This window comes from Halosolutus sp. DAT137, from assembly GCF_059736405.1.
On the sequence record NZ_JCAQID010000012.1, the window covers coordinates 57268 to 112216 of the forward strand.

Annotated in this window: 58 protein-coding genes (2 of these 58 running past the window's edge); 26 read left to right on the plus strand and 32 right to left on the minus strand. The window is 63.6% G+C overall.

Annotated features, from left to right (window positions below; translation table 11 throughout):
* The 6 genes from AC6I6L_RS18600 to AC6I6L_RS18625 form a co-directional block, all read right to left on the minus strand.
* On the minus strand, positions 1 to 273 hold the 5' portion of the coding sequence (locus AC6I6L_RS18600; RefSeq protein WP_497919263.1) for a thiolase family protein. 933 nt of this gene lie to the left of the window's left edge; only the first 273 of its 1206 coding nucleotides appear in the window; it begins with the start codon at positions 271 to 273; the stop codon falls past the left edge of the window.
* 77 nt (positions 274 to 350) lie between these two features.
* Positions 351 to 578, minus strand: coding sequence for a MarR family transcriptional regulator (locus AC6I6L_RS18605; protein WP_497919264.1), 228 nt, complete (start codon positions 576 to 578; stop codon positions 351 to 353).
* A 118-nt stretch (positions 579 to 696) separates the two neighbouring features.
* Positions 697 to 1548 (minus strand): fructosamine kinase family protein, encoded by an 852-nt coding sequence (locus tag AC6I6L_RS18610; protein WP_497919412.1) that lies wholly within the window; start codon positions 1546 to 1548, stop codon positions 697 to 699.
* A 3-nt stretch (positions 1549 to 1551) separates the two neighbouring features.
* Positions 1552 to 2094: a dihydrofolate reductase gene (locus AC6I6L_RS18615; RefSeq protein WP_497919265.1), complete on the minus strand. Its 543-nt coding sequence runs from the start codon at positions 2092 to 2094 to the stop codon at positions 1552 to 1554.
* Positions 2095 to 2110: 16 nt separating this feature from the next.
* Positions 2111 to 3127 (minus strand): thymidylate synthase, encoded by a 1017-nt coding sequence (gene thyA, locus AC6I6L_RS18620; RefSeq protein WP_497919266.1) that lies wholly within the window; start codon positions 3125 to 3127, stop codon positions 2111 to 2113.
* Between the two features lie 85 nt (positions 3128 to 3212).
* Positions 3213 to 4181: a C-terminal binding protein gene (locus AC6I6L_RS18625; RefSeq protein ID WP_497919267.1), complete on the minus strand. Its 969-nt coding sequence runs from the start codon at positions 4179 to 4181 to the stop codon at positions 3213 to 3215.
* Between the two features lie 203 nt (positions 4182 to 4384).
* On the opposite strand from AC6I6L_RS18625, the gene purD reads away from it, so the two are divergent.
* The 3 genes from purD (at position 4385) to AC6I6L_RS18640 (ending at position 7289) form a co-directional block, all read left to right on the plus strand.
* Positions 4385 to 5740, plus strand: a complete 1356-nt coding sequence (purD, locus tag AC6I6L_RS18630) for a phosphoribosylamine--glycine ligase (protein ID WP_497919268.1) — start codon at positions 4385 to 4387, stop codon at positions 5738 to 5740.
* 155 nt (positions 5741 to 5895) lie between these two features.
* A complete protein-coding gene (locus tag AC6I6L_RS18635; RefSeq protein WP_497919269.1) occupies positions 5896 to 6774 on the plus strand; it encodes a CPBP family intramembrane glutamic endopeptidase in 879 nt (292 codons plus the stop codon).
* A gap of 221 nt (positions 6775 to 6995) precedes the next feature.
* Positions 6996 to 7289 carry a DUF7344 domain-containing protein gene (locus AC6I6L_RS18640; protein WP_497919270.1) on the plus strand — a complete coding sequence of 98 codons (294 nt, stop codon included), beginning with the start codon at positions 6996 to 6998 and terminating at the stop codon, positions 7287 to 7289.
* 183 nt (positions 7290 to 7472) lie between these two features.
* Here the strand turns inward: AC6I6L_RS18640 and AC6I6L_RS18645 are convergent, their stop codons facing one another.
* The 3 genes from AC6I6L_RS18645 to AC6I6L_RS18655 all read right to left on the minus strand — a co-directional run bounded on the left by AC6I6L_RS18645 (position 7473) and on the right by AC6I6L_RS18655 (position 10694).
* Positions 7473 to 7829 carry a hypothetical protein gene (locus AC6I6L_RS18645; protein WP_497919271.1) on the minus strand — a complete coding sequence of 119 codons (357 nt, stop codon included), beginning with the start codon at positions 7827 to 7829 and terminating at the stop codon, positions 7473 to 7475.
* Positions 7830 to 7925: 96 nt separating this feature from the next.
* Positions 7926 to 9272: an aminotransferase class III-fold pyridoxal phosphate-dependent enzyme gene (locus AC6I6L_RS18650; RefSeq protein WP_497919272.1), complete on the minus strand. Its 1347-nt coding sequence runs from the start codon at positions 9270 to 9272 to the stop codon at positions 7926 to 7928.
* A gap of 129 nt (positions 9273 to 9401) precedes the next feature.
* Complete coding sequence (locus AC6I6L_RS18655; RefSeq protein WP_497919273.1) at positions 9402 to 10694, minus strand: MgtC/SapB family protein; 1293 nt, start codon at positions 10692 to 10694, stop codon at positions 9402 to 9404.
* 232 nt (positions 10695 to 10926) lie between these two features.
* Here AC6I6L_RS18655 and dpsA point away from each other — a divergent pair, with 232 nt between their 5' ends.
* Entirely contained in the window at positions 10927 to 11472 is a 546-nt protein-coding gene (gene dpsA / locus AC6I6L_RS18660) for a DNA starvation/stationary phase protection protein DpsA (RefSeq protein WP_497919274.1), read from the plus strand.
* 157 nt (positions 11473 to 11629) lie between these two features.
* Here the strand turns inward: dpsA and AC6I6L_RS18665 are convergent, their stop codons facing one another.
* The 4 genes from AC6I6L_RS18665 to AC6I6L_RS18680 all read right to left on the minus strand — a co-directional run bounded on the left by AC6I6L_RS18665 (position 11630) and on the right by AC6I6L_RS18680 (position 15451).
* Positions 11630 to 11797 carry a DUF7331 family protein gene (locus AC6I6L_RS18665; protein WP_497919275.1) on the minus strand — a complete coding sequence of 56 codons (168 nt, stop codon included), beginning with the start codon at positions 11795 to 11797 and terminating at the stop codon, positions 11630 to 11632.
* Positions 11798 to 11937: 140 nt separating this feature from the next.
* On the minus strand, positions 11938 to 12951 hold the full coding sequence (gene purM / locus AC6I6L_RS18670) for a phosphoribosylformylglycinamidine cyclo-ligase (RefSeq protein ID WP_497919276.1): 1014 nt from the start codon (positions 12949 to 12951) through the stop codon (positions 11938 to 11940).
* A gap of 98 nt (positions 12952 to 13049) precedes the next feature.
* Positions 13050 to 13682, minus strand: coding sequence for a zinc metalloprotease (locus AC6I6L_RS18675; RefSeq protein WP_497919277.1), 633 nt, complete (start codon positions 13680 to 13682; stop codon positions 13050 to 13052).
* Positions 13679 to 15451 carry a TraB/GumN family protein gene (locus tag AC6I6L_RS18680; protein ID WP_497919278.1) on the minus strand — a complete coding sequence of 591 codons (1773 nt, stop codon included), beginning with the start codon at positions 15449 to 15451 and terminating at the stop codon, positions 13679 to 13681. Before AC6I6L_RS18680 ends, AC6I6L_RS18675 begins: the two co-directional genes overlap by 4 nt.
* A gap of 145 nt (positions 15452 to 15596) precedes the next feature.
* On the opposite strand from AC6I6L_RS18680, the gene AC6I6L_RS18685 reads away from it, so the two are divergent.
* Both AC6I6L_RS18685 and AC6I6L_RS18690 read left to right on the plus strand, forming a co-directional pair.
* Complete coding sequence (locus tag AC6I6L_RS18685) at positions 15597 to 16037, plus strand: acyl-CoA thioesterase (protein ID WP_497919279.1); 441 nt, start codon at positions 15597 to 15599, stop codon at positions 16035 to 16037.
* 186 nt (positions 16038 to 16223) lie between these two features.
* Complete coding sequence (locus AC6I6L_RS18690; protein ID WP_497919280.1) at positions 16224 to 16895, plus strand: DUF2306 domain-containing protein; 672 nt, start codon at positions 16224 to 16226, stop codon at positions 16893 to 16895.
* A gap of 143 nt (positions 16896 to 17038) precedes the next feature.
* Here AC6I6L_RS18690 and cmk read toward each other — a convergent pair whose 3' ends face one another.
* The 3 genes from cmk to AC6I6L_RS18705 all read right to left on the minus strand — a co-directional run bounded on the left by cmk (position 17039) and on the right by AC6I6L_RS18705 (position 19062).
* Complete coding sequence (gene cmk / locus AC6I6L_RS18695; RefSeq protein WP_497919281.1) at positions 17039 to 17650, minus strand: (d)CMP kinase; 612 nt, start codon at positions 17648 to 17650, stop codon at positions 17039 to 17041.
* Between the two features lie 160 nt (positions 17651 to 17810).
* Positions 17811 to 18590: an HAD-IIA family hydrolase gene (locus AC6I6L_RS18700; RefSeq protein WP_497919282.1), complete on the minus strand. Its 780-nt coding sequence runs from the start codon at positions 18588 to 18590 to the stop codon at positions 17811 to 17813.
* Positions 18591 to 18657: 67 nt separating this feature from the next.
* Positions 18658 to 19062 (minus strand): SHOCT domain-containing protein, encoded by a 405-nt coding sequence (locus tag AC6I6L_RS18705; RefSeq protein WP_497919283.1) that lies wholly within the window; start codon positions 19060 to 19062, stop codon positions 18658 to 18660.
* Positions 19063 to 19182: 120 nt separating this feature from the next.
* Between AC6I6L_RS18705 and AC6I6L_RS18710 the strand changes: the two genes are divergently transcribed.
* Positions 19183 to 19653 carry a DUF7992 family protein gene (locus AC6I6L_RS18710; protein ID WP_497919284.1) on the plus strand — a complete coding sequence of 157 codons (471 nt, stop codon included), beginning with the start codon at positions 19183 to 19185 and terminating at the stop codon, positions 19651 to 19653.
* 98 nt (positions 19654 to 19751) lie between these two features.
* On the opposite strand, the gene AC6I6L_RS18715 is transcribed toward AC6I6L_RS18710, so the two are convergent.
* Positions 19752 to 19892, minus strand: coding sequence for a rubrerythrin-like domain-containing protein (locus tag AC6I6L_RS18715; RefSeq protein WP_497919285.1), 141 nt, complete (start codon positions 19890 to 19892; stop codon positions 19752 to 19754).
* 241 nt (positions 19893 to 20133) lie between these two features.
* On the opposite strand from AC6I6L_RS18715, the gene AC6I6L_RS18720 reads away from it, so the two are divergent.
* Positions 20134 to 20517, plus strand: a complete 384-nt coding sequence (locus AC6I6L_RS18720) for a cupin domain-containing protein (RefSeq protein WP_497919286.1) — start codon at positions 20134 to 20136, stop codon at positions 20515 to 20517.
* Between the two features lie 39 nt (positions 20518 to 20556).
* On the opposite strand, the gene AC6I6L_RS18725 is transcribed toward AC6I6L_RS18720, so the two are convergent.
* Positions 20557 to 23661: a disk-shape morphogenesis protein volactin gene (locus tag AC6I6L_RS18725; protein ID WP_497919287.1), complete on the minus strand. Its 3105-nt coding sequence runs from the start codon at positions 23659 to 23661 to the stop codon at positions 20557 to 20559.
* A gap of 126 nt (positions 23662 to 23787) precedes the next feature.
* A complete protein-coding gene (locus AC6I6L_RS18730; RefSeq protein WP_497919288.1) occupies positions 23788 to 24630 on the minus strand; it encodes an MOSC domain-containing protein in 843 nt (280 codons plus the stop codon).
* Between the two features lie 514 nt (positions 24631 to 25144).
* On the opposite strand from AC6I6L_RS18730, the gene AC6I6L_RS18735 reads away from it, so the two are divergent.
* From AC6I6L_RS18735 to AC6I6L_RS18750, 4 genes are all read left to right on the plus strand, one after another.
* A complete protein-coding gene (locus AC6I6L_RS18735; protein WP_497919289.1) occupies positions 25145 to 26191 on the plus strand; it encodes a hypothetical protein in 1047 nt (348 codons plus the stop codon).
* 148 nt (positions 26192 to 26339) lie between these two features.
* Entirely contained in the window at positions 26340 to 26537 is a 198-nt protein-coding gene (locus tag AC6I6L_RS18740) for an HEWD family protein (protein WP_497919290.1), read from the plus strand.
* Positions 26538 to 26611: 74 nt separating this feature from the next.
* Positions 26612 to 26914: a divalent-cation tolerance protein CutA gene (gene cutA / locus AC6I6L_RS18745; protein WP_497919291.1), complete on the plus strand. Its 303-nt coding sequence runs from the start codon at positions 26612 to 26614 to the stop codon at positions 26912 to 26914.
* 114 nt (positions 26915 to 27028) lie between these two features.
* Complete coding sequence (locus AC6I6L_RS18750) at positions 27029 to 27517, plus strand: 50S ribosomal protein L11 (protein WP_497919292.1); 489 nt, start codon at positions 27029 to 27031, stop codon at positions 27515 to 27517.
* Between the two features lie 362 nt (positions 27518 to 27879).
* Here the strand turns inward: AC6I6L_RS18750 and AC6I6L_RS18755 are convergent, their stop codons facing one another.
* A complete protein-coding gene (locus AC6I6L_RS18755; protein ID WP_497919293.1) occupies positions 27880 to 28467 on the minus strand; it encodes a hypothetical protein in 588 nt (195 codons plus the stop codon).
* Positions 28468 to 28787: 320 nt separating this feature from the next.
* Here AC6I6L_RS18755 and AC6I6L_RS18760 point away from each other — a divergent pair, with 320 nt between their 5' ends.
* Genes AC6I6L_RS18760 through rpl12p form a run of 3 tightly spaced genes read left to right on the plus strand, consistent with a single transcriptional unit; the run spans position 28788 to position 30828 of the window.
* Entirely contained in the window at positions 28788 to 29420 is a 633-nt protein-coding gene (locus AC6I6L_RS18760; RefSeq protein ID WP_497919294.1) for a 50S ribosomal protein L1, read from the plus strand.
* Between the two features lies 1 nt (position 29421).
* Positions 29422 to 30462, plus strand: a complete 1041-nt coding sequence (locus tag AC6I6L_RS18765) for a 50S ribosomal protein L10 (protein ID WP_497919295.1) — start codon at positions 29422 to 29424, stop codon at positions 30460 to 30462.
* A gap of 21 nt (positions 30463 to 30483) precedes the next feature.
* A complete protein-coding gene (gene rpl12p / locus AC6I6L_RS18770; RefSeq protein ID WP_497919296.1) occupies positions 30484 to 30828 on the plus strand; it encodes a 50S ribosomal protein P1 in 345 nt (114 codons plus the stop codon).
* A 125-nt stretch (positions 30829 to 30953) separates the two neighbouring features.
* Here rpl12p and AC6I6L_RS18775 read toward each other — a convergent pair whose 3' ends face one another.
* Both AC6I6L_RS18775 and AC6I6L_RS18780 read right to left on the minus strand, forming a co-directional pair.
* Complete coding sequence (locus tag AC6I6L_RS18775) at positions 30954 to 31547, minus strand: hypothetical protein (RefSeq protein WP_497919297.1); 594 nt, start codon at positions 31545 to 31547, stop codon at positions 30954 to 30956.
* Positions 31548 to 31705: 158 nt separating this feature from the next.
* Positions 31706 to 32572 (minus strand): bacteriorhodopsin, encoded by an 867-nt coding sequence (locus tag AC6I6L_RS18780; RefSeq protein WP_497919298.1) that lies wholly within the window; start codon positions 32570 to 32572, stop codon positions 31706 to 31708.
* A gap of 421 nt (positions 32573 to 32993) precedes the next feature.
* Between AC6I6L_RS18780 and AC6I6L_RS18785 the strand changes: the two genes are divergently transcribed.
* Genes AC6I6L_RS18785 through AC6I6L_RS18795 form a run of 3 tightly spaced genes read left to right on the plus strand, consistent with a single transcriptional unit; the run spans position 32994 to position 36138 of the window.
* A complete protein-coding gene (locus AC6I6L_RS18785; protein ID WP_497919299.1) occupies positions 32994 to 33776 on the plus strand; it encodes a lycopene cyclase domain-containing protein in 783 nt (260 codons plus the stop codon).
* Complete coding sequence (locus AC6I6L_RS18790; protein ID WP_497919300.1) at positions 33766 to 34839, plus strand: Brp/Blh family beta-carotene 15,15'-dioxygenase; 1074 nt, start codon at positions 33766 to 33768, stop codon at positions 34837 to 34839. Before AC6I6L_RS18785 ends, AC6I6L_RS18790 begins: the two co-directional genes overlap by 11 nt.
* Before the next feature lie 57 nt (positions 34840 to 34896).
* Positions 34897 to 36138 (plus strand): tripartite tricarboxylate transporter permease, encoded by a 1242-nt coding sequence (locus AC6I6L_RS18795; RefSeq protein ID WP_497919301.1) that lies wholly within the window; start codon positions 34897 to 34899, stop codon positions 36136 to 36138.
* 64 nt (positions 36139 to 36202) lie between these two features.
* Here AC6I6L_RS18795 and AC6I6L_RS18800 read toward each other — a convergent pair whose 3' ends face one another.
* Positions 36203 to 37042 (minus strand): BtpA/SgcQ family protein, encoded by an 840-nt coding sequence (locus AC6I6L_RS18800; protein WP_497919302.1) that lies wholly within the window; start codon positions 37040 to 37042, stop codon positions 36203 to 36205.
* A 124-nt stretch (positions 37043 to 37166) separates the two neighbouring features.
* Between AC6I6L_RS18800 and AC6I6L_RS18805 the strand changes: the two genes are divergently transcribed.
* Positions 37167 to 38252 (plus strand): NADH:flavin oxidoreductase/NADH oxidase, encoded by a 1086-nt coding sequence (locus AC6I6L_RS18805; protein ID WP_497919303.1) that lies wholly within the window; start codon positions 37167 to 37169, stop codon positions 38250 to 38252.
* 24 nt (positions 38253 to 38276) lie between these two features.
* Here the strand turns inward: AC6I6L_RS18805 and AC6I6L_RS18810 are convergent, their stop codons facing one another.
* A complete protein-coding gene (locus AC6I6L_RS18810) occupies positions 38277 to 38840 on the minus strand; it encodes a thioredoxin family protein (RefSeq protein WP_497919304.1) in 564 nt (187 codons plus the stop codon).
* A 176-nt stretch (positions 38841 to 39016) separates the two neighbouring features.
* On the opposite strand from AC6I6L_RS18810, the gene AC6I6L_RS18815 reads away from it, so the two are divergent.
* From AC6I6L_RS18815 to AC6I6L_RS18825, 3 genes are all read left to right on the plus strand, one after another.
* Positions 39017 to 39685 carry a hypothetical protein gene (locus AC6I6L_RS18815; RefSeq protein WP_497919305.1) on the plus strand — a complete coding sequence of 223 codons (669 nt, stop codon included), beginning with the start codon at positions 39017 to 39019 and terminating at the stop codon, positions 39683 to 39685.
* 109 nt (positions 39686 to 39794) lie between these two features.
* Positions 39795 to 40280 (plus strand): Lrp/AsnC family transcriptional regulator, encoded by a 486-nt coding sequence (locus AC6I6L_RS18820; RefSeq protein WP_497919306.1) that lies wholly within the window; start codon positions 39795 to 39797, stop codon positions 40278 to 40280.
* A complete protein-coding gene (locus AC6I6L_RS18825; protein ID WP_497919307.1) occupies positions 40277 to 41434 on the plus strand; it encodes a pyridoxal phosphate-dependent aminotransferase in 1158 nt (385 codons plus the stop codon). The genes AC6I6L_RS18820 and AC6I6L_RS18825 overlap by 4 nt, the downstream gene beginning before the upstream one ends.
* Before the next feature lie 171 nt (positions 41435 to 41605).
* On the opposite strand, the gene AC6I6L_RS18830 is transcribed toward AC6I6L_RS18825, so the two are convergent.
* Positions 41606 to 41800, minus strand: coding sequence for a hypothetical protein (locus AC6I6L_RS18830; RefSeq protein WP_497919308.1), 195 nt, complete (start codon positions 41798 to 41800; stop codon positions 41606 to 41608).
* Positions 41801 to 42049: 249 nt separating this feature from the next.
* Between AC6I6L_RS18830 and AC6I6L_RS18835 the strand changes: the two genes are divergently transcribed.
* On the plus strand, positions 42050 to 43936 hold the full coding sequence (locus AC6I6L_RS18835) for a PAS domain-containing sensor histidine kinase (RefSeq protein ID WP_497919309.1): 1887 nt from the start codon (positions 42050 to 42052) through the stop codon (positions 43934 to 43936).
* A gap of 70 nt (positions 43937 to 44006) precedes the next feature.
* On the opposite strand, the gene AC6I6L_RS18840 is transcribed toward AC6I6L_RS18835, so the two are convergent.
* Complete coding sequence (locus tag AC6I6L_RS18840) at positions 44007 to 44594, minus strand: response regulator transcription factor (protein WP_497919310.1); 588 nt, start codon at positions 44592 to 44594, stop codon at positions 44007 to 44009.
* Positions 44595 to 44719: 125 nt separating this feature from the next.
* Positions 44720 to 46918, minus strand: a complete 2199-nt coding sequence (gene purL, locus AC6I6L_RS18845; RefSeq protein ID WP_497919311.1) for a phosphoribosylformylglycinamidine synthase subunit PurL — start codon at positions 46916 to 46918, stop codon at positions 44720 to 44722.
* A 310-nt stretch (positions 46919 to 47228) separates the two neighbouring features.
* Here purL and AC6I6L_RS18850 point away from each other — a divergent pair, with 310 nt between their 5' ends.
* The 3 genes from AC6I6L_RS18850 (at position 47229) to AC6I6L_RS18860 (ending at position 50591) form a co-directional block, all read left to right on the plus strand.
* Entirely contained in the window at positions 47229 to 48686 is a 1458-nt protein-coding gene (locus tag AC6I6L_RS18850) for a hypothetical protein (protein ID WP_497919312.1), read from the plus strand.
* Between the two features lie 115 nt (positions 48687 to 48801).
* Positions 48802 to 49488, plus strand: a complete 687-nt coding sequence (locus AC6I6L_RS18855) for a PHP domain-containing protein (RefSeq protein WP_497919313.1) — start codon at positions 48802 to 48804, stop codon at positions 49486 to 49488.
* Positions 49485 to 50591: an asparagine synthase C-terminal domain-containing protein gene (locus AC6I6L_RS18860; RefSeq protein WP_497919314.1), complete on the plus strand. Its 1107-nt coding sequence runs from the start codon at positions 49485 to 49487 to the stop codon at positions 50589 to 50591. Before AC6I6L_RS18855 ends, AC6I6L_RS18860 begins: the two co-directional genes overlap by 4 nt.
* Here the strand turns inward: AC6I6L_RS18860 and AC6I6L_RS18865 are convergent.
* From AC6I6L_RS18865 to AC6I6L_RS18885, 5 genes are all read right to left on the minus strand, one after another.
* Positions 50588 to 51679: an Mrp/NBP35 family ATP-binding protein gene (locus tag AC6I6L_RS18865; protein ID WP_497919315.1), complete on the minus strand. Its 1092-nt coding sequence runs from the start codon at positions 51677 to 51679 to the stop codon at positions 50588 to 50590. The genes AC6I6L_RS18860 and AC6I6L_RS18865 overlap by 4 nt on opposite strands.
* A gap of 133 nt (positions 51680 to 51812) precedes the next feature.
* On the minus strand, positions 51813 to 52121 hold the full coding sequence (locus AC6I6L_RS18870) for a hypothetical protein (RefSeq protein ID WP_497919316.1): 309 nt from the start codon (positions 52119 to 52121) through the stop codon (positions 51813 to 51815).
* A 139-nt stretch (positions 52122 to 52260) separates the two neighbouring features.
* Positions 52261 to 52569, minus strand: coding sequence for a hypothetical protein (locus tag AC6I6L_RS18875; RefSeq protein ID WP_497919317.1), 309 nt, complete (start codon positions 52567 to 52569; stop codon positions 52261 to 52263).
* Positions 52566 to 53939 carry an NrfD/PsrC family molybdoenzyme membrane anchor subunit gene (nrfD, locus tag AC6I6L_RS18880; RefSeq protein ID WP_497919318.1) on the minus strand — a complete coding sequence of 458 codons (1374 nt, stop codon included), beginning with the start codon at positions 53937 to 53939 and terminating at the stop codon, positions 52566 to 52568. The genes AC6I6L_RS18875 and nrfD overlap by 4 nt, the downstream gene beginning before the upstream one ends.
* Positions 53936 to 54949, minus strand: partial view of a 4Fe-4S ferredoxin N-terminal domain-containing protein gene (locus tag AC6I6L_RS18885; protein ID WP_497919319.1) — the 3' portion only. Its footprint extends 780 nt past the window's final position; the window shows 1014 of its 1794 coding nt (coding positions 781-1794); the start codon falls outside the window, past its right edge; the stop codon is at positions 53936 to 53938. Before AC6I6L_RS18885 ends, nrfD begins: the two co-directional genes overlap by 4 nt.

Below are 54949 nucleotides of genomic sequence, written 5' to 3' on the forward strand. Positions count from 1 at the left end.
GACGCGCTGGGTGTACGCCGGCATCGCGTCGAGGTCGTGTGCCAGCGCGTTCATCACCCCGGTCATTCCCTCGAACTCGCCGCTGGCCATGTTCGAGACGTAGAGGTGCTCGACGTCCGCGGCGTCGACACCCGCGTCCGCGAGACAGTCGATCCCGGCCTCCGCGAGCAGATCCACGATCCACTCCTCGCGCTGTCCGAACTGGGTCATCGACGCACCGATCACCGCGACGCGATCGGTTCCGCCGGTTCCGAATGTATTACCGTCCGCCATCGCTCGTCCTCCACCAGTGACGGACGTACCATGCGACTCGAACGTCATCCCGTGGCTCGACGGGGACAGCCGGGGAACTAGACTTCGTACTGGCTGACATAGCCCTCCTCCGTCCGGTGGACGTAGTCTGTTTCGGTGAGCGATCGCAGGATCGGCAACAGCGTCAGTTTCGACAGGTCCAACCGCTGCTGGAGTTCCGTCACCGTCGTCCCCTCATTCGCCCGAAGGGCCAGATAGACGAGCTTGGTCTGTGGTGATCCGAGGTCTTCCGGTATCGCAAACTGAGAGTTGCTCGTAGACATCATCGTCACCGAAGACGGCAACGATCTGGCGGATAAAAGTTACACGAGGAGCGTTCACATGGTTCACGAGGAGGTCGCGTTCCTCGGCGCAATTTCTCGCGGCAACACGACCCGATCGCCGTCAGTAGCCGACCCGATCGATCGTCGACTCGAGATCGTCGACGTAGCGTCCGCCGAAGAGGTGGACGTGCACGAGCAGTGGGTAGAGTCGGTAGACGTATCGTCGGCGCTTGACGAAGCCGGGATCGATCCCGCGGCGACTCTGGTATCGATCGAAAAACGGCTCCCCGAACGTGCCCGTCCAGTCGACGTACGCCAGTTCGATTTCGGGGTGGGCGTAGTATGTGGCCGGATCGAGAAACGCCGTGACCCGCCCGTCGCGGGAGAGCACGTTCGTGCTCCAGACGTCACCGTGGATTAGCGCGGGTGCGTCGGGTTCCTCGAGCAGCGTCTCGAGGTCGCGAGCGAGTGTCCGCAGCCGATCGGCGATCGAAATCGGGAGCGAACTGCCCTCGAGCGCCAGCGCCGTGACGTGTTCGAGGCGGTGCTCCCGATAGAAGTCGATCCAGGAGTCGGTCCAGGGGTTCGGCTGTCGAACGGGGCCGGTGAGCGTGTCACGACCGAAGCCGAACGCCTGTGCGTCGATGCCGTGCAGTTTCGCGAGGTGATTGGCCGCGTCTCTTGCGACGTCGGGACCGTGGTCGGTCGATCCCGACACGTACTCGAGTATCAGCAGGTCGTCATCGGCGTACAACACCTCGGGAACGGGGAGCTCGCTCTCGCTGGCGAGCGTTCGGAGCATGGCCGCCTCGATCGCGAGGGGTGTCTCCCCGACTTTCGCGACGACCGGAGGACCGTTCGCACAGTTGACGCGGTAGACCGACCCGATCTGGCCGCCCTCGAGTTCGGTCGCTCCGGTCGGCTGTACGTCGATCGCTCCGGCGACGGCCGACTCGACGTCACCTGTCACGATTGCCTACCCTCTCCGAACGTATTCGACGAACGCGAACCCGTCGCGATCGTCTCGATCGACGTCCCGCCAGTCGTCGCGGTCCCACTCCGGGAAGGCGGTATCACCCTCCGGATCGTCGTGAATCTCGGTGATGATCAGTCGATCGACCGCGGGCAAGAACTGCTCGTAGACCGTCGCGCCGCCGGCGACAAACGCGCGGTCTGCGCCGTCGTGGCGGTCGCGTGCCGCGCGCTCGGCTTCCCCGATCGCCGCGTCGAGGTCGTTCGCGACGACGGCGTTTTCAGGCGTCTCGAGGTCTCGACTCGTCAGCACGATCGTCGTCCGACCTGGGAGCGGTTCGCCGAGCGCGTCGAGAATCCCCTCGTAGGTGACCCGCCCCATGATGACGGGATGGTCCATCGTCGTCTCCTTGAAGTGGGCGAGGTCCGCCGGGAGGTGCCAGGGCATCTCGCCGTCCCTGCCGATGATGCCGTTTTCCGCGACGGCGACGATCGCGGCGAGTTCGAGATCGGTTTCGAGCGCCGGCGTTTCGTTCGAGTCAGCCATCAGGACCAGCCTCCAGTCATTCGGCCACCGAGAACGCGATTCCCTCGTGGGACTCGTACTCGCGCAACCGGACGTCCTCGTAGCGCAGGTCGTCGATCGAGGTTTCGGCGAGGTCGAGCGTCGGGCGCGAGAGGGGCTCTCTGGACAGCTGTTCGAGCAGGCCGGGAACGTGATCGAGCCGTTCGTCTCCCTCGGCTTCGGCGGGTGCGGTCGATTCGAGCCACTGCTTCACGTCGAGGTAGTCCTCCCCGTCGTCGGCCTCGGCTAACCGGGACTGGAGCGCCTCGAGGTTGTCGTCGTACCACGCGCCGCGATCGCCCCTGCCGCAGTAGACGTGGGCGTCGACGACGGTGTGGGCGAAGGTACCGGGCTCGAAGCCGGTTTGCTGGGCGACGACGTGGGTCAACAGCGCGTAAGCGGCGATGTTGAACGGAATGCCCAGTGCCGTGTCGCCCGAACGCTGGGTGAGATGGCAGTTCAATCGATCGCCCTGGACGTTGAAGACGAACGAGTAGTGACACGGCGGCAGCGTCGAGACGGCGGCGTTAGCCGGATGCCAGGCGTTCACCACGAGCCGTCGGGAGTTCGGGTTCTCCGAAAGCGTGTCGACGACGTACTGTAACTGGTCGAAGGTCCGGCGACCGTCGTCCTCGACGGTGATCCACCGGTGGGCGTCGTCGGGCCAGGACTCGCCCTCGAGTTGGGCTGGCCCGTCCGGAACGGGATACCGCCGCCAGAATCGGCCGTAGGCGGTGTCGAGTCGCCCTTCGTCGTCCGCCCAGGCGTCCCAGATTTTCGTCTCCTCCCGGAGGCTGCGGATGTGCTCCTCGCCCGAGAGATACCAGCAGACCTCGTGAAGCATCGAGTTCCACCGGTAGCCGTCCATCTCCTTCGTCGTCAGGAGGGGATACCCCGCCTGCAGATCGACCTCGTAGTGCTCGCTGAACGACGAGATGGTGTCGACGCCGGTCCGGTTGGGCTTGTAGGTACCCGCCGAGAGGACCGTCTCGACAAGATCGAGATACTGTCGCATTTGGCCGTTATTCTGAGCGCCGGCAGTTATCCGTATCGGTCGATCGACCGGGCGTGCTACGGTCCACATCGATCGATCGTCCCGATCAGCCCCAGGCGTCGGGATCGACCGCGTGGTCCGGCCGTTCGCCGGCGAACACCTGTTGAATCTGTCGTGAGACGGTCTGATTCAGCTCGTCGCGGGCTTCTTCCGAGTACCAGCCGGCGTGTGGCGTGATTACCACGTTGTCGAGGCCGAGCAGCGGCGTATCACCCGGTGGCTCTTCTTCGAGTACGTCCAGCCCCGCAGCTGCGATTTCGCCCCCGGTCAGGGCGTCGTACAGCGCGTCTTCGTCGATAATACCCCCTCTGGCGACGTTGACGACGACAGCGTGGTCGGCAAGCCGATCGAACTCCTGGGCTCCGAGCATCCCCCGCGTCTCCGGCGTCAGCGGCGGGTGAACCGAAACCGCGTCGGCCGTTTCGAGAAGTTCGTTGAACGCGACCAGGCGACCGCCATACCCCTGGACCGTTTCCGCATCGACGTACGGATCGTAGACGACCAGGTCGACGTCCATTCCGGAGACGTACTCGGCGAGTCGGCGGGCGATCGAGCCGAACGAGATCAGGCCCAACGTCGAGCCCGGAACCCGCCGGACGGGCCGATCGGTTTCCCAACTCCACTCGCCGTTGCGGACTTCGCGATCGGCTTCCGGAATCCGTCGCCGACACGCGAGCAGGAGACCGAATGCCTGGGTCGCGACCTCATTCGTGCAGTAGTCGGGGGCGTTCGTGACGGTAATCCCTCGATCGGTAGCCGCTTCCACGTCGATGTTGTCGTAGCCGGTTCCGGCCCGTGTGATCAGTTCGAGGTCGTCAGCGCCCGCGATCGCCTCCGCGGAGACGGGCGTATGGACATCGACGACGAGCGCGTTCGCGTCGGCCGCTGCGTCTTCGATCGCGGCATCCGTCTCCAGAGGCCGCGTTTCGACCTCGACGGCGTCGCCCTCGAGTGCCGATCGCTGTGCGTCGACGTCGACGAACGGGGTTTCACCGATGATAACTCGTTGTGACATGGGTAGGCCCTGGTACTACGATTGTAGTTACAATTTACTGCTGGCGCGTTATAACTGGACGTGCTGTTCCCAGTTCGCTGGAGGCCGGCCGACCCTGCCCCCGCTGCTGTACGGATACCCGGTAGAAGATTATCCACGAATGTGTACATCCTGTACTCGAAGAAAAAGCAACGCTTACAGGTTCGTGCGTTCCGATACCGACCATGCGAGAACACGTTCTGCTGATCGGCGGCGGTGGGCGCGAGCATGCGATCGCTCGCGCGCTGGAGGACAGCGAAGCCGAACTGTACGCCTGTGCGGGCAACCGGAATCCCGGAATCGCCCGCATTGCGACCGAGTTCGAGACGCTCGAGACGACCGATCCCGAGGCCGTCGTCGACTACGCCGAGGAGGTCGACGCGACGATCGCGGTCATCGGTCCCGAGGCACCGCTCGCAGCCGGGGTGGCAGACGCGCTCGAAGCCGCCGGCGTCTACCCGTTCGGCCCGAAGGAGGCAGACGCTCGCATCGAGACGGACAAGGCGTTCCAGCGCCGGTTCATGGAGGACAACGACATTCCGGGCTGTCCGGACTTCGAGACCTTCGAGGACATGGAGGCCGCGTGTGACTTTATCGACGAGTACGACGGCGATCTGGCGATCAAGCCTGCCGGCCTCACGGGCGGCAAGGGCGTCAAGGTCATCGGGGACCAGGTCACCGCCGAAGAGGGCAAGGCGTATATTCGCGACTCCGACTACGATCGGATCGTTCTCGAAGAACGGCTGGTCGGCGAGGAGGTCACGATTCAGGCGCTCGTCGCCAACGGCGGATTCGAGACGGCACCCGCAGTGCAGGACCACAAGCGCGCCTACGAGGGTGACGAAGGGCCCAACACCGGCGGAATGGGCAGTTACTCCGACGCGACGTTCGCGTTGCCGTTCATGACCGACGACGACTACGCACGGGCGGTCGAGATCATCGAGGCGACCGTCGACGCGCTCGAGGACTACCGCGGCATCCTCTACGGCCAGTTCATGCTCACGAGCGAGGGGCCGAAGGTCATCGAGTTCAACGCTCGCTTCGGTGACCCCGAAGCGATGAACACGCTGCCGGTCCTCGAGACGGACTTCCTCGACGTGCTCGTCGCCGCACGCGACGGCGAGGCTCCGCCGGAACTCGAGTTCGCGGAGCAGGCGACCGTCTGCAAGTACGCGGTTCCGGAGGGGTATCCAACCGATCCCGAGGCGGGTGCGAAAGTGAACGTCGATGAGGAGAGCGTGGCGCGCACCGTGCGCGCCACGGAGAATTCGAGCGGGGAGCAACGCGACGCGCGAGAAAGCGCCGGCGAGGCACTGCTCTACTACGCCAGTGTCGACGAACGCGACGACGGCATCTACACCACCACCTCTCGATCGTTCGCCGTCGTCGGCCTCGCCGACACGATCACCGAGGCGGAGGAAATCGCCGAGGACGCCCTCGCAGTCGCCGGCGAAGAGGGACTGCACATGCGCCACGACATCGGCAAACCGGACCTCGTCCAGCAGCGAATCGACCACATGAACGAACTCCGCGGCGAGTAACGCGATCGAATCCGATCGACGACTCCGGGTGTCGTCGTACGGTCGCAGAGTCGTTCAGTCACTCAGTCGGGCTGTGCGGTTCAGTTTTCGGTACGATCTGAAACGCGGCGTACGGCCACGAGACGCTTCTTAGGGCTGCGAACCGTACCAGTCGTATGGACCTGGCGCTGGGACGCACGCGGAGTCGACTCCACGAGCTCGTTCGCGATGGATCGCCGTGGGTGTTTCCCGTGTGCTATCTCGGCTGGGCGTACCTGTTCTGGCTCCCGATCGTCCGGTCGGGAGAGTCGGTCTGGTCGTTCCCGAACGTCGTGCTATTGCTCGTCGGTGGACTCAGTCCGCTGCTGTCCGGACTCGCGTTGCTGTGGCTCCACGCCGGACCCCACGGATTTCGTGATCTTCTGCGGCGACTCACCGAGCCGCGCCGTCTCCGGCCCCACTGGTGGCTGATCGTCGTGGCGTTCTATCCAGCGTTCAACCTGACGGTCGGAGCCGTCGCATTCGTCCTCGGGACCACCGCGTCCCCCTTCGAGTTCATCACGCCCGATCGGTTGTTCGATCCGGTCGCGATCGCGCTCCTGCTCACCGTCGTGATCGTCTTCCCAACAGTCGAGGAGATCGGGCTTCGTGGCTACTGGTTCGATCGGCTGCAGGCCCGCTGGAACGCGCTGGTGTCGAGTCTGATTCTCGGGGTCGTCTGGGCGGCCTGGCACGTCCCGCTGGTCTACATGGACGGCTACTACGATGGAACGACGTTCCAGCCGGAACTGTGGTGGTGGCTCCCGAGTATCGCACTCACCGCGATAATTGGAACCTGGGTGTACAACAACACGCATCGGAGCGTCCTCGCCGTAATCGTCCTCCACGCGTCCGGTAACCTGAGCGGAGAGGCAATCGGTCTCAGCCCGGAGCTAATGCCCGCCGTCCACCTCGGAACGCTGCTCGTGGCGATCGTCCTCGTGGCCGTCTGGAGCCCGGAATCCCTTCGCGGCTGGGGACGATCGCCACCGGTCGCGAGCGGTGATCTGTCGTGACCGACGGCGGTTCGTACGGTCTGTTGGCTCTATTTAATTTCTTGAATGTTAACGGTTTTCCGTAGCCGTGCTGAATACAGGGCGCGAATGTCGCACTGCTCCACAGAAGTTTCAACGGGCCGAATCACTCGGAGCAAACGATTGTCATACCACTCAATCAGGGGGTGTGCCAACACATTTTGGGACAACTGCTTTTCCGCTGGTTGAACAGATCATGACCAATGGATCACTACTTAGCGGCATTATCAGATGTTCAACGCCGCCGGACACTCGTTGAATTAAAAGAAAAACAAACAGATGGTGGGACACTGGTGCCAGAAACCATTGTGGAGAAGACAGACGGATCAGAGGTGGAATTGTATCATAACCATCTGCCTCGGTTAGCAGATGCCGGATTCATCCAGTGGGACCAGAACGCAAATGAAGTGGCCAAAGGCCCCCGATTCGAAGAAATCAACCCACTTCTTGAACTGCTGGACGATAATGCAGCCCAGCTTCCCGACAATTGGGTCTGACGAAGTGGGGCATGTGTTATTTTTCTTTCCCGGATGGCTTGAATAACCAAGTCCTCCGTGCTGCATCTATTCACTCTATTCAGCAGTCAATTCTTGACATCTACTGCGGGTTTCAACAGAGCCGACTATTGTAATTCGTTACAACGAACCGCATCAGAGGGGCAACCAGCCGTGTCCCCGTCGTCAGCCTTCCGAGTCCACTTCGTCGCCACCAAATTCGTCGGTTTCCTCCGCCACGGACGACCTGAGGGCGTCCGGGTCGAGCGTCGAGAGCAATTCGTCCTGATCGATCGCGTCGTCCAGGGTCTGGGGATCGGTCACCGCTGCTAACCCGTTCGCATCGATCGCGGTCTCGATCGTCGCGGCGTCGATCGCTGAGTCGATCGACCCGTCGCCCGACTCCGAAATCGACTGCAGGGCGCGCCGAACCGCGACGTATCCCGCGAGCGCGACGCCGCCCGACACGATCGCGCCGGGAACGCCGTAGCGTTTGTAGCCGAACGTGACCGCCTTTTTGCCGACCGTGAACGCTCCAATCATCGTGCCTGCAGTTGGGTCGGAAGCCCGAAGAGAAGACGGCTTTCGTGAGGAAGGTGCCAGGACGGATCCACGCGATGGGGCGATCGGGTCGCTGAATCAGGACTTCGCGGGTGAGACCGCTTCGATCGACTCGAAGAGCAGGCGCGCCCCGAGTTCGATCTCGCGCTCGGTGACGTCCAACGGTGGCAGCAGTCGAAGGGTCTTGTATCCGCAACCGAGCGTCAGGAGGCCGTTTGTGAACGCGGCTTCGAGGACGGCGTCGCGGCGATCTTTCGTATCGAATTCGACGGCGAACATCAGGCCGCGTCCGCGCACGTCGACGATCGATTCGAGGTCTCGTTCCTCGACGATCGATCGGAGCTGTGCGCCGCGCTCGCGGACGTTCGCGAGGAGATTCAGTTCGGAGATCGCGTCGATCGTCAACGCCCCTTGCATCGAGGCGATGAGGTCGCCAGCACCCCACGTCGACGAGAGTCGGCCCGTCCGTTCGGGGAAGACGTCCGATCTGGATATCGTCGCCCCGACGCGGAGTCCCTTTGCGCTGGTTATCACGTCCGGCGTCAGATCGAGGTGGTCGACGGCCCAGAGCTCGCCAGTCCGTCCCAGTCCCGACTGGATCTCGTCGACGATAATGTTGAGGTCGTATCGATCGCGCAACGCCTCGAGATCGCGTGCAAACGCGGGGTGGGCGACCCGGTAGCCGCCCTCGCCCTGAATCGGTTCCAGAATGACGTAGGCGAGTTCGTCGGGATCGACGACGCCCCGCTCGGGGTCCAGTGTGTCGGCCAGTACGTTGCCGCCAGGACCGTCGGTTCGCCAGCGGGTGTCGTAGGCTTCCTGGGTGGCAGGATAGGGCAGGCACATCACGCCCGGAATCTCGGGGTAGCCGGTTCGGTGGACCGCTTTGGATCGGTTGAGCGAGAGCGCACCGAGCGTGCGACCGTGGAACGCCCCCTCGAAGGTGACCGCGCGGTGACCCCCCGAGTCGTAACAGATTTTGAGGGCGTTCTCGACGGCCTCGGCCCCCGAGTTCGAGAGGAAGACGCGATCCATATCGTAGTGGTCGGTCATCGCGATCAGGCGGTCCATCAACTGCGTCGGACCGGGGAACGCCGGGTCCTCGGGCGCGCCACCGCCGCCGCTGACGTAGAAGTCCTGCCCGGCGATTTTCAGCGGGTCGACGAGATCGAACGCCCGGAGTCGATCGCGGACGTACGGATTGTTGTAGCCGAGCGGCGCGGCCGCAACGTGGCTCGTAAAATCCAGCAACACGTTGCCGTCGACGTCCGTACAGAACGGACCGATCGCCTCGGCCCCCGCGTCCCAGACGAACTCGTAAACGTAGGTGCTCGGCGCGGCGAATTCGTGGTGGAAGTCGACCCACCGGTTCGCGCGATCGCCGGGGATAGTTTCGACCTGCGGCGTGACCGTATCGCGGTCCATAGTTCCGTTTGGGACCCCAGCGAGTAAAGATATCCGACGAATTGCAGCGAACGCGCGTGCGATCGCGACGAGTGTTTGCATCTCGCTGTTCGAGGTAGCCGATCAGATCACGATTTTCGGGAGGAAGGGTCAGATGACAATAAGGACCGATGCCAGTGCGCCGCCGATCAGCAACATCGCGCTGTAGGCCGCAACCTTGTTCCGGAAGCCGTCGTTGGTCGAGGTCGCCGCGAGCATCGCCTTGACGACGATGCTCGACACCGTCGCGAGCAGGATCGCGATCGTCGCCTCCGCGGGACCGAGTTGGCCACCGCGGTAGAGGACGACTGCGGAGGTCGTCGCGCCCGCACTGGAGACGAAGCCGCTCGCGACCGCGGTCGCGTAGAAACCGAGCGTGCCGAACCACGTTTCGGCCAGCGACCCGAAGACGAGGACGGCGAAGAACACGGCTCCGAACGCTAACGCATTTTTCATCGAGAACGGGCTCTCGAGTTCCATCGGCCCGGACTCGCTCCAGTCTGCGGTGAGCGCGGCCACGGCGAAGGCGATCAGAATGACCGCCCCGAGCGGAACGATCGCTTCGACGAGAATGTCGCTCCCGCTACCGACGGTGAAGCCGACCGCGATCGCAAGATTTCGGGCGGCCATTGCAGCGTTCGCCAGCAAGATTGCAGCAACGGCGTAGGAAGCCGCCTCGGGCCGCTGGCGGACGTGATCGAGCATCGTCCCGACGACGGCCGTCGAAGAGGCGAGTCCGCCGAAAAAGCCCGTGATAGCGATGCCCCGCCCGCCGTAGGTCGAGACGATCGCGTAGTTGACGATCCCGATGCCGGCGACGGCGACGACCATCAGCCAGATCACCTGCGGTTCGAGGGGGATGACGATCACGCCGAGATTGAGCGCGGTCTCGGCGGGCAACAGCGGGTAGATGACGAATGCCAGGATGGCGAACTCAGTCGTCGATCGCATCTCTTCCCGAGAGAGTCCCCACGCGAATTCGTGGAGTTCCCGTTTGAGGACGAGCAACAGCGACGAGAGGACGGCGACGGTAACGCCTTCGAGGATGAACCCCGCAGCCACGAGCGCGCCGATGCCGTAGGCGACGAGCATGGAGACGGACGTCGTCAGCGAGAGACCGGTCTCTTCGTCGCCGAGCAGCCCCTGGACGGCGAGCAACACGCCCTGAACAATTACGAGAAAGCCGCCGAGTACCAGCAGTCCCTGGCCGACGGTCGTCTCCGTCGCGAGGATCATAAAAACTGCCGCGAGGAGACTGGTCAGCGAGAAGGTCCGGATGCCGGCGGACTTCTGGGACCACTCGCGTTCGAGTCCGAGGAACATACCGAGCGCGCCGGCGAGTGCAATGCGGACGACGGCCTCGTTGAGCGGCGCGTCACCAACCTGCAGTACGACGTCAATCACTTCCGATAATTCTCGCGGTGTGTATATAAACAGCGCGCTGGCTCCCAACCCGATTCGCGAGCCACTCAACGATCTCCGGCGAGTACCCGATCGAAATCGAGCCTGTCGTAGCGAGGGGAGTTGCCAAGAAACAACTCGTTTTACTTTTATTTGAAGCGAAGTTTTGTACACCCCAAATATAGTTTTTGCATGGACAATGCTTAAGTGTGAGGCGCGAGTATTCGGAGGTACGATGAGCACCCAGAAAACCGTCCGCCAGTCAGCCGACGCCGTCGAGGAGAACAGCCTCCGTCTCGATCAGGAGAAAGCCGAACAGATCGTCGACGCGCTGAACACCGAGCTGGCGAACGCGTACGTCCTCTACCACCAGCTCAAGAAACACCACTGGGTCGTCGAGGGTGCGGAGTTCATGCCTCTCCACGAGTTCTTCGAGGAGGCTTACGAGAACGTCGAGGAAGCCGCAGACATGATCGCCGAGCGTGCCCAGGCACTCGGCGGTGTCCCGGTCTCCGGTCCAACCAACCAGGAGCGGCGCGCAACCGTCGAGTTCGAGGGAGAGGATGTCTACGAGATCCGTACGATGATGGAACACGACCTCGAAATGTACGGTGACATCATCGAATCCCTGCGCGGAAGCATCGAACTCGCGGAGAACCTCGGTGATCACGCCACTGCCGAGATCCTGCGCGAGATTCTGGTGACGACCGAAGAAGATGGACACCACGTCGAACACTACCTCGAAGACGACACGCTGGTGCTCGAGGAAGCGACGAACTAGGTAAACTCGGAGTCGACAGGAATCGCGCTGGCTCGACCACCGCTGGTTTCGGTTTTCTATAAAATACGACTGGGAGACGCGTAGCGACGGCGTCCAGTACCCAGTACAATGGAGAACGCGCGTGCTACGACGACGAGGTCACGGAACCGTCTGCGAGCTATGGTTCGAGATTGACGGTGAGATCGGTCGCGATCCAGCCGTCCGTGTTGTTTCGCTCCGTGAAGACGACTTTACCAGGGCGGGTCTCGTGACTGCTCACGATCGCCGCCGGCTCCTCGCGAGCCTCGGTGCGATCGGAATCCTGCCTGCGGGCGGGTACGTCCATTACCAGAGATTAGGCGAGCCTAAAACTAAAAGTGTTGTGGTCGGGCCAGGGTTCTGAGAGGACCAGTTTTCCCCAGCCGTCCATCGAGAATGGAACGACGACGGCCGCGATCGACAGGACAGCGACGCAGCCAGACCGTGTCAGGAGAGCGACAGTCCTCGAATGTCGACGCTCTCGCCTTCCTCGACGCGGCCGATCACCTGTCCCTCCGTCGCGTCGACCAGCTCCGTCGCGCGGTCTTCAGGCAGCGCGACGACGAAGCCGGTTCCCATATTGAACGTCCGATGCATCTCCTCGTCCGTGACCGCCCCTTCTTCCTGAACGAACTCGAAGACCGACTGGGCGGGCAGCGGGTCGTCGATTTCGTAGCGTCGATCGCCCATTCGCAGCAGGTTGGTCCACCCGCCGCCCGTAACGTGTGCCGCTGCGTGGACGTCGTGTCCGTGCATCGGCTCGAGCAGGTGCGTGTAGATCCGCGTCGGTCGAAGGAGTTCCTCGCCGATCGATCGATCTGGGTTCGGCGGGAACTCGTCGGTGTACTCGTGGTCGCGGGTGACGGCCTCGCGAGCGAGCGTAAGCCCGTTCGAGTGGATACCGTTCGAGGGAAACCCGACGAGTGCGTCACCCACCGCCGCGGTGCCGTCGAGCACGTCGTCTTTGTCGGCCAGACCCGCACAGGTGCCCGCCAGATCGAATCCGTTTACGACCTCGGGCATGACGGCCGTCTCACCGCCGAGCAGAGTCATTTCGGACTCTTCCAGGCCGACCGCGAGGCCCTCGCCAATCTCGTTCGTGAGCGCGTCGTCGGGTTCGTCGATCGCGAGGTAGTCGACGAAGGCGACGGGTTCGACGCCCGCGGCGACGAGGTCGTTGACGTTCATCGCGATGCAGTCGATACCGATCGTCGAGAAGTCCTCGATGGCTTCCGCGACGAGCAATTTCGTGCCGACGCCGTCCGTCGCGAGGGCGAGATACCGATCGCCAATGTCGAGCAGGCCGGCGTATTCGGTCGTCAGATCGCTTCCGAACGCCGTCAGTAGCGCCGCGGTCGCATCTTCGCTGGCGTCGATGTCGACGCCGGTTTCGGCGTACGTGAGTCGTTCCGCCTCCTCGCTGGCCTCCGTTTCGCCCCCAGTGTCCGCTGAATCGGTCATGAGTGAACGACCTCGTGGCGCGAGCAAAAGGTCACCGGTAGCAATCCGGAACGAAGCGGTCGGCGCGTCGCTCAGTGCCAGATCTCGGACGACCCTCGTCAGAACAGCCCGAACACCAGATAAAAGCCCACGAGCAGGACCAAGCTGACTCCGAAGACGACGCCGAAGACGGGTTTATTCCACTCGATGACCGATTTCCCGTCGAGGGGTCCGAAGGGGATCATGTTGAACGCGGCGAGAAAGAGGTTGATCAGGACGCCGAGGTGACCGATCGTGCCGAGGATACCCGGCAAGAGCATGAGCGGGAAAAACAACGCGGCGAGGAGGTGGTTCGTCACCGGTCCCGCGAGCGCGATGTGGCCGTTCTGGCGCGTCGTGATTCGGCCGCGGTGGTAGACCGCCCCCGGCGCGGCGAACAAAAACCCGATCAGGGCGCTCATGATCGCCAGAAAAAGCATCTGATAGTCGGCTCTGAACTCCGCGATCTGGCCGTACTCGATCGCGACGACCTTGTGGGCGAGTTCGTGGAGGAGAAAGGCGACGCCGACGGTGACGAAGCTCAGGCCGACCATCGTTACGAAGTAGCCGACGCCGACGACGCCGCGGTGAACCGGTGCGAGCAACAGCGCGAACGCGACGCTCAGCGCGATCCAGGCCAGGGCGAGATCGAACAGTTCCTTGTCGCTAAACGAGATTTCGGGTTCCGGTTCCTGCCGGCTGGGGTAGCTCACGCGAGGACCCCCCGAATCAGGTCGATGCTGTTTTCCGCTCCCCGGATAAGCTCGCCCATCAGGGCATCCACACCGCCGATTTCGGGAGCCAGCCACGGCACGACGACGATGAAAAACAGGAACGTCGCGATCATGCTCCCGACGTTCGTCAGCGCGACGATCATGATCAGTCGAAAGAGCGGCACGTCGAACATATCCTCGAGTGCATCGCCCATCGGTCGTTCGGTGTCACCAACGATTTCGTTGAGCGTCTGGATGTCTCGGACGTTCACCGGCCGGTGTTTGAGTTCGACGTAGCCCGCGAACCAGCCGGGGGCCAGCAACGGATTGATGCTGGTCAGCCAGGCGACAGAGCCGCCGACGCCCGCACTGGTCCAGTGGGCACCGGCCAACCGGGCCAGCGTAAATGCAAAGAACGCGTTGAACAGGAACCACGCCCCGAAAAGCTGGAGCAGGAACGTGTTCTGGACGCCGGCCATGATCAGCAGGAAGAAAAACGCGAAGAACCCAATCATGATAAGGTAGCCGACGATCTTCACCGGCGAGAAGCGGCGCCCGGACGCCGTCCCCGTAAGTGACGCCATCGGTGGCAGATCGGCAGGATTCGACAGGTAACCCTCGATTCCGGCTTTGTGGCCCGCGCCGACGACGGCGACGACGCTGTACCCCTGCTCGCGAAGTTCGTGAAGCTTGTGGGCGATGTAGGCGTCGCGTTCGTCGATCAGGGCGTTCGCACCGCGCGGGCTGAACCGACGGAACTCCTCCATCATGGCCGCGACCACGTCGCCGTCGGTCATCTCCTCGATGTCGATCTCGTCGATCTCCTCGACGTCGCCGCCGAGCGCGTCGAGGACGAGACCGACCACTGCCCCGAAGGCGACCCCGACACCGAGTCCCGCCAGGCCGCCGATCGTTCCCCGAATCGCGTAGCCGCCGGCGCTCTCGAAGGTCGCGGCCGAGAACGGGCCGACGAACGTGTCTGTCGCGATCAACGCGAGACAGCCCGCGACCCCGAGTACGACCCCGCCCAGCAGCCGGATCGAGAACCCGCTCAGCAGGCCGCTGGTGTACTCGTGGGCGGACTCGAACGACGGCAGGAGGATCAATCCGAGCAACAGGCCGACGACGACGCCGACGCCCGCACCGCCGACGTACTGCAGCGTCGTGGGATCGGTAATTCCCATCGCAAGAAGTTCACCGAGTCCGATCAGCGGTGCCAGGAACGCGGCGAAGACGATTCCGAGGAAGAGTCCGGCGACGGCACCGACGGTCAGCCCGATCGTCCGCGGATCGGTGATGCCCAGCGCGAGTCCGCCGATCATTTTCAGCTTCTCCGTCGCGGAGAGTCGCCGCCAGAACCGCTGGATCGTCACCTGAATGTCGCGATCGACCAGCGCGACGCCTTTGCCGTTTCGCTCTGCGGCCTCGATCGCCGCACGCATGTCCGCACCGGGTTCGATGTCGAACCGATCGCCCAGCCGCGACTGGACGTACGAAAGCATCCAGTAGGCCAGGAACTGGAAAACGGTGTTTCCCGAGAGGAGATCTTTCGCCTCGATATCTTCGGGGGAACCGCCCTGCATCTGGCGGTAGCGGCCCTCGTCGAGTTCGACGGCGACGACGTCCGGTTGCTCTCGATCGATCGTCTCGTGGACCTCGTCGACGCTCGCCTGAGAGACGTGTGCGGTCCCGAGGACGTGGACTGAGCCGGGACCCTCGTCCGCTGGCTCGGGGGGTACCGGCACGTCGGCGTCGCCTGCATCGCTCATTGTCGAGTCAACTCGATGGCGACTTTTACCAGTATCGGACCGGCCGGGAAACTGTGGCCACGTCCGAGAGAGCGGTCGCCGACGAGAACAGCGTGGCAGCGAACCGACGAGAAGACTGATTGTCGTCGTTCCAGAAGGGCCACCAATGACGGATCTGATGGAAACGCTGATCGAAAACCGGGAGATGGTACAACCCAACCACGCCAACAGCCTCGACGTGACCCACGGCGGCAACGTCATGAAGTGGATGGACGAGGTAGGTGCGATGTCCGCCATGCGTTTTGCCGGCGAAACCTGCGTCACGGCCCGTGTCGATCGAATGAACTTCGAGCGGCCGATTCCGGTCGGTGACACGGCGTTCATCACCGCCTACGTCTACGAGGCTGGACGGTCGAGCGTGAAGGTCCGTCTGCTCACCGAACGGGAGGACCTCCGGACGCGCGAGCGCGAGAAGACGACCGAATCGTACTTCGTCTACGTCGCGATCGACGACGAGGGAACGCCGACGACCGTTCCGGAACTGACCGTCAGTTCGGAAACGGGCGAACGGTTGCGACGCGAAGCGGTCGACACCGGCGGTGACTGAGCGACGAGACGCTGGCCGATACTCCCGGCCGACTGTGGGTCAATCTCGGTCCTGCTCTGCGTCGGTACTGATTCTGCTCCGATCCTGATTTCGGCGGTCTAAACCCGTCTACGGAGCTTCGGGCGTTCGAGACTTCCGACAGTGCGGCTGCGATACAGTTATACTTATATTTGACTTATGAGGGGTATGTCACTGTTCGAAAGCGCGACGCTCTGGGTACACATTGCGGCCGGTGTCGTCGCGCTACTGGCGGGCGTCGCCGCACTAGGAACCGGAAAAGGCGGGGACCGCCACCGGTTGGCCGGACGCATCTACGTCGCCTCGATGGGAATCGTCGTCGTCACGGTTCTTCCCTTGCTCGCGTTCGACCCTACGCCGAGTCGGGTGTTTCTGACGCTCGTCGCCATCTTTAGCGGCTACTTCGCGTTCTCCGGCTACCGGGTGCTCTCCCGAAAGCGGCCGATAGACACGGTCGACCCGATCGACTGGGCCGGCGCAGTGGTCGTCGTCGGAGCCTGTCTCTTTCTCGGCGGCTGGGGCATCGGATTCATTCTCGGAGGTGACTCCTTCGGGACGGTGATGATCGTCTTCGGAGCCATCGGTCTCTCCGTCGGCGTTTCGGATCTTCGCGGGTTTCGCGACTCGGAACGGCGAGAGCCGTGGCTGATCGACCATCTCGGCCGGATGATGGGTGCGTACATCGCCACCGTAACTGCGGTCTCGGTCGTCAATCTCACGATGATTTCCCCGGTTGTGAGTTGGCTCTGGCCGACCGTGATCGGCGTCCCGCTCATCTGGTACTGGTCCAGGAAGTACGGGGACGCCGGCCCGCTCGCACGGCTACTGCCGAAGGCCTGAATCCGGCGAGAGCGTCCGTTCGACGACCGGCGTCCGGTTTGCGGGACCAAACTCCCACCCGCGATCGCTGCGTGCCAGTGTTACACACGCGACCCAGGTGTGGGTCCGCTGCGGGACTACGGCAGTGTACCGTGGGGGAGGCGTTACGGATCGACGGCCGGCGTGGTGAACGCGCCCTCATCGGTTTCGGGATCGTACTCCTCGATCGCGGTTCGGACGAGCGTGAACACGCCGGATTTCCCCCAGCGTGCGGTGTTGATGCGGAGGTCGTAGAACTCGCTGTCGGTGACGTCGATGTCGTAATACGACTGGTAGCGGCCGGCTTCGCTGACCTCCCGGACACGCATCTCCGCTTCCGTTTCGACGCGATCGCTGATCCGATCCAGACGGACGTCTTCGGGTGCATCGAGCCAGATTCGGAGGTCCGCACGCTCGCCGGCGAGCCAGCCCGCGAGCCGTGATTCGAGGATGAACGGCTTGCTGCTGGCACCCCACTTTTCAGCGATCGCCTGGAGTCGCGAGTCGAGAGCGCGATCGATCTCGTCCGATGAATCCGCTCGCGCCGTCAACTGATTGAGGTTCACGCCGCGGTCGTCTGCGAGTTCACGAAAGATGTCGCCACCGGAAACGTATGGGCAGTTCATCGCGTCTGACAGGCGCTCACACAGCGTGGTCGCCCCGCAACCCGGCGGGCCAGAAACGGTAATAAAGAGGTTCGAATCGATCTCCGGCACTGGGGATCCGTTCGTGGACATACCGCCCAGTTTCGCTCGCGTCGTAAAAAGAACAGGGGCCGGCGACGGGACGTTCGACGGACGGTCGGACCGACATCGCGCCGATACATAACCGACAGCCCTGACAAAAACCGATCGTTCGCGCGACTCGCGGTCCAAAGCAAGGGGTCGACCTCGGACTTCAGAACAGGGTTTCGACCTCGGCCAGCGACTCCATGACGTAATCCGGTTCGACGGCCGCAGCGTCGATCGCCGCGCGATCGGAAACGCCGGTCAGCACGACTGTGGTCGTCATCCCCGCCCGGTCACCGAGTGCGATGTCCGTGTCGAGTCGATCACCGACGACGAGCGTCCGCTCGGGGTCCGCGTCGAGGCGGTTCATCGCCGCCGCCGCGGCGATGGGAGACGGTTTGCCCAGGATCGCATCGATTTCGCGACCGGCGACGGCCTCCATCGCCGCGATAATCGCGCCGGAGCCCGGAATCGCGCCGTCTTCGATCGGGATCGTCGCGTCGGGATCGGTCCCGTAGAACGGGACGTCGCTGTCGAGTGCGCGCAGGGATTCCCAGAGCGTGCCGAAGGAGAAGTCCTCGTCGAACGATCCGAGGACGACTTCCGCCGCCTCGGGATCGTCGGTAACCTCGATCGCCGCGTCGTCTAGGATATCCGCGAGTCGATCGCTTCCGACGAGATAGACCCGTTCGTCGGGGTGGGTGGCCGCGAGGTACTCGGCGGAGACGGTCGCAGACGTGAGGACGGTGTCGGGATCGACCGCGATTCCGTGAGGTGCGAGTTTCTCGCCGTAGTGGTCGCTCCCGCGAGTCGGGTTGTTCGAAAAGAGGAGTCGGGAGCAGCCGGCGTCCTCGAGTGCGTGTAACCCGTCGGAGACGTTAGGAATGAGTTCCTCGCCCCGAACGATCGTCCCGTCGACGTCGAGAATCGCCGCCTCGTAGGCTGTCATCGATCGATGGTAGGACCGGGTGAAAATTGAGTGTTTGCATGACTCGACTCGGCGGTTGCGAGGGAGATTACTCGCGGCGCTCGAGGGACAGTTCCGCCGTTTCCACGCCCGCCGCCTCGGCTCGCTCGTTGGTCTCGATCAGCCGATCGAGTTTCGTCTCGAACTCCGTTTCGGAGATGTCGCCCGCGGCGTATCGCTCCTGCAGTTCCGTCACGGGGTCGGGCGCGGATCGTTCCGCACCGGCGCGAGCGGCATCCTCCGTCACGGAGTCCGAATCGTCGCTTCCGGTATCGGCGCGCGTGGTGAGATACCAGACGAGAACGACGCTCAGAACCATCAGTACGGTAAAGGCCAGCGCCCACAGCGGCCCGGCAAAGAGCAACGCCGCGATGATTAGGATGTCGGCCAGGACGAACTTGATCGCGAAGATCTCCGTGAGGCTGTAGTCTCGGCCGCCCGAGTCGCTGGCCATGGGCTCACTTTGGCGTCGGGACCAATAACTGTAGGGGCAGCGGACGGTGAGTCGCCCGATCGCTCACGCCGGCGTCTCGTGGAGGGAATTCTTATCCCACAACCCGCACTACCAGAAGCTATGACACTCGACGTCGAACCTCCCGATCCGCCGGAACTGGCGTTCGTCGATCCGAACGAGTACGACGACGCGACGATCAGCGCGAGCGATCCGACCGAAATCGACTACCGACGGGAGGAACTGCAAGGCTTTCTCGAGGACGGTGCCTGGGAGGAGGCCATAGAGGAGTGGCTCGCAGACACCGACCTCGAGGAACGGGAGTACGCGATCGCTCGCGACCTCGAACTCTTCAAAGAGTTCGACTTCTTCTGGGACGATTTTGCCGATCGCGTTGGCTACCACGCCCCGGGCATCCCGGAGGACTGGCAGGCCCGCGAGTACCACCCTGAACTCGATACGTGGGGGACCGTCTCAGCGATCAACGCGGAACTCACCGAGTTCGGACAGATCGTCTCGGTCGTTCTCAAAGCGGAGTACATCGACTGGGAAGCAGAGTACGAACCGCCGGAGGATCTCCCGGATTTCGACTGAAGAACAGAGTGGCTCGACGATCGACGGACGGTGAGGACCGCGGGACCGGGCCAGCGGCCGCCGCGACGAAAGAGCATGCCGTGAGACCGGCCGTCGAGTTACTCTCGAGGGACGGCGATGTTTCGGAGCTGATGCTGACAGTTCGGACAGGTTCCGGCCGAGTCGGTCGATTCCCGATACCCGCAGGCCGAACACTCGTAGCGCGATCGATCGGGAGTGTATGGGTCTGTATAGCCCACGTCACACCGTGAGCGGGTTCGGCCGTTAAGCCTTCTCCTTATACAGTTTTCTAGCAACCAAACAACTAAATCTGCAGTTCAACCATTATATTATGGACGATTGTTTATTGATTTGCACTGCTATCTGCGATAGCGAACTGGTACTGGCCAGTGCCTGAGCTGATCGCTACCCACGGCGAGAGAGTCCAACGATCGCGAATCACGTGTCGGTTTTTTGCCGCCGATCGTGGAAGCGCGGTCTGTGTACGACCTGACCAATATCGATCGCGTCGACGCGCGCGACGTCGACGTTATGGATGCGACGCTGCGTCCGATCGGACTCGAGCTCCAGCCCGAGCAGATGCGGCCGAGCGTCTGGCAGTACCGACAGGGCGACGAGAGCACCTTCCACCGCCACGAGCACCAAGAGGAGCTGTACGTCCTCCTCGAGGGAACGATCGACGTGACGCTCGAACGCGAGGGGGAACGCGACGTGATCGAGTTGACCGCAAACGACGTTCTCGTGGTCCCACCCGAGACGTGGCGACGGCTCCGCGCGGTCGAAGAGAGCCGGGTGCTCGTCGTCGGCGCACCGAACGTCGCGGACGATGCGATCGTCCAGCGCGAGGAGAGCGACCCGACGTAGCGAGTCGGTGCCGACGCGGTGAGTGTCTCGCCGGAGAACTCAACGGCTGCGAGACGCGACGACCGCGAGCAACACGACGCCGAGGACAACCGCGCCGACGCCGATCGCAGTCGTCCCGGCCAGCGCGAGGGCAGCGCCGGCGACGAGGCCAGCACCGCCGCCGCCCGCGAGGCCTGCCTGTGCGACGGGATTCGTCTCTGCAGATTCGTTCCGATCGCCCTCGATTTCGGCGCGAAGCGAGTCGAGGGCGTCCCGATCGGTCGATCGCTCCGCTCGCGTTTCGACGGCGGCGAGCCGATCGTCGAGGGTTCCGATTCGATGGTCGATCTCATCGAGCCGATCGTGTTCGGACACCAGGTTACGATCGTCCGACAGGTCGTCGATCGACGCCGAAAGTTGCTCGTAGTCCGTCCGGAGCGTCGAGGCGTCGGCCGCAACCTCGTCGACTCGTGCAGCGACACTGTCGATCTCGTCGGTCACGTCCTCGACCGACTCGACGTCCTCCGCAAGCGCCGCGAGATCGGTGCCGAGGTCCGATCGCGCGTCCTCAATCCTATCTTCGAGGTCCGATCGCACGTCCCCGAACCGCTCTTCGAGAGTCTCACGGGCCGTTTCGATTTCCTCGACCGCGATCTCGATCGAGGCAATCCGGTCCTGAAGATCCGTCTCGGCGTCGTCGAGTCGATCCTCGATCGTCTCCACGTCGGCCGCGACCGCATCGAAATCCGCCCGGAGGTCGTCGACCGCGCCCCGATCTTCGTCGATCGACGCCCGAACGTCCTCGAGATCATCGACGGCGGCGGTCTCGGTCTCGATTCGATCGACCGCGTCGGCAACCCGCTCGAGATCCGTCTCCAGCGAGTCCACCGTCGTTTCAACCGAGTCGATCGGTTCGGCCACGGCTGCAAGCTCCGACTCGACGGTCTCGAGCCTCGATTCGAGCGCATCAACCCGCTCCTCGTCAGCTGTCCCGGCGGCGAGGTCTTCGGCCGTTCCCGCCAGGTCGTCGATCGCAACGCGCGCGTCGTCGAGTTCGTCCCGGAGCGAGTCCGTCGTCGTGGTCATCTCGTTCTCGACCGCCTCGATTCGGTCGGCCGTCCCGTCGAGGCGCGCCTCGACCGCATCGACCCGGTCGTCGGTTGCGTCGACGCGATCATCGACGCCATCCAGAGCAGACGCGAGGTCATCGCGCCGATCGGTCGCCGCCTCGAGTCGGTCGTCGATATCGCTGACCTCGTCGCGAACGGCCGCGACGCGATCGTCCACGGCGTCGATCCGCTCTGTCGCGGTTTCCTCGACCGTGTCGAGACGATCCGCGAGGTCACCGACGCTGGCGGACGTCTCGGTTACTCGAGCGCTCTCCTCCTCGATTCGTTCGGCCAGCCCCTCGGCGCGCGTTCCGAGTCGATCGACCTCGTCGTCGACTGCGGTGAATTCGGTCTCGAGTTTCGCGACCGCCTCCTCGACGCGCTCGATATCGGCTTCCGACGCGCTCTCGGCTTCCAGCGCAGTCAGTTCGTCCCGGAGTAAGGCTGCGCGATCGTCGAGCGATCCAGTTCGATCAGCGAGTCGGTCGACCTCCGCGGTGAGATCTGCGAGATTGTCGTCGATCGCGTCCCGTTCGTCGGCCGCGTCCGCCGCCACATCGTCCAGCGTTCCGACGTCCGTTTCGATCGTTCCGACCGCCGACTCGATCGCGCCGACGTCGGATTCGATCGTATCGACCTCCCGCTCGAGGTCCCCAAAGGCGTTCGAGAGGTCCTCCAGCTCGTCCGCGAGCGCGTCGACGGACTCGTCGCTCGCGCGAGTCGCCGTCTCCGCTTCGAGGGCACTCAACTCGTCCGCGAACGCCTCGAACCGGTCTTCGAGGTCCCGCACCGCCTCGGCGGAGGGGACGTGTTCCGTGACGTACTGCAGATCGTCGTACAGTTGGTCGACGTCCTCGCTGACCGCCCGAATCTCCTCGTCGCGGTTCGCGAGTCGATCGAACAGTTGCTCGATCGCGTCGTTCGTTCGAGCCTCGGCCCCGTCGTCTCCGAGCGAGTCGTCGAACGAGAGTTCCGTGTGCTCGTAGCCTACGGTAGCGTCGTCGGTTCCGCCCGGATCCGCGACCCCATCGGTGGCTTCGATCGCGGAGTCATCGTCGCCGGCCTCCGACCCGTCCCAGGTGACCTCCTCGAAGGCGTCAACGTGATCCGCAGCGGCCGCGAGCGCGCCGCGAGCGGCACTCGCCGCCGGGTCGTCCGCCAGCCGGACGCCGCGGATCGAAAACGGCAGCCCCGCCGCATCGAATCGGCCGCCGACGAGGTATTCGACGCCCTCGACCGCGCCGTCGCCGGCGACGGCGATCGGCATCGCAAGCCCCTCCTGAACGTCGCTCGCGTCGGCTTCGGCGGCGATCGAATCGACGAGTTCACCGACGAGTGCATCGTGTGCCCGCGCGATCGCGCTCTCGATGTCGCCGGTTGCCGCGTCCGGTTCGAGGACGAACTCCTCCAGCGCGTCCGCAACGAGGGCCGGCGGCTGCTCCACCTCGGCTGCCGCCCGCTCGACGATCCAGTCGCTGCCTTTCGCGATCGAAAACGAGAGGACCGGGACGCCGTAGTACGAGAGCGCGACGCTGGTCGTCTGGGTTTCGAGACAGATCCCGAGTCCGGTGTAGTTGTCCGCCGCAAGCTGATCGTATACGACCGCGAACCCCTTGCTAACGGGCGTCGCTTCGGCCGTCTGCGCCCCGAGAATCGATCCGACGGCGTCGCGGTGTGCCTCGTCCGGCGTCGCGGCGTCGACGACCCTCCCGGGTGTCGTATACCGGAGGGTCTCGATCGTCGAGTCACCCAGCAGTTCGTCGAGGACTACCTCGAGCGCGGGTTCCGCGTAGTCGTCGGTGGCGAGCAGTCCATTCGCGAACAGCGATCGCGGTTCTCGATCGGTCGCGTCGGCGATCGTTCTGGCGTCCGAGCCGACGACGTAGGTAATTCCCTCGCAGTCGACGGTGCGGGCCGACGCCGAGACGTCCGCCGCCTCGAGCGTCGATTCGTCGACCCGAAGGACGATCGCCGGCTCCGATTCGATCGTCGGCTCCTCGCGGGAACCGGTCGCCAACCGGAGTGTCCCCGAGCCGATATCGAGACCGTGGTTCATGCCACCCCGAACCGTGACTACCCTCTTGGACCTTTGGTCCCGAGTACCAGAACTGAAAACCAGCACCGCTCCGGTTCGCCCTCAGCCCCGCCCAGCGTCGGGTGTCCGCATCGAGAGGCCGGGACGTTACGGTTCGGTCGCCGACGGAGCGGGGATCGAGTCGCTGATGGATATCCCATCGCCGACCGAAAGGTGCTCTCCCCATACCGATTCGGGAATCCGGGTGTTGACCATCAGTCGGAAGTAGTGGTCGAACCAGTCGTCGCTCGCCCACTCGGGAAGGGTCGCCTTTCGGCGGTCGATGAACCTCGCCCTGAAGCCGTCGGTCTCCGTCCCGGTGTCGGGGTCGCGAGACGGAACGACACACCGCTGGCAGGGGTTCACGCCGTACAGGCTCACGGTCCCGATATCGAAGGGGACGACCCGATCCCGCGTGTCGTACAGGCGGTCCTCCCAGAACGCGGGGGCGCCATCGACGACGAGATTCGGGCGCAGCCGGCGACGCATCTCGGCCGCGTCGATGTCGTCGTACCACGACGCGGCCGCCACGAGCGTCTCCCGACCGATGACCGTCGGCCCGGCGGCGTCCTGATCGTCTGGAAACCCGCCCTCGTCGTCGCGGACGAGATCGACCGGATACCCGAACCACTCCGACAGCCACGCGGCGAACCGATCCCGATCGCGCTCGAGGTGGAACGTCCGCGCCTCGCCGCCCTCGACGTCGCTGACGGTAACGGTCTCGCGATCGAGGTCGTAGTCGGCTCTGAGCCGGTGGATGCGGCGCTCGCGCTTGCCGTTGACGTAGACGTCGTGTGCGTTCGCGTCGAGCGTTTCCGGGTCCGTCCGCTCGACGATCGCGTACCGTCGGTCCCACTCCAGACCGCCGTTGTCGACGATCGTCGCGGACCGGACCGTCGTCGCGTCGAGTGACTTGATCGGGTGGACGTAAATCCGATCGAGGGTTGCCATGGTGTCTGCTGTCAGTTCGCGGCCGTTTAGGCCTATTCATTCGGAACGCCCGAATCGTCGTTCGAGTCGCTCTCGCACCCGGTCGAAGCGTCCGCTTGGCGAGTCTCAAGCCGAGATTCGAGGAGAGACTGGCAGCGGGAGCCTGCTACGGATTCCACCAGATGACTGTCGATCAACGCGACGCCGCGGTCGACTCGCAACGCCGAGAACTCACACTGAAGAGGGTGATTTCGTTCAGGCGTTCGGACCGGTGTGCTATCGGAGTGGAACAGTGACGTGAGAGTCACGGTTGCAGTATGGTAATCCCACAGTTACTGTACAACAGTTCGTTGCACCGTCCGTTTCAGTCCCTCCAGAGATGCGACAGACGCCACCTGTACCGCGATCGTACGTAATGCATCTTTTCCCGGCAGCAGTATCGATAGAACGGGTGGTTTCCCGACAGAACCGCCCATTTATCACCGAAATGGTAGTACCCGTTTACAAATCCGGACAGATCCTCGTCTAACGGAGCATGAGCGCACGCAAAATACTCGCTGTAACAGTAGCACTGATGATGATCGCAAGTGGGGGGGCTTTCGCGTTGAGTCCGGCCGGGGCACTCTCGGACCACCAGAACGACGACAGTGACGGCAACACGGACGGCGCCGAGACGGGCGACTCCGGACTGCAGGTGACGATCGAAGACGCGACGATCGTGGTCGTCACTGAGGACCACGAAATGGCTGACCAAATGGGGACTGTCGCCACGGACGAAGAGCTGGATGACGCGCCTTCGGAGGGCGACGACGAGACCGCCGCGGTGCTCGAAACGTCGATTCAGTTGACCGTCGAGGAGGCGTCGATGCTCGACCCCGCGAGCGGTGATGGTGTCGACGAGACCGATCCCGGAGATGCCGAGAACGACCTCGACAACAACGAGGATAACGGGACCAGCGACGGCGAAACCGGTGACGACGAACTCGAAGAGCTGACCGTCCAGCAAGCGACCGTCTTCGTACTCGTCGAGGACGTCGAAGAGCTGGTCGACGATGGCGACCTCGACGAAGAGAACGGTCTCGACGACAATGGCGTTGACGAGGAGAACGACGATGAGAACGGTGTCGACAATAGTAGCGACGAAAATGAGAGCGACGGTGAGAACGGTGTCGACGATAACGGCATTGAGGACGAGGAGGAGAACAACCTCGACGCCCAGAACATCACCATCCAGCAAGCGACAGTCTTCGTCCACATTCAGGAACTCGGTGAACTACCTGCCGACGAACCCGTTGACGGCATGGACGACCTCGAGAACGAGACCGAAGACTCCGCGACGGACAATGAGACCGATGACGCCGACGAGGCGAACGGAGTCGACACGGACGACGAAGCCGTACCTGACGACGAGCGACTACAGATAACGATCGAAGAAGCGACGGTAATCGTTCTGGTCGATCTGGATGACGTCACACCAGTCGACGAACCGATCGAAGAGGAGCCGGTTGAGGAAGAGCCAGTCGAGGAAGAACCGGTTGAGGAGACGGCGAACGCAGCGACGTCGACGTCCTGTAACGTCTGACGGACACGTACTACCAACACGGAATTTTTGACCTGAAAACCAGAACGATAGAACCGAGAATTGGTTTCATGTGGTCGATTCCGAAACATACCGAAGTGGATTGCCGCACACGGATATCGTTATATGTGTCCGGTTCCCAGCTAGCACAATGAGCGCACAGGTACGAACACCGACTGCACGCACGTGCGAGCGGTGTGGTCGATCCGAACGATGGGCGGATGACGTAGAAGCGTGGCAGATTGTCCGTGAGGATGGGACCCGAAAAGCCGGCAACCCTCACTGCATTCACGAGTGGGATATCAACGGGTCGTTCAACCCCGTCACCGGGTCCGTCACCAAAAAGTAACCAACTAGCGCTCCTCACCCCGGCTCTTCCGAACGCTGCAGACGCTTTTTGTCGTGTCGACCGTACGACCAGCTATGCCGACCGTCTACATCACGACTCCACCGAAGGCCGCCGAGACGATCGCCCAAACGCTCGTCAAAGACCGTCTCGCGGCCTGTGTCAATCAGCTGTCGACGACGTCGACGTACCGCTGGGAGGGCGAAATTCATCACGACGACGAAGCCGTACTGCTCGCGAAGACGACCGACGACGCCTACGAGGACCTGGTTGATCGCGTCCAGTCGATCCACCCCCACGACGTGCCGTGTATCGAGCGGTTCGACGAGGATCACGTCCTCGAGTCGTTCGCGGAGTGGCGGGCAGCGAACGTCGAGTGAACGGAACTCGCCCACAAGGTCGCCGCGATCGATCGATACCGTGCGGTAGTCGATCACAGGCGCGGACTGGGTGAAAAAGCAACCCTTAAAACTCGCGCACGGGTTGTGACGCGTATGGCTGGAACCATCGAAGTGCTCGTTCCGGGTGGACAGGCCAACCCAGGCCCGCCGCTCGGTCCCGAGCTCGGACCGACGCCCGTCGACGTTCAGGCGGTCGTCCAGGAGATCAACGATCAGACCGCAGCGTTCGACGGAACCGAAGTCCCCGTTACCGTCGACTACGAGGACGACGGCTCGTTCTCGATCGACGTCGGTGTCCCACCGACGGCCGCGCTGGTCAAAGACGAGGCCGGTTTCGAGACCGGCAGCGGCGAACCACAGAAGGATTTCGTCGCCGACCTCTCCGTCGAACAGGTCAAGACCATCGCCGAGCAGAAGAAACCCGACCTGCTCGCCTACGACGTCAAAAACGCCGCGAAGGAAGTCGTCGGCACCTGCGCCTCGATGGGCGTTACGATCGAAGGTGACGACGCCCGCGAGTTCAAGCAGAAAGTCGATAGCGGCGAGTACGACGACGTCCTTGCGAACGGAGCGCAAGCGTAGTTCGCAAGGGCTCGAAGCACGAGCGCCGGAAGTGCTTCGTTGTTTGGCCGAGGCGTAACGAGGCCAGCGCTCGACACGCTCACGTTTCGTTGCTCTCGCGAACGAAGCGCAAGCGTACACGGACTCTAATGCGGTTGACGTAGACACCGACGTTTCAAAGGATCAACCGGTGTGTTGGTCCGCGATCGATCGATCAGCGCCGCGGCCGTTCTACCGCGGCCGGAGTCGTCCCTTCACGCCCGGATTCGCGAGAATAACACACAGCGGAGCGATCACGATCGACGCGCGAGCACGTCGAGATTGTGCACCACCTAGACGGCGACTCGCGGATCGAGTCTGGTCGCCACGAGTCGACGGCTCGTTCAGATCTGATTTGCGGGTGGAATCGTCCGCTCGCTGGGACCCGATCCGCCCCGGCACCCGACGAGGACGCGAACGCTTGCACCCATCCCCCACGTCGCGGCGACGAACCATACGACGGTCGCCACCGGAACGACAGTCGCTGTAATCGCTGCGAGGAAACTTCCGAGGAGTACACCCGTCCACAGTCGATCCCGTCCCGCACGTGCGCCGATCGACTGCCCGATCGCGACGAATCCGAGCGCCGTCACCGTCGGGAGCACCGTGGCACCGAAGACGGCGAGCGGCAGTCCGAAAAACAAACCCGCCGCAGATCCGAGCATCACGTAGCCAGCGATCGAGAGCGCTCCGACGACGGCGACGCTGGGAAGTCCGATACAGACCGAAATGACCGGACTACGACGACACTTCGTCACCGTCTGGCTGCCATAGGACTGCACCATCCCGAGGACGACGATCGAAATCACCAGCGTGGTGACGGCGACGATCACGGACCGCTCTCCGGGTCCGAGTGCCAGACCTCGATCGAGTAGTTCGTGCGCTCCGCCGGATAGCGCGATCGGTTCCAGCACCTCCTCAGAACGAATCATATATAATTCTTCTGGCCACATGCGGACAGGCTACAACATCACCGTGCATATCTGTTTCGATCAGTGAACAATCATATTAGTTGATAATACCGGCCCCGAACGCGAGGAGACGGGGCGAACCACCGCCGCAATATCGGTTCGACGGACGGCATCAGGCACGGTGATCGATCGCACCCAGAACAGCCCGAAACGTCTGGCTCCGGGTCCGGGAGTCCAGTTCGACGGGTTTAAGTTCGGCATGGCACTTCGTTCAAGGGAGACAGGCATTGCCTGTTTCACTGACCCGTAGGAGCACACCCTGCGTACTACGGAGGTGAACGATGGCAGATACGGATATTGAAACCGCAGTGGCTCGCGCACTCGAGGAGTCGCCCGATCGGAACTTCACCGAGACGGTCGACCTCGCGATTAACTTGCGCGACCTTGACCTGAACGAACCGTCGAATCGTGTAGACGAGTCTATCGTCCTGCCGTCTGGAACCGGCCAAGACACCCGCATTGTCGTTATCGCCGATGGAGAGACTGCAGTCCGCGCCGAGGAGGTCGCGGACGAGGTGCTCTCGATCGACGAGGTGGCCGATCTGGACGACGACGACGCCAAAGACATGGCGGACGAGACGGACTTCTTTATCGCCGAAGAGGCGATAATGCAAGACATCGCCCGGTACCTCGGGACCGTTCTCGGCCCTCGAGGGAAGATGCCGGATCCGCTCTCGCCCGACGACGACGTCGTCGAGACCGTCAACCGACTCAAGAACACCGTGCAGCTTCGCTCCGGTGACCGACGAACGTTCCACACGCTCGTCGGCGCCGAGGATATGGATGCCGAAGCGATCGCCGACAACATCGACGTGATCCTGCGTCGCCTGCACGCGGACCTCGAGAAGGGCCCACAGAACATCGACGCTGTCTACGTAAAGACGACGATGGGGCCGTCTCAGGAGGTGGCCTAACATGAGCGCAGAGGCTGAACGCAAAACCGAGAACCTTCCACAGTGGAAAAAAGAGGAGGTTAGCGAGCTTCAGCAGCTTATCGACGACTACGAGAGCATCGGCGTCGTCGGTATCGCTGGCATTCCGAGCAAGCAGCTTCAGGATATGCGCCGCGACCTCCACGGCACCGCGGAACTCCGCGTGAGCCGCAACACGCTGCAGGTTCGCGCGCTCGAAGACGCCGAACTCGACGATCTCGTCGACCACGTCGCGGGACAGGTCGGCGTCATCGCAACCAACAACAACCCCTTCGCACTCTACAAAGATCTGGAGGCGTCGAAAACGCCTGCACCGATCAACGAAGGCGAAGTCGCCCCGAACGACATCGTCATCCCCGAAGGGGACACTGGTGTCGACCCGGGACCGTTCGTTGGCGAACTCCAGAGCATCGGCGCGAACGCGCGCATCGAGGACGGCTCGATCAAGGTCATGGAGGACTCGACGGTCCTCTCGGCCGGCGAGGAGGTCTCTGCGGATCTGTCGAACGTCCTCAACGAACTGGGTATCGAACCCAAGGAGGTCGGTCTCGACCTTCGCGCCGTCATCGCAGACGGCGTGCTCTTCGATCCCGAAGATCTCGACATCGACATCGAGGCCTACGAGAGCGACGTCGCGACCGCCGCCGCTCGCGCCCGGAACCTCTCCGTCAACGCGAGCTACCCGACCGCGGCAACCGCGCCGACGCTCATCGCCAAGGCCACGGGCGAGGCAAAGAGCCTCGGCCTGCAGGCCGCGATCGAGGACGAAGCCCTGATGCCCGACCTCGTCTCCAAGGCCGACGCACAGCTGCGTGCGCTCGCGGCCCAGATCGACGACGAGGAGGCCCTGCCCGAGGAACTGCAGGGCGTCGAAGCGCCCGCCGCCGAGCCGGCAGCGGACGCTGACGACGACGAAGACGAATCGACAGACGACCAGGAAGACGCTGAGGCCGACGCCGACGACAATGACGACGACGAAGACGACGGCGACGGTGCGGAAGGACTCGGCGCAATGTTCGGCTAATCACGACTGGAGGACACAACAATGGAATACGTTTACGCTGCACTCATCCTGAACGAAACGGACGAAGAGATCAACGAAGACAACCTGACGGCCGTGCTCGACGCTGCCGGCGTCGACGTCGAGGAATCCCGAGTCAAGGCACTCGTCGCCGCGCTCGAGGATGTCGACATCGACGAAGCAGTCTCCGAGGCCGCTGCCGTCCCCGCCGCCGGTGCCGCCGCAGGCGGAGCCGCGGCCGCTGACGAAGCCGCTGACGAGGACGACGAAGCTGAAGAGACCAGCGACGTCCCGGACACGACGGACGACGACGAAGACGACGAAGACGACGACGCCGGCGGCGAGGGCCTCGGCGAACTCTTCGGCTAAGTCGCGACGCGACGATACAGTCCGATCCCGATTTCTTTCGACGCCAGTTCCGCAGCGATAGCTCGATCGGTTTCGATCGCTACCCGTTGGTGAATCGGTCGCTGCGATCGCTCGACCGGCGGTTGCTACTCGAGCGAGTCGGTGAAGACGCTCAGCAGAAAGACGGCGATCGCACAGCAAAACGCAATGGCGCTGGCCACGACGACCGGGGGCGCAATAACCGCCTGCGAGTGATACGGATCGACCCCGGCGGCGACGAGCGTTTCGACGGTTTCGACGCCGGCGTAGCCGACGCTCGCGAGGACGAGCGTGGCGACGACCCCGAGGAAGCCGCTTCCGAACCCGATTCCGGAAAACAGCCCCTCGATTCCGACCAGCGACCACGCCTGCTGCTCGGAGATGCGATCGAGTCGATCGCGGTACGCGGCGGTGACGGCGAGACCGACGCTCGCCACGACCAGACAGCAGACGCTAAACAACACCAGCGCCGTGAGCGCGACGCGCGAGGAGGCCGGATCGACCCCGAGATACTGCTGACGAACGGCGGGCGGTAACAGGACCATGAGCGGAAGTAACGACGACGAGGCAAACAGCAGGTAGCTACAGCGGCGGATCTTCTGTGGAATCGACCACCCACTCAATAGTCCACGGCGGGCCCGGAGAAACTCGTACTCCGATCCCTCCAGTACGAGTTGTGTGTACTTGTCGCGATCGTGCATGCGGTTCGAGCGGCGGATGGCTAGGTCCGATTATAGCCTTTTTGGATCTGCGGGTGGGGGATCGGCGTCGATCCGAGCGAAAACAGACGGGGGAGAGAAAAGATGCGGAGAAGCGGACAACGTGGATACGAGAGACACGCGGCTGGAAGCAGGTCGACTCAGTCGTCGGCGGGTGTTCCGGCTCCCGACTCCGGACCCGTACCAACGCTGAACGCCGACGGCTGCCTGGCGATCACGTCTTCGTTCGCCGCGATCCAGCGCAACAGGAGGAACGCGAAGACGTACTTCGCACCGATATCGAGGACGCTGTAGCCCCAGGAGGTGATCGCCACGTCGAGGATCGCCAGCCCTTCCGCGCCGAGCGCCCAGAAGATCGGGTAACCGAACCAGAGCACCACCGTCAGGATCTTCAGCAGGTTGAAGATCTCGGCGGTGTTCGCAGCCTCGGCGTCTTTGGGCCACTCGACCAGCAGGACGTAGAGCACGACGATGAAGAACGTGCAGCTAATGAAGTACCAGAACCATCGCATGGCGTAGGACGACGTGGTCATCGCGGCCGCGAGGCCGGTCACGCACATCGCGATGTCTGCGGTAACGATCGTAAAGAGCTTCGTCAGGTTCGTCCCCGCGAGTAATCCGAGTGCGAGCAAGATCATCGGGGTCGACAGTGTCCACGTGAGATACCGACCCCACATGGTGAGTACCTCCTCACCCGCCAGGGCGTGTCCGCTCGGCATCTCCAGAAAGCTTATCGTCAGCCCGGAGGCGAGTCCGGTGTAGCTGGCGATCGAGACCAGCGGGACCATCAGCGCCGCAACCCAGATTAACTGGGCCCGCGGATCTTCGACGTTCCGTCCCATGTAGACGAACAGGAGGATCGCTACCCCTGCGAGGGCGATGTTGGCCCAGAACGACGCATTCAGGAGTGTATCGTCCTGAACTGCCTCGTAAATTTCCGTCTGCGTCATTTCGAGCGGAACGAACTGTGCGAACGTTGCCATCTCCGTCGCAATAGTTTCAAACATACTACAGTATCAGAAACGACCCGGCGGTCAATAACGATGAGTCCATACCAGTAAGGGGCTGACCGGTTCCGGACAGCGATACTGGTCAGTATCCGCTGTGCCGGGCGACGAGACCGTCTTCGCGCCGCACCCGGTTACGGTCCACTGTGAGCGAGTCGTCCGAAAACACCGCGAAGACTCCGTGTCGTTCGGAAACGTCACTCCTCGTACCCCGCCGGATGGCGGCCCGAATGAGCCAACCGCGAATGGGGCTAACTAGTATGGAGTCTTTTTGGTAGGCGTTCGTCACCTACGACCACCGTATGACCACCCGGATGATCGGTGCCGAACGGATCGGTGTCAGGTTCGTCGCCGCGACACCAAGTGAATCTCACTCCGACCGAACTGCGGCCGCCACGAGCGTCGCGTTCGCCCCCTCGATATGAGCGTCGCGCTGACCTATCTGGGCATCCACGCGCTGTTCGTCTGTCCACCGATCATCGTTCTCGGCTGGCTCGGACTGCGTCGAAACGATTTCTGGTGGAATAGACGGGCTGTCAGCGGACTCGCGATCATGACCGTCCTCGCGGTGACCTACACGACCCCCTGGGACAACCTGCTGATCGCGGAGGGGGTCTGGTGGTACGGGGACGGGGCGGTCGTGGCGACGGTCTGGAACGCCCCGATCGGAGAGTACCTCTTTTTTGTTCTGCAGCCGGTGTTAACCGCGCTGTGGCTGTTTCACGTGCTTCGAATACCCGATCGATCGCTGTGGCTCCCGTGGAGACACCGCCTTCTCGGTGGGATCGCGGGGCTTGCCGTGGGTGGGCTCGGCTGGGTCTTCCTCGGGACGACGTCGACGTTCTATCTCGGTGCGATCTTGCTCTGGGCTGGCCCAATTCTCGCGATCCAGTGGGCGTTCGGAATTACGGCACTGTGGGACGTCCGCCGGAGGACGCTGCTTGCCGTCGCCGCGCCGACGCTGTACCTCTGGATCGTCGATCGGATCGCGATCGAACTCGGCGTCTGGGTCATCTCCGAGACGCACACCACGGGCCTGGCGCTTCTCGGACTCCCGATCGAGGAGGCGCTGTTTTTCCTCGTGACCAACGTTTTCCTCGTTCAGGGACTGGTCCTCTACGTGTGGACGCTGGATCGACTCGACAGCACTGCGACCCTTCGAGATGTTCGGAGCCGCCTCGTCGATCGGACCGATGCCAGATAATACGACTGCGGTCGATCGGACGACCGATCCGGTAACACGGACCCGCGCTCGGAACTGGGCCAGCGTGGTAAGCGTCGCGGCCGGCGTAACGACGGTTCTCGTCGGACTCGCGATCGTCGCGATCCTGGGGTCGGTGCCGCTCTGGGCGCAGTTCCTTCCGTTCCTCCTCAGTATCCTCGTCCTCGGTCTTCCACACGGGGCCGTCGACCACCTCGTCCTTCCGCGAGCCCGCGACGAGCCGGTTACTCGTCGATCGCTCGCGGCGATCGGCCTCCTGTATCTCACGGTTGGCGGGACCTACGCCGTCGTCTGGGTGCTCGCGCCGGCGGCCGCGTTCGTCCTGTTCATCCTCCTCACCCTGTTTCACTGGGGACAGGGAGACGTCTACGCGCTGATCGAGTTGACGGGCGTCGACTACCTCCTGAGAAGCGAACCACGGTCGCTCACCCTCCTCGTTCGGGGTGGGCTCCCGATGATCGTTCCGATGATCGCGTTTCCAGAGCAGTACGCGTTCGTCGCGGGAACGCTCGTCGGGCTGTTCGATCCTGCCGCCGCCGCGGCGCTCGACCCGGCGTTTCGACCGGGGGTCCGCCTCGCCGTCGGCCTCGCGTTCGCGCTCGCGATCGTCGCCGCGCTCGGGCGGGGGCTCGCCCACTCGGGAGTGTCAGCCGGGTGGCTTATCGACGCCGGAGAAACCCTCGGGCTCGTCGCCTTCTTCGCCCTTGTGCAGCCGGTTCTCGCGATCGGGCTCTACTTCTGTTTCTGGCACAGCCTTCGGCACATCCTCCGGACGATACTCGTTGACGACCGCGCCGCGGCGGCCCTCGCCCGCGGATCGCTGACCGACGCGGGCCGACGGTTCGCCCGCGACGCGGCCCCGCTGACCGGCGGGGCGATCGGCGTCCTCGGCGTGATTGCGCTGCTGGTTCCGCAAACGCCCGCTACCCTGCCGCAAGTCGCGGGTCTGTACCTCGTTACCATCGCGATTCTGACGGTCCCACACGTCGTCGTGGTCTCCCTGCTCGATCGCGAACAGGGGATCTGGTTCTGCTGTATCGCGTGACCGGGCACCACCGAACCCGCTTCGGGTTTAAATCCGATGGGGCGGCCAGATCGATCGATGGCCACGCCCGGAGCCGAGTTCGTAATCGATCCAGCCACGACGGGGCACCTGCTGGCCTGGATTCTCGGCGGCGCGGCGCTCGGCAGTCTCAGTGGACTCGTGCCGGGGCTTCACGCGAACAACTTCGCGCTCTTGCTCGCGGGGGCTATGGCCTCGGTTCCCGGCCCGCCGTTGTTCGTCGGCTGTGCGATGCTCACAGCGGGCGTCGTACACACCTTTCTCAACGCCGTTCCGGCGATGGCACTCGGCGTCCCCGACGCAGAAATGGCGATAACCGCGCTGCCGGGCCACCGGATGGTGCTGGACGGACGGGGCTACGAGGCCATCCGGCTGTCGGCGCTGGGGAGTCTCCTTGCAGTTCTCGTCGCAATTCCCCTGGCGGTTCCGATTACGTGGGGCGTGACAGCGGCATATCCGACGATCAGAGAGAATCTTCCGCTCGTGTTAGCGATCGTCGTCGTCGCGCTCGTCGCGTCCGAGCACACGTGGCGTGCCCGCGCCGGCGGGCTCTTTTCGTTCGCCCTCGCGGCCGGTCTCGGCCTCCTCACGCTCGATCTCTCGCCTGACGCACCACTCGACGCCGGTGGAATGCTCGCCCCGCTGTTCGCCGGTCTGTTCGGTGCGCCCGTCCTGATCGACGCCATCCGAGGAAGCGGCATTCCGCGACAGGACGACGACGCGATCGCGATGTCCCGGCCGCTGGTCGGGATGACTGCCGTCGCCGGTGCATTCGCCGGTGCGGTGGTCGGCTACATTCCGGGCATCTCCGCGGCAATCGCAGCGGTCGCCGTCCTCGTTTTCGTGCCGGCGCGAGCGGGCGATCGCGGCTACATCGTCGCGACCAGCGGCGTCGACACCGCGAACACGATCTTTGCCCTGTTCGCCCTCGTCGCGATCGGCCAGCCGCGAACGGGGGTGATGGTCGCCTTCGAGACCGCGAACGCCCCGCTCGACCTCCCGGTCCTACTCGGCGCTGTCGTGCTGGCGGGTTCGATCGGGTTCGCTCTCGTCTGTACCGTTGGTGACGCCTATCTGGACCTCGTCGGTCGAATGGACTACTGGAAGATTTCGACCGTCGTGCTCGCCCTGCTCTGTGTGCTCTCGTATCTCTTTACCGGACCGATCGGAATCGTCGTCTTCGTCGCAGCGGCGGCGATCGGGCTGGTGCCAGTTCGGCTCCGGGCGCGGCGCGTCCATCTCATGGGGGTGCTCATGGGTCCGTTGCTGTTCGGACTCTGAGCGCGATCGATCACGAAACCGCTCTCCTGAAGGGGACAACGTCCTTCAAATCCCGCCACTGCCGTTATTCTCGCGCCGCCGCGACGAGCCGGCGAACGCGGTCCTCGGAGACCGGATTGGTCGTCTCGCCGTCTTCTTTGAGCGCCGTCCCAACGATCGCACCGTCGGCACCTGCCTCGAAGCAGTCGTCGATCGTCTCGGCCGTGACACCGCTACCGACGAACACCGGCACGGTGCGATCGACGGCCGACTGCGATCCCGAGACGGCGTCGGACACGCATTCGAGGTCCGCCAGCGCAGCCTGTCGGCCCGTTCCAGATCCCGAGACGACGAGACCGTCGGCCCGCCCGCGTTCGACGGTCTCGATCGCCACCCCCTCGATCGGTCGGTCCCCGACCGGCGTCGCGTGTTTGACGTGAACGTCCGCGAGGATCGCGACGCCCACGTCGAGTCGATCGCGGAGGCGAAGCGTCTCGTGTGCCCGCCCCTCGATCACGCCCTGATCGGTCGCGGCCGCGCCGACGTGGACGTTGATGCGGGCGAACTCGGCACCGGCGGCAGCGGCGATCGAAACGGCCGCCTCCGCGTCGTTTCGGAGGACGTTGATGCCGACAGGAATAGAGACCGTCTCAGTTACGCGCGTTGCCAGTGCTGCCATCTCCGCAACAACGTGGGTCGGGACGTCCTCGGGATAGAACGGACTGTCCCCGAAATTCTCCAGAATCAGGCCGTCGGCCCCGCCGGATTCGAGCCGGCGAGCGTCCTCGAGCATCCGGCAACGAATCGCCTCTCGATCGCCGTCGAACCCCGGCGATCCGGGAAGTGCTGGGAGGTGAACCATCCCGACGACGGGGCGGTCGGTCGCAAACTGGTCTTCGAGAGCGTGCGTCGAAACGGATGACATACTCGTAGTGCTCACTCGATCGGCAAATGGGTATCCTGTTTCACCGCTTGGCGGGTGACGTCGCGAGCCGGCAATTCCATCCCCGTTCACGGAGGTTTAGCCGGCGTGCTGTGAAGGCCGGACGATGGCCGAACTCTGCGATCCCGTTTCAATTCGCGATCTCGAGATACCGAACCGAATCGCCGTCTCACCGATGTGCCAGTACTCCTGTGGTCCCGACGGACTGGCGACCGAGTGGCACCGCGTCCACCTCGGAAGTCGCGCCGTCGGCGGTGCCGGCATCGTCGTGACCGAAGCGACGGCCGTCAGTCCTCGCGGCCGGATCACGCCACACGACCTGGGTATCTGGAGCGACGACCACGCCGACGCGCTCGCACCGATCACCGAGTTCATCCGCGACCAGGGTGGGGTTCCGGGAATCCAGCTCGCCCACGCGGGCCACAAGGCGAGCAAGACCCGACCGTGGGAGGGGAACGTTCCGATCGATGCTTCGGAGGAACTGGGCTGGGAAGTGCTCTCGCCGTCAGCCGAGGCCTACCCGCCGTTCGACGGCGATCGACCGACGATTCGGACGGCCGACGAGGACGATATCCGGGGCGTGGTCGAGCACTACCGCGAGGCGGCCGAGCGATCGCTCGCGGCCGGGTTCGAGATCGCTGAGGTTCACGCCGCACACGGCTATCTGCTCCACGAGTTCCTCTCGCCGGTGACCAACCGCCGCGAGGACGCCTACGGCGGCAGCTTCGAAAATCGATCGCGGCTCGTCCGCGAGGTCACCGCGGCCGTTCGGGAGGTCTGGCCCGACGACAAACCGGTCTTCGTCCGCATCTCGGGAACCGACTGGCTCGACGATCGCGACTCGTGGACGATCGAAGAGTCGGTGCGACTCGCCGGCGAACTCGCGGAGATCGGCGTCGATCTGATCGACGTCAGCTCCGGCGGCCTCCATCCGGACCAGGAGCCGCCGGGGGGACCGAACTTTCAGGTGCCGCTGGCCGAAGCGATTCGGGCGAAAGCGAATATCGCAGTCGGTGCGGTCGGCGGGATCACCGAACCCGAACAGGCCGACGCCCTCGTTCGGAACGGCCGGGCGGATCTCGTTCTCGTGGGTCGAGAGTTCCTGCGCGATCCCTACTTCGGACTGCGAGCGACCGACGCGCTCGGGGGCGATCGGGAGTGGCCGGTTCAGTACCGTCGCGCCGTCCGATAGCTGACGGCCGTTATTTTCAGTCCGTTATTCGTCGGTCCACTTGATCGAACAGCCCTGCGAGGGCTGCCATTCGAGGTCGACGGGTTCGTCCGCGAGAACGGCGTCGATTGCCTCCCGAACGTGGAACCGGGTTGGTTCGTCCTCGGGGTTCAGAGCGTCGTCGAGGCGGCCCTGGTAGACGAGGCGAAACTCGCCGTCCGCTCGCTCGAAGAGGAACGGGTCGGGCGTACAGACCGCGCCGTACTCGCGAGCGATCGACTGACTCTCGTCTCGCAGGTAGGCGTCGTACTGGATCGTTCCGTCCTCGACGTACCCGCACATCGCCTCGAAGGAGTCGTCGGGGTACTCCTCGGCGTCGTTGGGATTGATCCCGACGACCGCGACGTCGTCGTGCTCCGCGGCGAGTTCGTTGAGCAGGTCGAACTTCGCTTTCGCGTACGGACAGTGGTTGCACGTGAAGACGACTAACAGCGCCTCGTTGTCGGCAAAGTCCGCAAGCGAGTACGTCTCCCCGTCGGTTCCGGGGAGTTCGAAGTCGGGTGCGACGTCGCCGGCGTCCAGTTCCGTATCGGACTCTTTCAGGACCATACCGATGCTTTCGTGCGTTCGACCGTAAGAACTGCGCTCGGTGACGACCGTCCGAACCGACGCTTCGAACGGTGCGCCATCGATCACGTCCAGCCTGTGACCCCGGCGGGTGCGCCGTCGGCTCACAACTGCGGCGACGGCCCACCTATTTGTACTCCCGGTGATATCCCGTGCATATGAAGACGCTCGAGGTCACAGACGCCCAGTACGCGTTCATCCAGCACCTCCGCGAAGCGATCGCGGCGGACGTCGTCGGCAAGTACGGCTTCGTCCGCGAACAGGACGCCATCCAGTTCATGATCGACAATCTCGATGCCGACGTCGAGATCGAGGACGTCGACTCCGTTGCGGCGGACGACGTTTCGGCGTCCGTCGAGGCCGCGATCGATGGCCGGGCGGAACCGAACGCCCTCGAAGAAGTGTCGTACGTCGAATCGGACGACACGGAGACGGACGAGTCGGACGTCGATCCCGGTGACGAGTCGGTAGACGACGCCGACGATGCCGGTACGGATCAGACCGACGACGCAGACGGTGACTCGGCTGGCGAGGACGACGGCGACTCGGAGAGCGGAACGAATGGCGACTCGGAGGGCGGAGAGAGCGAAGACTCGGACGACGACGAGGGTGCTGACGAATCGACTGAGGGCACGGACGGCGACGGCTCTGCTGACGACGACGACATGCTCGACGAGATGATGAGCCTGCTCGAGACCCACGACGACAAGTGGGACGAATCGTCGTCCGCCGACTATCGCTACACCGTCGAGTTGCCCGACGGCTCGACCGAGGATGTCCAGACGAAAGACGACGTGCGGGCGTTGCTGTTCAAGAACTATCGATAGCACGGAAGTGCTGTCAGTCGCGTTCGGCCCCCGCCCGATCGTCGACGGGCGTTCCCTGTGAGCGATCGACAACGGTAGAACTTTACTCGCGCTCGCGTTTCCCGTTGATATGAGCGAACGCGAGGTGCTCGAGTTGCTTCGAGAGAACGCGCGCTACTCCACGGCCGACATCGCGCGAATGACCGACCTCGAGACCGACGAGGTCGAGGCAGTCATCGACGAACTCGAAGCAGCAGGCGTCGTCCGGGGCTATCAGCCCGTCGTCGACTGGGACAAACTGGAAGACGAACGCGTCCGTGCCGAGGTCGAGTTGAACGTCCGACTCGATCGCGAAACGGGCTACAGCGACATCGCAGCACGCCTCGCACGATTCCCGCAGGTCAAAGCGTTGCGGCTGGTCAGCGGCGACTACGACTTCGATATGGAGGTCGAGGGCGACTCGATCCGGGAAGTGTCACAGTTCGTCAGCGAAAAGGTCGCGCCCGTTCCCGAGATCACGCAGACGGTTACCCACTACGTGATGACCTCCTACAAGGAACAGGGGATCGAACTCGGTGACGGCGAGGACGACGACCGCCTCTCGTTTTCACCATGACGATCGAGCTGTCAGATCGCGTGAAACAGGTGCCACCGTCGGGAATCCGCCGGTTCTTCGAGATCGCCGAGGAACGCGACGAGGTCATTTCACTCGGCGTCGGGGAACCGGATTTCTCGACGCCCTGGGCCGCACGCGACGCCGCGATCACGTCCCTCGAGCAGGGGAAGACCTCCTACACCGCAAACCGCGGCAAGCGAGAGCTTCGGGAGGCGATCGCAGAGTACGTCGCCGATCGGTTCGACCTCGGCTACGATCCCGCCGAGGAGATCATCGTCACCGCCGGCGCGAGCGAAGCCGTCGACCTCGCGTTCCGGGCGTTCGTCGATCCCGGCGATACCGTTGCGATCGCCCAGCCCTCCTACATCTCGTACGAACCGGGCGTCATCTTCGCCGGCGGCGAGGTCCTGCCCGTGCCAACCAAAAAGGAAGACGATTTTCGCCTGACCGTCGAGGGTCTCGAGGAGGCCGGCGCGGCCGACGCGGACGTACTCGTCATCTGCTACCCGAACAACCCGACGGGGGCGATCATGCGCGAGGACGATCTCGCCCCGATCGCCGACTACGCCTGCGAGCACGATCTCACGGTCTTTTCCGACGAGATCTACGCCGAACTGACCTACGACGGCGACCACACGTCGATCGCCACGTTCGAGGGGATGCGCGAGCGAACGATCGTCTTCAACGGGTTCTCGAAGGCCCACGCGATGACCGGCCTTCGGCTCGGCTACGCGCTGGGTCCCGCACACGCGATCGGCGCGATGAACAAAATTCACCAGTACGCGATGCTGTCGGCCCCGACGACGGCCCAGTACGCGGCGCTCGAGGCTCTCGACTCCTGTGACGGTGAGGTCCGGGAGATGGTCGACCAGTACGATCGGCGTCGCCGGTTCGTGCTCTCGCGCTTTCGCGAGATCGGGATGGACGTCTTCGAGGCGAAGGGTGCGTTCTACTGTTTCCCCGAGGTTCCAGCGGGCGTTAGCGCCGAAGCGTTCGCTGAGGGCGTCCTCCGTGAGCAGGGGGTCGCCGTCGTGCCGGGGGACGTCTTCGGCGCAGGCGGCGAGGGCCACCTCCGGATCTCGTATGCGACGGGTCTCGAGGACCTCAAAGAAGCGTTGAGACGAATCGAAGCCTTCGTCGACGAACACGCCTGAACGGCCGAAATAGAGTCCTCGTCTATCGAATTGCTGTCTCGACCGAGGACGGTCAATCCGGCGCTGATATCATAGGGAGTATCGTAGGAATTCATAGTTTCCCTCTGAAGAACCGAGACACAGCGCCGAAGGCCCGGTTTCGAGACCTCCAGTTGGCTACGATAATCCCTATCAGTTGGACAGGAGTTGTACTGGAGAGGTATCGGCGATCGACTGAAGGAGTGCGAGTGACAGGAGCACGAGCGAGCCTGCGAGGACGGGATACTGGACGTACCACGCCGATTCCGCGAGGACGAGAATCCCCATGACGAGCATCGCCATTCCCGTAGTCAGGAGCACGACCCAGACATTATTTTCAGTATCCATGTGCGAATACATAGCGAGTATTCATATTAAATATTTCCCTACGGACAGTGCGTCGGACGGTTTGGACGGCAGAGCGCGACTGGACCGAACGGATCGATCGGTAACGCCTGTAGGCGAAACTGCTGGCCACGACACTCAAATACCGGCCTCGAGAAGGGAAGAGTATCGACAGTCATCGATGACTCTCACGGGAGGACACTCCACTCACACGAGCGGCGAGTGCGATCCGCGACGAGGAGGTGTCTAGCCGTGCCTGCACGATCGGTGCCGGTCGTCGATCGGGTGACGGACGCGTTCTTCGCACTCGATACCGACTTTCGATTTACGTATCTCAACGCCCGTGCGGAAACGCTGCTAGAGCGCTCCCGCGAGGAGTTACTCGGCCGGGTGATGTGGGACGAGTTCCCCGAAACCGTCGAGACGCAGTTTCCGGACGGCTTCCACCGGGCGATGGACGAACAGGTCTCCGTCTCCTTCGATATCTATCACGCCCGCCTCGAAACCTGGTTCGAGACGCAGGCCTACCCCTCCGCGACCGGTCTCTCGGTCTACATGCGCGACGTTACCGAGCGAAAACGACAAGAGACGACGATCGCCCAGCACGCGGCCGTCGTCGAAGCCGTCCACGACGGGGTCATAACCCTCGCCCGAAACCGGAAGATCGTCTCGGTAAACGAAGCCCTGGAGTCGCTTCTGGGCGTCGATCGAGAGACACTGATCGGCAAGCACGTCGAAGTCGTCACCGAGTTAGCGGCGATCGACGACGAGGCGACGCTCTCGATCGGCAGTGCAATCACCGACGTCGACGTCGGAAACGCCGACAGACGGAACCTCGAAGTCGCCTTCACCGACGCCGACGGAACCGATCGAATGGGGGAGTTCCGAATCGTCCCGATCGAAGACAGGCGGGCGACCGTCGCGGTCGTTATTCGCGACGTCACCGACCAGCACGAGTACGAACGCGTCGTCACGTCCCTCCACGAAATCACGCGCTGGCTGCTCGAATCCGACGATCCGGAGGAGATCTGTGCGATCGCCGTCCACGCCGGCAGCGACTTACTCGAGTTTCCTATCAGCGGCGTCTGGCTGCTCGACGACGAGCGCGGGTACCTCGATCCGGTCGCCGGCACCGCCGGCGCACACGAGGAGTTCGGCGGCCTCCCTCGGTTTCATTCCGGTGAGGGACTCGTCTGGAGGGTGTTCGAGTCCGGAGAGATCGATCGATTCGATGATCTCCAGACCGTACCGGACCTGTACAATCCGGATTCGACGATCCGTTCCGAAATCATCGCACCCATCGGGACCCACGGCGTGCTCATGACCGGCTCTCGAGAGCCACACCAGTTTGGCGAGACCGACGTCGATCTGCTCTCGACGCTCGTCGAAAATACGCGGGCCGCGCTCGATCGAGCCGACCGGGAACGCGTGCTTCGAGACCGAACCAGCGAACTCGAACGCCAGACAGAACGGCTCGAGTCCGTCGCCGAAATCCTCTCGGGCGAACTCAAACAGCAACTCGAAACGGTGTCCGAGGCGCTCGAGGACGATCCGGACGACGAGTGGGAGTTTCCGCTCGCAGAGGATTCCGTCGACACCACCCTCGACAGGGCCGAGTCGATCGTCGACGACGTTCGAGAGTTCGCCCGAAACGCCGCTACCGTCGGGATTCGGAGCCGAATCGACCTCGGATCGGCGATCGAAACAGCCATCGCCGGGTCTCGACTGGACGAGGGTTCGATCGTCCTCGACCAGCCGGCGACGTTGCGCGCCGACCCCGACAGGTTCGTCAACCTGCTTCAAACAGCCTTCGACAACGCCGAGGCGCGATCGGAGGACGACGTAACTATTCAGGTCGGACTCGTCGGGTTCGAGAGCGTCGGCGACGCCGGCGGTTCGCGCGGATTCTTCTTGCTCGACGACGGGGCCGAAATTCCACCGACAGCTCACGAACAAGTCCTCGATCCGGCGACCGACGACGATACCGCGATCGATGGACTCGGGTTAGCGCTCGTGCGGGCGATCGCTGAGGCTCACGACTGGACGGTTTCGGTCGGCGGTGGCACGAACGGCGGGACGCGGATCGAGATTCGGAACGTCACAACACTCGAGGCGAGCGACGAGTTCGCCTCGCAGTAAGCGTCTTGCCGGTCTCGGCGGTGGGGTTCGCTGATCGGCGGAAGAATCTCACGTATCGGCGGACTCGCTGTCACTCCTCGACGATCGTCTCCCGGGTGATATCCTGACAGATCCGTCGGTAGCCGTCGCCGTCGAGAAGTTCCGCCATCGTATCGGCGACCTGCGTTCTGAGGACCGCCAGCCGGTCTTCGAGTTCGACGTACTCCTGGCTGGTCTTGAGTTCGGCGTCGGTTTTCTGGGCGTCGAGCAGCGCCTTCTTTGAGGCGAGCGCGAAAAATTCCTGTAGTTGCTCGTCGTAGGTCGACCGAAGGGTGAGCTGGTCGATAATCGAATGGAGTTCGTCCTTCGAGACGGGCTTGACGAGGTAATCGTCGAATCCCATCCCGATGATGTCGAAATCGGGCTCGACCGCAGTCACCATCGCGACCCGACAGTCGAGTCCGCGCTCGCGGATCGTATCGAGCACCGTGTCGCCCGACAATCCCGGCATTCGTCGATCGAGCAAGACGACGTCGATACTCTCGTCGATCGCGTCGATCGCTTCGGTGCCGTCGTACGCCGTTTCGACGTTACACCCGTCACCGAGCCATGCGGCGTACAGGTTCGCCAGATCGGGCTCGTCTTCGACGATCAGGACGGACGGGTGAGTGTCAGTCATCGAGAGAGACCTCCAAATTTCGGTTCGTTGGAGGGTTGGACCGAAAGTATATCAAAATACCGGGCGATCCGCACCGAACGGGCCAGACCGACACCGCAGTAGTCCGATTCCGAGCAGAGAATCAGCTACTCGAGTGCGTGCTCGATCGTCGCGCGCCAGTCACGGATGGATTCGGCGTCGGTCGCGATCGTCTCCCCACCAGCGCCGATCGTAAGCGTCCCGTCGGCCGTCGCTGACCCGAGTTCGGAGACCGGCACGTCTTCACCCAGCGCGTCACGGACGGCGTCGGGGGAGTCCGTCTGGACGATCGCCCGACCCGGCTGTTCGTGGAACAGTGCGGCCGTCGGATCGTCGCCTGGAATCGTAACGTCGAGACCAGCGTCGTCGGTGACCATCTCGGCCAGCGTGACGGCGAGTCCGCCGTGGCTGACGTCGTGGACCGCGAGCGTCGACTCGTCGGCGGCAACGGCTGCCAGCCCCTCGACGAGGCCTGCAGGATCGTCGGGTAGCGCCGGGAACCGATCGCTGCCGTCGAACTGAGCGAGGTACTCGGAGCCGCCGAGGCGGATGTCACCGGTTTCGAGACCGAGATCCCCGACGAGCAACACCGTTCCCTCCGGTTCGACCGAACACGGCGGCGCGTCGTAGCCGGCTTTCGTTCCGACCATCGCGAGCGTCGGCGTCGGCGGAATCGGACCCGCGACGGAATCGTTGTACAGCGAAACGTTGCCGCCGACGACCGGCGTCGACAGCGTTTCGCACATATCCGCGAGTCCGTCGACGATCCCCTTGAACCCGCCGTACACGTCCGGCTTCTCGGGGTTCCCGCCGTTCAGACAGTCGACCGCGGCCAGCGGCGTCGCGCCTTTGGCCGCGATGTTCGTCGCATTTTCGAGGGCGATCGCGCGCGCACCCTCGTAGGGCGCAGCGGCCGTCCAGTTCGGTGTGGCACCCGAGGAGATCGCCAGCCCCTGTTCGGCTTCCCTGATGGCCAGAATAGCCGCGTCGTCGCCGGGACCGACGCTCGTTCGCGCGCCGACCTCGTGGTCGTACTGGCGGTAGACCCACCGCTTCGAGGCCGTGTTCGGACTCGAAACGATCGTCTCGAAGGCCTCGTCGAGATCCGCATCCGGAAGGGCGGTTTCGGGTTGGTCCGGCTCCTCGCTCGGAAGGTCGTTCATTGGTGCACCCTCGCCGAGGAAGTGTGCGTCGACATCGACGACCGTCTCGCCTTCAAATTCGCAGACGTAGTTGCCGTCGGTGACCTCGCCGATGACCGAGCAGCCGAGATCGAACCGGTCTACGATCTGGCGAACGCGATCGACGTTCGCCGGCTCGACTTCGTAACACATCCGCTCTTGAGACTCCGCGAGCAGGATTTCGAGAGCGGACATGTTCGGCTCGCGCTGGTGGACCCGTTCGAGTTCGATGTGGGCGCCGAGACCACCTTTGGCGACCAGTTCGCTCGACGCGCCGCCGAGTCCGGCCGCACCGAGGTCGCGGGCGGATTCGATCAGTCCCTCCTCGATGAGCACTTCGTTCGCCTCGATGAGCAGTTTCTCCGCGTAGGGGTCGCCGACCTGTACCGCGGGTCGGTCTTCGGTTTCTGCGTCCTCCGCGAGGTCTTCGCTCGCGAAACTCGCCCCGCCGAGGCCGTCCCGGCCGGTCGCGTTTCCGACGAGGACCAGTTTGTTTCCGGGCTCCTGTGCGACCGCCGTCACGAGCCGGTCTTCGTCCGTGAGGCCGACGCAGGCGACGTTTACCAGCGGGTTCCCCTCGTAGTCGGGGTGAAAGTCGACGCTACCCGCGACCGTGGGGACGCCGATACAGTTGCCGTAATGGCTAATCCCCTCGACGACTCCCTCGAAGAGGTACTTCGAGTGTTCGCGATCGAACTCGCCAAAGTACAGCGAGTCCGCGAGCGCGATCGGATAGGCCCCCATCGAGAGCGTGTCCCGAACGATGCCGCCGACGCCGGTCGCGGCCCCGTCGAACGGATCGACGTACGAGGGGTGGTTGTGGCTCTCGATACCCATCGTAATGTACGTGCGTGCGCTGTCTCCGTTCTCGTTCCCATCCTCGCCCTCGTCCGTGCTCTCGCTCTCGTCCGCAGCGTTCCCGGGGAGGGCAACGACCGCCGCGTCGTCACCCGGTCCGATGACGACCTGGTCGCCCTCGCTCGAAAAGGCTGAGAGCAACGGTCTCGAGGAGCGGTACGCGCAGTGCTCACTCCAGAGGTTCTCGAACAGCGCCGCCTCCGCCGGGGACGGCTCTCGTCCCAGTTCCTCGACGACGAGTTCGCGATCCGAATCGGCAAGACTCATTCATGTCGGTGGTGGAAGTCGGGTAGTAAAGGGGTTTCTATGTACACGTTCGTGTATCGAACCGGATGGGTCGATCGTCCGGTCGATCGAACACGTCGCCCCGACTACGGGCCGACGATCGAACGAAGGGACCCACTGGAAGCTCGTTCCGTCCTCGTTACTGCGAGTATCGGGGTCATTTACTACCAACGGCGTTCGTCGATCCTACGGGTACGATGGCTGTCCCGGTTCCCGCCCCCTTCCGACCCTCCACCCCCCACGCAGACCGTACAGCAGACGATCGTTCCTCGCTCGAAGCAGGAGGAACTGCGTGAGGGCGATTACCGTCCTCTCGGTCGTCGTCGCGATCGTCGCCGGCAGCATCGCCGGCGTACTTCCCCCCGGCATTTCTGGAGTCGCCACGGCGACGGTACCGCCCCAGCACGCGACGGACGCGTACGTCGTCGAGCAAGGCGAGTTCTGCCAGCAGATCGAGCCTCTCGAAACGGACGGCTCGGTCGAGTCGTTCTACGACTACCGAAATCACGAGACCCACCCCACGGAGGTCGATCGGTTGTACAGTTCCTACGGGACGAGACAGCTTCAGGCGGACGATACGAGCCTGCTAATGCTCCACGAGGGACCAGACGGCATGAGCCTCGTGGTCGTCCACGATCGACTCGACGGCGACACCAGCGGCGGGGTCGTCTCGTTCGACGTCGTCGGCACCCCGGAAGACGCCGAGTGGGTCGTCAAAGACGACAAGTACGACGGGGAAACGAATATGGCCGAGTGGTACGGCGGCGACGGCTGGCTCGGTGCCTCCTGGATCTGGACTGACGCCCGAACCGACGGCGGCGCGATCCGGGGCGGTCTCGACGAGTCGTTCGCCGTGACCGTCCAGCCGGCGTTCAACGAGGCGTCGCCGTTTTACGACAACGACGATCTGCACGATCCCGACTGGCACGGAGACGGGAGAATCGATCGCTGGGAGGTCCTTTCTGGAGACAGCGAGGACCCTGACCGGACGGACCTGCCCTCGCTCGACGAGCCGGTAACGATCCGTACCGGGACCTGTGACGGCCCCACGGTGACGTACGATCGGGTCGACGGAGAGATCACTGCCACCGTTGGCGATGCAAGCGATGGCGGCGAAGACGGCGGACTTCGGCCGGTAGCCGGTTCGAGCGACGCCGTTCGGTTCGAGAGCATCGAACTGACCGGTGTCGATCCGGCCGTCACGTTCACCGTCGAGACGGACTCCACCGACGACCGACCGGCCGTTCCCGACAATGTCGAGGAACTCTCGGAACTGCGCGTTTCGAGCGAGCAGTCCGACGTCTCGGGAACCGTCATCTTCAGCGTCGCAGCCGATCGATTGCAGGCCGACAGGGTCGACCCGACCGAGATATCGCTCTACGAGACCGACGGCAACGGCTGGGAGGAGTCCCCCGTCGAACTCCGGGGCCTCTCCGACGGACTGTACGAGTACGAGGCGAACGTGACGGCGATCGACCGACTGACGGTCGGTTTCGAGCCGAAATCCGCGTCAGACGATGCGTTTGATCCGGACGGCGGCGGCCCCCCTGGGACGAACGATACCGACACCGAAAGCGGGAGCAGTCACGGAGAAGACACCTCCCTGCAGGGTGAATCAGAGTCGGCGGACGAAACCGGTTCAACCACCGAGACGACGGATTCTCTCTCCGGATTCGGTCTCGCGATCGGCGGCCTCGCTGTCGCCCTCCTGATCGGGGTTGCGCTGGCGGCGAACCGGCGATCGGGCTGACGATCGTTCGGCGGCCACCGGCCCCCGGCGGCCACTGCTGTTTGGGTTTGCGGTCGTTTTCGTCTCCAGCCGCCGGACCGAGGCGTTTTTCTTCGGGCCAACGAAACGTACGCTCGTGCTGTCGGTCGAACTCCACGTACACTCGTCGCTGTCGTACGACGGTCGCGACTCGGTCGAACTCATCTTAGAACAGGCCGAGGCCGTCGGGCTGGACGCGATCGCCGTCACCGACCACGACGAGATCGACGCGAGTCTCGAGGTCGTCGAGCGCGCCCCCGAATACGGGCTGGTCGCCATTCCCGGCATCGAGATTTCGAGCAAGGCGGGCCACGTACTGGGTCTCGGCGTCGAGGAGGCCGTCCCGCCCGGCCTTTCGTTCGAGTCGACGATCGACGCGATACACGAACAGGGAGGAATCGCCGTCATCCCGCACCCGTTCCAGGAATCTCGCCACGGCGTGATGGCCCGAATCAGCCGCGACCAACTCGCGCTGGGCGACGCGATCGAGGTCTATAATTCACGACTTTTGACAGGTCGAGCAAATAGACAGGCAGAACGGTTTGCCCGGAGCCGGGGCCTTCCGATGACCGCCGGCAGCGACGCCCACATCAGCGAGATGGTCGGCCAGGCCGTCACCCGCGTCGACGCCGACGACCGGTCCGCTGACGCAATTCTCGACGCGATCCGTGAGGGAAAAACGTCCGTCGAAGGGAAGCGAACGCCGTGGCACATCAGCTTCCGCCAGTTCGGCGGCGGCGTCACGAGGCGCATCAGAAACGTCGCACTGGGGTTGTTCCGATGACGCTTCGCGGCGGCGATCGAGCCCGCATCCGCGAGGCGATCGAGTCAGGCGATCCGCTCCCAGGAACGACTGGGTTTTCCGGGCTAGTAGACGGCCGCCTCGTTCGCGACGTGCTCGGTCGCGAGCCGCTGTTCGTCGACCGCGACGCCGTACCGCTGGCGGCAGACGGATGGTGGGCGTTCGAACCCGGAACGCTCGACGATCCGGTCCCGATACCCGCCGGCTCGATCGTTGGTCCCGACGAATCCGAACCAACACGACACTGGTCGCTTCCCGACCCCGAGCCCGAACGCGATCGAGAGGCGGCACTGGACCGTCTCCGTCAGGCGATCGAAACGGCCGCAACCGACGTTCAGAGCGAGGACCGCGATGTTGCGGTTGCCTTTTCCGGAGGCGTCGACTCGGCGCTCGTTGCCGAACTGCTCGACGGGCCGCTGTACGTCGTTGGGTTTCCGGACAGTCACGACGTCGATGCCGCGCGTACGGCCGCGGATGCGATGGGGCGTGACCTCACCGTCGTCGACCTCGAACCTGCCGACCTCGAACGCGCCGTCCCCGAGGTCGCACGAGCGATCGGGCGGACGAACGCGATGGACATCCAGATCGCGCTGCCGCTCTATCTGGCCGGCGAGCGGGTCGCCGCCGACGGCTTCGACGCGCTCGCGGTCGGCCAGGGGGCCGACGAACTGTTCGGCGGGTACGAGAAGGTCGTTCGGCTCGATCATCGCGTCGAAGCCGAGACCGTTCGCGGCGCGGTTCGCGAGCAAATCCGGAGTCTCCCGGAGCAATTGCCCAGAGACGTGCTCACGCTTCGCACAGCCGGCGTCGAGCCGGTGGCACCGCTACTCCACGATGCCGTTGTCGACGCCGCGCTTCGGTTGCCCGACACATTGCTGGCCGATGATACACGGCGAAAGCGAGGGTTCCGACTCGTCGCGGCCGAGTACCTTCCCGACGAAGTCGCCGGACGCGACAAAAAGGCCGTCCAGTACGGCAGCCTCGTCGCTCGCGAACTCGATCGACTCGCGAGGCAGGCCGGCTACAAACGCCGGATGGACGACCACGTCACGACGTACGTCGAGTCGCTGCTCGCGGACGCCTAATCTTCCGTCTCGGTCGGCAGTTTATTCTCCGGTTCGCCGCCCTTGTGTTTGGCGACCGTCCGACGGTTGACCTCGCCAATTCGGTCGGCCGTCTCGGCGACGAACTCCTCGAGCGTTTCCTGTACCGGGCTTCGATCGTCCTTGACGAGCGCGCCTTCGCTCCCCTCGGCCCCGAAGTCCGGGTGGATCGGAATCTGACCGAGCAGCGGGATGTCGTATTTGTCGACGATCTGTTTGGCCCCCTCGGTTCCAAAGAGGCTGTACTCCTTGCCGGTGTCGGGCGCGACGAAGGTACTCATGTTTTCGACGACGCCCAGAACGGGCGTGTCGTGTTTGTTGAACATCTGAATCCCCTTGCGGGTGTCGTCGAGTGCCATCTCCTGGGGCGTCGTGACGACGACGGCTCCGGTGACGGGCATCGACTGCAGGAGGTTCAGGGTTGCGTCGCCGGTCCCGGGCGGCAGGTCCACGATGAGGTAGTCGAGCCGACCCCACTCGACGCCGTCGAGGAACTTCATCATGAACTTGTTGACCATCGGCCCGCGCAAAATTGCGGGGTCGTCGTCGTTTTCCATCATAAATCCCATGCTGATGATTCGCACGCCGTCCGATCGCGGCGGGACGATGTCCTCGCTCGGCGTCACCCCGGGTTCGCTCTCGACGGGCAGAATCCGTGGGATGTTTGGGCCGTGAATGTCGGCGTCGAGCAGGCCGACCATCGCTCCGCGATTTTCGAGTCCGGCCGCGAGATTGGCCGCAACCGTCGTCTTGCCGACGCCGCCTTTCCCGGAGGAGACGGCGATGACGTTTCTAACCCGCGGGAGGACTTCGTCGTCGAACCCGTGTTCCGCGCCGGCCTGGGCGCGAAGATCGGCCTGGAGGCCGACCTCGTCGCACAGTTCTCGAATCCTGTTGCCCAGTTCCATCTCCGAGGGCGCATACGGCGCGTTGAACGCGAGCGAGATCCGCGCGGTCTCGTCGTCGATCGTGACGTCGTTGACCAGTCCGAGCGAGACGATGTCCTCGCCGATGTCGGGGTCCGTAATCTCCTCGAGTTTGATTGTGAGTTCGTGTTCGGTAATACTCATAGTACGTCGGAATCCGTTGGCGGAAGTAAGGGATCGAAGCGGGATACGTGTGATGGTTCGACCGCCGAACGCCGACGCGTAGGGGGACCGATCGCTGAGCGAAGCGCGGACGACCTGTCCCGAACCACGCCGCCTAGGGCCCGGGCGACGTTATCGGCTCCGGCAGTCCGCCGTAGAACACGATTCCGATCAAGAGCGTCAGAATCAACATCCCGATCCACATCTGGGCCGTGATCCCGACGAGATACGAGACGCCGAGGAGGCCGGTTTTCGTATCCCGCGGGGTTCCGAGAAACCACGCTGCGACCATCACGTACACCGGGACCAGAACAACGCCGAAAATGAGCCAGGTCCCCGTGTTCGGAAATCCGGTGAGCCCTTCGGTCCCCTCGTACCCGTGGTAGAGAACCCACGCGCAGACGGTAGTGACTGGGTTATACACAGTCCATCGATCACCAACCACGCTAGTGACCGTTTACCATGAATAGTCAGGGCCGACTATATTCCGTCCTGACGGTCGCCGTCTCGCTCGACCGAACGCGGTGAAAACGGGATACCGACTCGTCTGGAGACCGACTCGGTTACGGACCGGGTGCGGCCAGCGGTTCCGGAACGCCGCCGTAGAAGACGAGGCCGATGATCATCGTCAGGATGAACATCCCGATCCACATCTGGGCCGTGATCCCGACGAGGTACGAGACGCCCATCAGGCCCGTCTTGGTGTCTTTCGGTGTCCCGATGAACCACGCGGCGATCATGACGTAGACCGGCACCAGAATGACGGCGAAGATGAGGTACGTCCCGATATTCGGGAAGCCGGTGAGTCCTTCAGTTCCGTCGTAGCCGTGGTAGGCGATCCACGAGAGGCCCGACGCGAGTGCGGGAATCATGCTTCCACCTCCGCGTCTTTGGCGCTATCATGTGCTGTTTCGTGCTCGTGGCCGTGACCGTGGTCGCCGCGCAGGTGCTCGACCGCGTGAAGTTCGACGACCGGCACGACTTTCGAGAGCGCGAGGAAGAACAGCACCACCAGACCGACCGTCCCGACGAGTGAGAGCCACTCGATCGCACTCGGGAAGTACTCGCCAGGGGTCGCTCGGTAGATCTCGAAGGTCGGGTGATAGAATCCCTCGACGACGAACAGGATCTTCTCGACGAGCGTCGCGAGAAGCACCAGTACGCCGGCGACCATCGCTCGAACCCGGGTGAACAGCGAGGGACGAACCGCTTGCGCGAAGATGAAGACGAGCGTCCCGAACACCAGCGCCATCGAGAATTGGTAGAGCGGGTGCGCGAGCGTCGCTTCCTGTGCGACGGCCACGTTGACCGGCGCCTTGAACAGGCCGACGACGTTCTGCTGGAGCTGCAGCCAGAGGAACAGCAGACAGAAGAATCCGAGCCAGAGCAACAGGCCGCGGAAGACGTCGTCCGTCATGATGTGATCCCAGTCGTATGCCTTCCGGAAGGCGGCCGCGACGAGAATCACGCCGCTGATCGCGGACGTAAGTGCGATCGTGAGGAACTGCGGGCCCTGTACGGCGCTGAACCAGCCGGGCATGCCCGGAAGCACGGCGAACAGCCACGGGATCACGCCGCCGTGGAGCAACAGCGGGGCCATGATGATGATCGCGAGTGCGAGCCACCAGACCATCCGCTCGATGATCTGATCTTCTTTCTTCGTGTAGCCGAGCGTCATGAACTTGTAGATCGGTTCGAAGTGGTCCGGCAGCTGATCACGGAGTCGCGTGAGATCGTACCGGAGCGTCAGCGCGAGGTAGGTCGCCGTCAACACGAAGTAGGCCGTGATGACGGTCACGTCCCACACCAGCGGCGAGTTGTTGACCGTGATGTGGTAGTGACCCAGCACGCTCGTGACCATCCGATCGGGTCGGCCCATGTGAATGAGAATGTAGAATCCCGCCGCCGAGAGGCCAGCGAGGGTCAACATCTCTGCGAGTCGGGCGACCGGCATATATCGGTCCATGCCGAGCAGTCTGACCGCTGCCGAAAGGATAATCCCGCCGTGAGCGATCCCGACCCACCAGATGAACGCCCCGATGTACAGCCCCCAGGTCACACCGCCGCCGGACCCCCAGTCGGAGAGTCCGGTGACGACGAGTCCTTGCTGGAGCTGGTACGCCCAGGCGACCAGAAACACACCGAGTGCGAGCGCGCTGGCGCCAAACAGCGCGACGTACTTCTTCGTGAAGGTGTTGATCGGGCGGAGGATATCCGCTTCGTTGGGCGTCTTCGTGCTCATAGGGACACCCCTGCGTCACCGACGGTTCCTTCGTCGAGAACTTCTTTGCGGTTGTCCGTCAAACCGACGTCTTCGTACGCGACGGGTCCGTCGACCTGCTCGGCGCTCGGACCGGGCTCGTTCCCGATGTAGGTCACGTTCGGGTTCGTGCCGACGTCTTCGAGCAGTTTGAACGTCGAGGATTCACCGCCGACGTAGCTATCGAGGACCTGCTGGGCGGTTTCCTCGTCGGTGATCCCCGCTTCCGTCACCCACGGCTCGTCCTCGCCGTCGAGGATCTCGATCGATTCCTGCACCTCGGCCGGCGTGATCTCGCGGGATTCGTACCGATCGACGACGCCCTGAACGGCCGCCTCGGCGTCGCTAATGACGGCTGCGATCGCGTCCTCGGCGCGTTCGAGGTCGTCCGAATCGGCTTCAGATTCGTCAGCCTCGTCGAGGAGGACGTCGACGAGCGTCGCGAGGTCGTCCTCGGAGAGGTCGTCTTCGAACTCGGATTCGAGGATCGACAGAACCGCATCGCGGAGGTCCTCGTCTTCGAGCGAGAGGTCGCTCTCGTCGATCTCTCCCTCGATGTAGAGTGCGGCCTCGATCTCCTCGGCGCCCCAGTCTCCTTCGAGGTAGTTGAGATCGAGCAGACCGATCTCGCCCTCGACGAAGTCGTACGATTCGCGGACGTCCTCCTTGTTCGGACTCTGTCCGTCGACTTGCGATCGGGCGCGAGATCGCGTGACGCTCGCGAGGTACTGCTGTGGATCGCTTTCGGGGTCGTTCATGTCGCCAAACTGGATCGCGTTCGGCGGGCAGGCGTCCTCGCAGGCGGTCGTTCCAACCTTCTCCTCTCCCATGTGTCCGTCCTGGCGGCTCGGACACATCGTACACTTGCTCATGACACCACGGGGCGCTCGGCTGTCGACCCAGCGACCGCGTTCGTCGGTCATGTGATCGCCCTGTTCGCCCGGTTCGACATCGTGGCTCTCTGCGATGTCGTCGGTCGAGACCTCGGGTTC

What these genes read in the sequence shown, in the direction of transcription:
- AC6I6L_RS18605 (WP_497919264.1), bottom strand. Translation starts at nt 578, where the DNA reads ATGATGTCTACGAGCAACTCTCAGTTTGCGATACCGGAAGACCTCGGA.
- AC6I6L_RS18615 (WP_497919265.1), bottom strand. Translation starts at nt 2,094, where the DNA reads ATGGCTGACTCGAACGAAACGCCGGCGCTCGAAACCGATCTCGAACTC.
- thyA (WP_497919266.1), bottom strand. Translation starts at nt 3,127, where the DNA reads ATGCGACAGTATCTCGATCTTGTCGAGACGGTCCTCTCGGCGGGTACC.
- AC6I6L_RS18625 (WP_497919267.1), bottom strand. Translation starts at nt 4,181, where the DNA reads ATGTCACAACGAGTTATCATCGGTGAAACCCCGTTCGTCGACGTCGAC.
- purD (WP_497919268.1), top strand. Translation starts at nt 4,385, where the DNA reads ATGCGAGAACACGTTCTGCTGATCGGCGGCGGTGGGCGCGAGCATGCG.
- AC6I6L_RS18635 (WP_497919269.1), top strand. Translation starts at nt 5,896, where the DNA reads ATGGACCTGGCGCTGGGACGCACGCGGAGTCGACTCCACGAGCTCGTT.
- AC6I6L_RS18640 (WP_497919270.1), top strand. Translation starts at nt 6,996, where the DNA reads ATGGATCACTACTTAGCGGCATTATCAGATGTTCAACGCCGCCGGACA.
- AC6I6L_RS18645 (WP_497919271.1), bottom strand. Translation starts at nt 7,829, where the DNA reads ATGATTGGAGCGTTCACGGTCGGCAAAAAGGCGGTCACGTTCGGCTAC.
- AC6I6L_RS18650 (WP_497919272.1), bottom strand. Translation starts at nt 9,272, where the DNA reads ATGGACCGCGATACGGTCACGCCGCAGGTCGAAACTATCCCCGGCGAT.
- dpsA (WP_497919274.1), top strand. Translation starts at nt 10,927, where the DNA reads ATGAGCACCCAGAAAACCGTCCGCCAGTCAGCCGACGCCGTCGAGGAG.
- AC6I6L_RS18665 (WP_497919275.1), bottom strand. Translation starts at nt 11,797, where the DNA reads ATGGACGTACCCGCCCGCAGGCAGGATTCCGATCGCACCGAGGCTCGC.
- purM (WP_497919276.1), bottom strand. Translation starts at nt 12,951, where the DNA reads ATGACCGATTCAGCGGACACTGGGGGCGAAACGGAGGCCAGCGAGGAG.
- AC6I6L_RS18680 (WP_497919278.1), bottom strand. Translation starts at nt 15,451, where the DNA reads ATGAGCGATGCAGGCGACGCCGACGTGCCGGTACCCCCCGAGCCAGCG.
- AC6I6L_RS18685 (WP_497919279.1), top strand. Translation starts at nt 15,597, where the DNA reads ATGACGGATCTGATGGAAACGCTGATCGAAAACCGGGAGATGGTACAA.
- AC6I6L_RS18690 (WP_497919280.1), top strand. Translation starts at nt 16,224, where the DNA reads ATGTCACTGTTCGAAAGCGCGACGCTCTGGGTACACATTGCGGCCGGT.
- cmk (WP_497919281.1), bottom strand. Translation starts at nt 17,650, where the DNA reads ATGTCCACGAACGGATCCCCAGTGCCGGAGATCGATTCGAACCTCTTT.
- AC6I6L_RS18700 (WP_497919282.1), bottom strand. Translation starts at nt 18,590, where the DNA reads ATGACAGCCTACGAGGCGGCGATTCTCGACGTCGACGGGACGATCGTT.
- AC6I6L_RS18705 (WP_497919283.1), bottom strand. Translation starts at nt 19,062, where the DNA reads ATGGCCAGCGACTCGGGCGGCCGAGACTACAGCCTCACGGAGATCTTC.
- AC6I6L_RS18710 (WP_497919284.1), top strand. Translation starts at nt 19,183, where the DNA reads ATGACACTCGACGTCGAACCTCCCGATCCGCCGGAACTGGCGTTCGTC.
- AC6I6L_RS18725 (WP_497919287.1), bottom strand. Translation starts at nt 23,661, where the DNA reads ATGAACCACGGTCTCGATATCGGCTCGGGGACACTCCGGTTGGCGACC.
- AC6I6L_RS18730 (WP_497919288.1), bottom strand. Translation starts at nt 24,630, where the DNA reads ATGGCAACCCTCGATCGGATTTACGTCCACCCGATCAAGTCACTCGAC.
- AC6I6L_RS18735 (WP_497919289.1), top strand. Translation starts at nt 25,145, where the DNA reads ATGAGCGCACGCAAAATACTCGCTGTAACAGTAGCACTGATGATGATC.
- AC6I6L_RS18740 (WP_497919290.1), top strand. Translation starts at nt 26,340, where the DNA reads ATGAGCGCACAGGTACGAACACCGACTGCACGCACGTGCGAGCGGTGT.
- cutA (WP_497919291.1), top strand. Translation starts at nt 26,612, where the DNA reads ATGCCGACCGTCTACATCACGACTCCACCGAAGGCCGCCGAGACGATC.
- AC6I6L_RS18750 (WP_497919292.1), top strand. Translation starts at nt 27,029, where the DNA reads ATGGCTGGAACCATCGAAGTGCTCGTTCCGGGTGGACAGGCCAACCCA.
- AC6I6L_RS18755 (WP_497919293.1), bottom strand. Translation starts at nt 28,467, where the DNA reads ATGATTCGTTCTGAGGAGGTGCTGGAACCGATCGCGCTATCCGGCGGA.
- AC6I6L_RS18760 (WP_497919294.1), top strand. Translation starts at nt 28,788, where the DNA reads ATGGCAGATACGGATATTGAAACCGCAGTGGCTCGCGCACTCGAGGAG.
- AC6I6L_RS18765 (WP_497919295.1), top strand. Translation starts at nt 29,422, where the DNA reads ATGAGCGCAGAGGCTGAACGCAAAACCGAGAACCTTCCACAGTGGAAA.
- rpl12p (WP_497919296.1), top strand. Translation starts at nt 30,484, where the DNA reads ATGGAATACGTTTACGCTGCACTCATCCTGAACGAAACGGACGAAGAG.
- AC6I6L_RS18775 (WP_497919297.1), bottom strand. Translation starts at nt 31,547, where the DNA reads ATGCACGATCGCGACAAGTACACACAACTCGTACTGGAGGGATCGGAG.
- AC6I6L_RS18780 (WP_497919298.1), bottom strand. Translation starts at nt 32,572, where the DNA reads ATGTTTGAAACTATTGCGACGGAGATGGCAACGTTCGCACAGTTCGTT.
- AC6I6L_RS18785 (WP_497919299.1), top strand. Translation starts at nt 32,994, where the DNA reads ATGAGCGTCGCGCTGACCTATCTGGGCATCCACGCGCTGTTCGTCTGT.
- AC6I6L_RS18790 (WP_497919300.1), top strand. Translation starts at nt 33,766, where the DNA reads ATGCCAGATAATACGACTGCGGTCGATCGGACGACCGATCCGGTAACA.
- AC6I6L_RS18795 (WP_497919301.1), top strand. Translation starts at nt 34,897, where the DNA reads ATGGCCACGCCCGGAGCCGAGTTCGTAATCGATCCAGCCACGACGGGG.
- AC6I6L_RS18800 (WP_497919302.1), bottom strand. Translation starts at nt 37,042, where the DNA reads ATGTCATCCGTTTCGACGCACGCTCTCGAAGACCAGTTTGCGACCGAC.
- AC6I6L_RS18805 (WP_497919303.1), top strand. Translation starts at nt 37,167, where the DNA reads ATGGCCGAACTCTGCGATCCCGTTTCAATTCGCGATCTCGAGATACCG.
- AC6I6L_RS18810 (WP_497919304.1), bottom strand. Translation starts at nt 38,840, where the DNA reads ATGGTCCTGAAAGAGTCCGATACGGAACTGGACGCCGGCGACGTCGCA.
- AC6I6L_RS18815 (WP_497919305.1), top strand. Translation starts at nt 39,017, where the DNA reads ATGAAGACGCTCGAGGTCACAGACGCCCAGTACGCGTTCATCCAGCAC.
- AC6I6L_RS18820 (WP_497919306.1), top strand. Translation starts at nt 39,795, where the DNA reads ATGAGCGAACGCGAGGTGCTCGAGTTGCTTCGAGAGAACGCGCGCTAC.
- AC6I6L_RS18825 (WP_497919307.1), top strand. Translation starts at nt 40,277, where the DNA reads ATGACGATCGAGCTGTCAGATCGCGTGAAACAGGTGCCACCGTCGGGA.
- AC6I6L_RS18830 (WP_497919308.1), bottom strand. Translation starts at nt 41,800, where the DNA reads ATGGATACTGAAAATAATGTCTGGGTCGTGCTCCTGACTACGGGAATG.
- AC6I6L_RS18840 (WP_497919310.1), bottom strand. Translation starts at nt 44,594, where the DNA reads ATGACTGACACTCACCCGTCCGTCCTGATCGTCGAAGACGAGCCCGAT.
- purL (WP_497919311.1), bottom strand. Translation starts at nt 46,918, where the DNA reads ATGAGTCTTGCCGATTCGGATCGCGAACTCGTCGTCGAGGAACTGGGA.
- AC6I6L_RS18860 (WP_497919314.1), top strand. Translation starts at nt 49,485, where the DNA reads ATGACGCTTCGCGGCGGCGATCGAGCCCGCATCCGCGAGGCGATCGAG.
- AC6I6L_RS18865 (WP_497919315.1), bottom strand. Translation starts at nt 51,679, where the DNA reads ATGAGTATTACCGAACACGAACTCACAATCAAACTCGAGGAGATTACG.
- AC6I6L_RS18875 (WP_497919317.1), bottom strand. Translation starts at nt 52,569, where the DNA reads ATGATTCCCGCACTCGCGTCGGGCCTCTCGTGGATCGCCTACCACGGC.
- nrfD (WP_497919318.1), bottom strand. Translation starts at nt 53,939, where the DNA reads ATGAGCACGAAGACGCCCAACGAAGCGGATATCCTCCGCCCGATCAAC.